Source organism: Veillonella sp. ICM51a (genome assembly GCF_000524355.1).
GTDB lineage: Bacteria > Bacillota > Negativicutes > Veillonellales > Veillonellaceae > Veillonella > Veillonella atypica.
This window is the reverse complement of the sequence record NZ_JAPX01000019.1, coordinates 1-48,762: the sequence shown is the minus strand read 5'-3', so window position 1 is coordinate 48,762 and position 48,762 is coordinate 1. Positions and strand designations below refer to the sequence as shown.

The window sequence follows — 48,762 nt, the reverse complement described above, 5'->3', positions numbered from 1 at the left end:
TGAAACAATAACTCCAGATAGAGGGAAAGAGTTTTCTAAACATGCAGAAATTAGTCAGAAGTTGAATTTAGTAGAATTTTATTTTCCATTTCCACATCATCCTTGGCAAAGAGGAACAAACGAAAACACCAATGGATTGCTTAGAGAATATTTCCCGAAAACTGTGGATATTAATCAATCAGATAGCTATGTTGAAGCACCGCGCAAATGCTTAAATTGGAAAACTCCATACGAGGTTTATCATTCAGTAGAGTTGCATTTGACTTGACAATTCAAGAGATAAAATTATGCTGGATATAGGGGAGAGAAAGATTGATATCATCCTTTTATAGGTATTGGGAGCGTAGAGCAAGCCAGTATGAAGGATTGGCATTATTATAGAGATCCATTACGGGTTTATAGTCCAGATTTTGATATCTTAATTTCTTACTTTAATCAAGTGTATCCTATTATAGATGCATCAGATAATACTGAAAGAGATAGATTTGATGTATGCTTTGATAATTGGATTAAGAAAGATTACTGGATTAAAATAATTCATAATATTGAAGTTGATTTTATAAACCTTAGTAAAGAAGAGCAAGAGTTTTTAAACACATTTATTGCTTGGATAAAGGAAACACTTCAATATACTTCTGTTATAGTTGTTGAGGGAAATCTTTAAAAATCAAAACAGTATTTTAATAACATAATCAATAAAGATAAGTTAAGATATAAATTAATTGATTTTAGCCCTTTGCTTTTGCGAAGGGCTTTTACAATATAATCATATATAAATATAATATAATTAGTATAAGTAGTTAAATTATATTGAATTAGGTATATGGTGTGGGACTAATTTTAGATATTGATAAAATAATGTACCAATTGAGTAGATGGAGACCAATATTTCATTCAGAAGCAGATTTTCAGTTTAGCTTAGCCTGGATGATTAAAGAACAATATCCAAATTGTGATATTTGACTAGAGTTTGTACCTGAATTTAATCCTAATTTACATCTTGATATTCTTGTTATATTAGATGGTAAATGGATTCCTATTGAGCTTAAATATACGACAAGAAAATTTATTAAAACTATAAATGATGAAGTGTATGTGTTGAAGGAGCAGGGTGCTAAGGACCAAGGTTGTTATAACTACTTAAAAGATATAATGCGTATAGAAGAATTTAGGGATAAGAGTAATAACTTTATTGAAGGTTATACAATTAAGATAACTAGTGAGATATCTTATCTAAAGGCTCCGACAAAAGTAAATTGTACATACGCCAAATTTTCTATTGAGGAGGGTTCTATAAAAACTGGGTGTATGAATTGGGCCGCTAATACAGGAAAAGGAACAATGCGTGGAATGGAAGCATCTATAGTATTAACTGGGATATATCCTATAAATTGGAAAGAATATTCTAAAGTTGATAATACTAATAGTGGTACTTTTATGTATCTTGTAAATAGGATAATTAAATAAAATTAGGAGATATATTATGTTTAAACCTATGCGTAAAAAAATAAATGAAATAGACCATAGTGCTGCAGAAGCTTTATTACAATCTAATCGTCGAGGTATTTTAGCCATGAACGGCGATAATGGGTACCCTTATGCTATTCCTATTAATTATTTTTATGATTGTGTAGGACAGAAGATTTACTTTCATGGAGCTAAAGCTGGTCATAAAGTAGAGTCATTGAAAACTTCAGATAAGGAATGTTTTACTGTATATGGTAATGATCGTATTGATGAATCTGAATCCTGGGCGCCGTATGTACAAAGTGTAGTCGTATTTGGAAGATGTCGTTTGCTAGAGGCAGGTTCAGAATCTATAGATCGATTAAAAGAATTTGCTATGAAATATTATCCTAGTGAGCAGCTTGTAGACAAAGAGATTGCTCATGCTGGTAGAGCAGTTCAAATGTTTGAAATCACCATTGAACATATGAGTGGTAAACAAGTACAAGAGAAATAATAGATTAGCTCTTCGCTTATGCGGACCTAAAAGGGAATGGAACTAAAATGTATTGTCTATGTGTCCTGTAACCTAGCTACTATGGCACGAGATGTTGAAATACATATAATAAACCTCTAGTTAGTGAAACTTAAAGTTTCATTGACTAGAGGTTGCTTTTTTATAACACTACCAAATAAAATATTATGAATACTAGTTATATGATTATAAGTAATGCTAATTATATAAAAAATGAAAATAATTTATAATTAATCTATATTATAGCCTTTTTTTGAATAAAAATTATTCAGAAATGATCTGTGTATTGTGTATATCTAGAAAGGAGTCAGTTTTGTAAGTATTTTTGGTAAGTAGTTTTGTATATTCATAGAGAGAAAAGAAATGAGTAAAGTACAAATGATGTTAACTGGTAAGATAAATTCCCATAAATGTAATCCTAAGAACGTAAAGCGCCTTAGTACCGCAGTAACTGCTTGTGTATTTGCATTAACATTAGGGACGGTTATGGTATTAAGCACATCTAGTGCAAATGCAGCCGGTCAAGTAATTGGTGGTTATACGGCTGGTAACCAAGCGTTAGGCGACGGTAGTGTCGTTGTCAGTGGTGGTAAGGATAAGGCACCTAACTTAGCAGAAGGTGAAAATAGTGCAGTCCTTGGGGGAACAAAAAATATGACCGAAGGCCCTTATACCGCTATTGTAGGGGGCTTTCAAAATATTGTTCACGAAGAGATTAAAAATGGGGTCATTCTTGGTGGTACAAAAAATCAGATTGAAGCAGTAGGAACCTTAGTAGGAAATTATGCCACAATCAGCGGCGGGGAGGATAATATTGCGTATGGTGAGTCCTCATCTATTTCAGGTGGTAATTCTAATGGTACATATGGATTACATAGTTCCATCGCCGGTGGTCGTGGCAATAATGCAGCTGGTGAAATTGGTTCTGTTATTGGCGGTTCTCAAAATAATGCAGATGGAAAAGGAAGTACACTTGCGGGCGGTTTAGGAAATACCGGGGTTGGTATGTGGTCTTCCGTATTTGGGGGCAGTAAAAATGAAGCAGTAGGTACTGGCGCATCCATCCTTGGCGGTGGCGGTCGTGAATTTACAGGTCGTAAATTTGTAACTCATAAAAACATTGCCAATGGCGAATATAGTACCATTGTTGGATCTCGTGATGCTATGACCGTAGGCAATGGTAGTACGGTTGTGGGTGGTTCGAATGGAATGACACTTGGTCTTGCGTCTACCTCTGTAGGCGGTGGTTTTACAGGTTCTAAGGCCGAGAACAGTTTGGCGTTAGGTCATAAGGCAGGTACTACTGTCAAATATGGCACTGCTATTGGTTATGAAAGCGTAGCCACCGAAGAAGGAACTATTGCATTTGGTCATGATGCAGGTGATGTTTCTGGTTACACAGTAAAATATCCAGATAAAGAAATCACCACACACTTAGGTTATAAAAAGACTGTGCCAGATTATGATAAAGAGCCTACAGTAACACCTACTACATATTCAGATGCTAAATATAATCGCTTGGTGAAAGTAGCCGATGGTGTCGATGCACATGATGCAGCAACAGTAGGTCAATTAGAATCTGCTATAAGCCAAGTTCAATCGGTAGGATCGAATTTAGAAACTACAGTTAATAAGGCAACAGCCTCAAGTTATGCATTAGCTGCATTACAACCAAATTTCTCTGAAGGAGAAACTGGATTAGGTGTAGCTGTAGGATTTGGTCATTATCATGGCAAAACAGCTACTGCATTAGGCGCTTACTATCGCCCAAGCCGAAATGTACAATTTAATGTAGGTACTGTGGTAGGCAATGGTAACCAAGGCTTTAATGGTGGGCTTAGCTTTAAAGTAGGACCTGAATCTAAATCAAATACAACATCCACCGATGAAAGAATTGCTCAATTAGAAAAACGTATTCAAGAATTAGAGCGTTCAAAGAAATAATTCTATATACATTAAAGATTAAATAAGGATTATATAAATAGAGCCCTTTGCTTGTGCAAAGGGCTTTTACTATACACTCATACTTATAAATGTAATATAATTAAACTAAATGGATAGTATTGGCGGAACATTTATGTATATAGTTAATACGATAAAAATTAGCTAAATAATAAATTCAACAAATTCAGGGAGGGATTAACATGTTAGGAGCAATCATTGGTGATATAGTTGGTTCACGATTCGAATTTAATAATATTAGACGGAAGGACTTTGATTTCTTTACAGATCAATGTGTGTTAACTGATGATAGTATCATGACACTTGCTGTAGCAAAGGCCATTCTTATGAGCCAACCAAATTACAGAAATCTTTCAAAAAATGCAGTGGAATGTATGCAGACGATTGGGAGATGCTATTCAGGTTATGGATATGGCGATCGGTTCTATAGATGGATTTTTGCAGAGAATCCAAAGCCATATAATAGTTATGGTAATGGTTCTGCTATGAGAGTTAGTGCTGCTGGATTTGCAACACATAGTTTGGACGAAGCAAAGCTTCTTTCTAAATTAGTTACTGAGGTTACTCATAACCATCCAGAAGGCATGAAAGGTGCAGAGGCGACAGCAGTTGCCATATACTTAGCTAAAACTGGTAAAGATATACAAGAAATCAGAGATTATATTAATCAGCATTATTACACCATGGATTTCACATTGGATGAAATCAGAGATACCTATAGGTTTAATGAAAGTTGTCAAGGAACTGTACCACAAGCATTGCAAGCTTTTTTTGAATCCACTGATTTTGAAGATGCCATTCGCAATGCCATCTCAGTAGGTGGCGACAGTGATACTGTTGCTGCTATTTGTGGTGGTGTAGCTCAGGCCTATTATGGTATTCCAACAGACATTAGATAACAGGCTCTGTCGTTTTTAGATACTAAACTGCTAGGTATATTGACGTCCTTTGAAGAAAAGTATATGCCTACTATATAATTCTTGATTCAATAATGATGCCCCATATATACGTATAATAAAGAAACCTATGTCATAATGGCGTTTGTAGTGATCCCAAAAAGTTAGACTTTTATTTCCGAGTAACCTAAACTGGTTGCTCGGAATTTTTTATGCTGCAGTAGTAGCTAAACAATAGTCAATTGGACTTAGCCAGTTCAATCTTTTCTTAATTCGTTTAGTATTGTAATACATAATATAGTTTTCAATCGCCTCTTTTAACTCATCATAGCTTTGAAAAGTATTGCCATAATACATCTCTTGTTTTAAGATAGCAAAGAAATTTTCCATTGGTGAATTGTCAAGACAATTACCTCTTCCAGACATACTTTGGAATATATTATGCACTTTTAAATTATATTGATACATTTTCATTTGGTAAGCCCAGACACGGTCAGAATGAAATGTCCGCCCATACTTAGCATCGGCAGTCTTTTCAATCGCTTGTTGTTGTGCTGAAAGTATGGACTCAGCCGATGGTGTAGGACTTATACTAAAACTAATAATTTCAAGATTATATAAATCCATAAATGGATCTAAGTATAGTTTTCCAACTTTCAAAGCACCGTTTGCATCTAGTTCATAATACTTAAATTCAGTTGTATCTGTAGTAATTTTTTGATGTGGTTGATTACAATGGAATCTACGCTTAATGCGATTAGGTGCAATCCGTCCTTTAACGCCTTTATATGAGTTATATTTTCGGCTCTTACGGGAAAATGCTATTACTTGTAGATTAAACTTTTGCATAATTCGTTGCAATCGTTTCTTATTAATAACAATACCTCGTGATTGTAACAAGGGTAACAACCTTCTATATCCATAGTTGGGATGGTCATTACGAATATCTTCAATAGCTATTCGAATTTGTAGATCTGGATCTACTCGGTCAAAGTGCTGTTGCCAGTACATATATGTTGCTTTTGGAAAACATAAGGCAGCAAGAATCTCAGTTAGTTTGAATTCTCTTCGGAGACTGCTAATGATTCTTGCTGCTCTTTCATTTTTCAAGCGTCCTCGATGCACAATCTCCTCAATTCTTTTAAATAGGCATTCTCTATTTGGGCATAGCGTAATTGTTTTTCTAATTCTAAAATACGAGCTTGCTCTGGTGTTAATTCTTTTTTCTTCTTTTGGTTACGAGATTTAGTATGTGTGCTAATCTTTGCTTTTTCATCTGTTCGACTCATAGTAGGTATTCGTTCTTTCGGTCGCTCGACAAAAGCATTGGCCCCATATTTCATAAAATCCGATTTCCAACGAGCTATTAATGGAGGATTATTTAGACCATATTGAAATGCAATTTGCCGATATGATAATTCACTAGTTAAGTATGACTCTACCACAGCTAACTTAAATTCTGAAGTATATCTTGTATTAATTCGCTTTCGACACAAACTATCTTTACCAAATTCTTTAAATGCACTAATCCAACGACAAACTTGCGATGCATCCTTTACAACGTATTTCTTAGCTAAAGAGCTATATCCATCCTCACTATTTAGATATGCAGTAACGACTTTTAATTTAAATATAAAGCTATATTTTGCCATAGAAAAACCGACCTCCTTAATGTTAAGATTTTTGGTCTAACATTAAGGGGTCGGCTCAGCAAGTAAAGAAGCTGAGAGATAAATATATGGTCGGTGTAATCTTAGGTCTGCACGGCTCTTTTTAATTTACAAGAGTTCGATTAAAGAGAATATATTTATGAAAAAAGTATATTTTGAAGTATAATATACTAAATATAGTTTTCTTGAACGGAGGATAAGAATGAGAATTTTCAGTTATAAAAGATTGTTCAAAAAACTGATTGATTTAGATATGACAAACAATGAATTGATGGAAAAAGCAAAAGTAAGTAAAAGTACATTCTATAAAATGAAGAATGGGCAAAATGTGACTACGGATGTTTTGCTTAGGATTTGCAATGCTTTGGATTGTGATATTGAGGAAATAGTGGAGTGTATAAGAATTGATAAATAGATTTTGAAAGGAGGTTAATTATGGATAAAGAAAAGTACTACATGAACTTACCAAAAGATTTATCTGGAAGCATTGCTAAAAATCGCTTTAGATTAGAATTATTATGGGGAATTAGTAAAATAATAGATGAACATAAAGCAAACAATGAATATACGATAATTTTTGATTTTAAATGTGATATCGAACTGCATAAAGATGATGAATTGAATTTTTACCAAATCAAGACGAAAAAAAGTGGTAATTATAATTCGAATAACTTATGTAAGAAAGGCAATAATGAGAATAATTCTATTTTAGGAAAATTATATGCTTTATATTCACCAAATTACAATATAAAATTAGCAATTGTATGTAATAAACAACTTAAAATCAATAATAAGGAAATTGATTTTCCTGAGCAATGTTTTGGAGATTTAGATCAGGATGTACTTGATGGTGTTAGGGAAAAGTTGTGTACAGAATTAAATTTAAACACTGTGTGTTTAGATAATGTATTTTATATATTTGATAACATGGATTTATTAAATCCAGAGGATTCTATTAGAGGAAAATTAGTAAAATCTTTCGTTGATATTAAAGGCGAAGAACCTCAAAATCCGAATGCATTATATAGACTGGTCTTTGATTCTGTTAAAGAAAAAGCTTCTTATGAATTTGATTCCGGTACTTATGAAGATGTTGTAAAAAATAAAGGTATTACAAGAAGTGAATTTGATAAAATGTTAAATGCACATAAAAAGGAATCTAAAAATGGAATCAATGAAACACAGGAGTATATAAATAACCTGTCATTAGCTAAGCGAAGAAGATATAATACAGCACTGGGTAATATACTTGAAACTCAGCAAAGTAAGTCTTTACGATTAATAAAGATAAAAATTTATAATTATATTAAGGAACATGAAGACTCATTAGACGATATTGAAAGTTATTTAAAAGAAATATCAAAATTATTTGATGACGATTTTGATGTGGAATTTACTGATGATATGAAATCAGTTCAATACATAATGATTTACTATATGTATGCTTCAGGAGGAATTTTATAATGAATGTTATATTTGACAAAATATATATATTTGATGTTGTAAAAAAAGAGGCTTATTCAACAGAATTTAAAAAAGGAGTTAATATTATTACATCGAGTGATATAGATGGAACAGATAGAGGAAAATCAGTTTTATTAAGAAGCTTATACCATGCTTTGGGTGCGGATTCTCACTTTGACTCGAAATGGGGAGAAAAAGATAAGGTCTATATTTTATTTTTCAAGGTGGATGATAAAGATTTTTCGATTTATAGATCTCAAAAATTATTTAAAATATTTAATGCAAAAGGTGATATTATTTTTACTACTATTCATAGATGTGAATTAGCAGATTTTTTTGGCAATTTATTTAATTTTTCTATATGGTTGCCGCAAAAAAATACAAATCAATTAGTAATAGCACCACCTGCATATAGTTTTTTACTGAACTTTTTAGATCAAGATGAATACATCGGTACAAAATTTAATTCGTTTAAAAGTCTTGCTCAGTTCAGTAATTTTAAACTTAATGTTATTTACTCACATTTGGGCATTTACAATAAAGAATATTTCGAATTTGTGAAACAAAAAGAAGAATTAGAACTTGAAATTAAAAGTAAGAAAGAAGAAATAGAAGAACTAATTAAAATGAAAGACAGAACCAATTTAATTTTGGATGGTTTTTCATGTCCGGAAACAAGCCGTGCCTTAGAAAATGAGCTTAATATAGAAACTCAAAAATATTCATCGCTGATTAATGAAATGAATTCAGTAAGGAATAAGCTTGTTGACTTGAGAAATCAATTAGTTGAACAGAATGTCACTTTATCTCAAATATCTAAATTTGAGGCAAAAGAAGAAAAGGAAATAAAAACTATTTTAAAATCGAAAGTTTGTCCTGAATGTCATTCTGTTTTAGATTCGACTTTGGAACTAAGGAGTAAGAGGTATAATCATATTAATAATGCTCTTAGTCTGAAAGATGCAATAAAAACAGAAAATGCCCATATTGAAGATGAAATACTTAAAAATGAGGAAATATATTCAAACTTGACTTTGACGTTGGAGGAGCATAATAAAAAGATTTGTAAAAACAAAAAGGAAATCAAAGACTATATCAAGTTCAGAGGACTAAATAAACTAATCGATGAAATTAATAATGATTTGACTATTAATAGCAGAATTATCGACAGCACAAAGGAGGCTCTAAAACCACTAAAGAAAGAATTTAAAAGTGTTAAAGATAAAATGAAATCTGTTGATGAAAATTACTATTATTTGATTGATAAATTAAAAATAAGATTCAATTTAAATGAGTTGGAAGCTGATAGTTACGAACAACTATCTAAAAATTTTTGTGCAAGTGGAAGCAACAAACCATTATCAACTGTTATATGGTATCTAACACTCAATGATTTAAAACAGAAATTTAATCCTGAAGGAACAACATTTCCAATGGTTTTTGATAGCCCTAATAATGCGGAGACAGACCAAGAGAAGAAACAGGCATTAGTCGAGTATATTATGGAATCATCAGATCAATTTAGCCAGTTAATTGTTTCGGCAATAGGATTTTCAGAAAAAGATTATGTCATTAATTCGAATATAAATATAAAAGTTTTAGAAAATGAAAAATATAGCTTACTAAATAATGAGATGTATGTTCAGAATTATGAGCTTTTACAATGTATGAATGATGCTTAATATAGTAGGGGTTAATAAGGAGCTGGTTATCTCTCCATTTCCTTACCCATATAAATTCCATAATTTTTTCGTATTTTGTAAAGCTCGTCCATCGTGGTTTTTGAGGACGAATACTCTTGCATGAGGGGATTCTTCTTTTCTTGCAATTTATCAAGTCTGTCTAAAATATCCTTTGAATTTGGCAGCTTTTGAACCGACCTCTTAATGTTAGACCCAAATCTTAACGTTAAGGAGGTCGGTTCAGTCTCTTACTTCGGTAAGAGGCTTTTTCTATATCAAAAGTTACAATAAATTTAGTATAATTAAACTATGAATCATCAGTATACATATAAGGTCGTATTATAAGGGAGAGACACATATGATACATCTTAAGGATTTAGGCACTTTTGAATCTGCACCAGATTTAGTGACAGATATTATAAATGGAAATATAACAGCACTTGAAAGAGCATTACAAGGTGGTTGGGATATAGATGAGCCTATACAAATTAGTAAATATAGTGAGTATTCACCTCTACAATTAGCGTTAGTAATGGAATGTTTGCCAAGTGTAAAATGGTTGGTCGAACATGGCGCAGATTTAAATGATGAAGAAAATCCAACTTTCTTGTTAGCTGTACGGTATGCTGACCAAAAGGTAATAGATTATGTTGTGGCTCATGGTGCTAACATTCATGCTTTGAACTCTGTGAACGTAGATGCCTTTCAAGCTGCCTTATATGGCAAGAAATATGAGAACTTACAACTGATTCATGACTTAGGCCATACAGTACAAAAATATGGCGGACGAGCTTTCAGAAATGGCATTACAGATGAAAATTATGAGGTCCTAGATTTCTTTATTAATAATGGTGTGGATATTAATTACAACAAGCCTGATTCTGTGTATCCATTTAAGCCAACCCCACTCTGTGTAGCAGCTCGGTATGTGGATTTACTGATGTGTAAATATTTGGTAGAACATGGTGCTGATGTAACCATCACAGAAAAGGATGGTATGCGTCCCTATAGTATTGCTATTGAAAAAGGTGATATGGAAATGGCTGAGTATTTTAAAAATTTAGAGCCTGCTGAGTACCATGATAAACAGAATAAAATGGATCAATTAAAACCGTTTAAACTACCAAAGGGACTAGTATCATTTTTAGAGGGAGATAATCTTTGCTTTGAATTGCCAGACTCAGATTTTATTTCTATAGAGTTCTTACCTTTACTTGATACAGTTCCATTTAAATGGGGTCGTCGTAAACTATTACGTTTATCTAAAGAGCTAGGTGAGTACAACGATTATCAAATTGTATGGGACCCTAAATCTAAAAAGATTTCCTGTTATGATATGGAACATCAAGAACTACGAGAGCTCTGTAAATTTGATGAGTTTATAGAGGATATGGCAGGGCAATTAGAAACTTTGTTTTAATGGATATCGTAAAGGAGAGGCGATACATATGATAGATACATTTGAGAAAACATATACGGATTGGTCCATTGATGTAGGTGAGTACAAATATGAAGGTATTACACTGAATGAAGTTGAACAAAATTTGTATGCTATTGAGGACCAAGAGCAAGACTTTGTAGTTATTTCTCCATCAAAGGCAATCTCCATAGATAATAAATTATATAACTTTGTACAGGTTTGTAGTGATCAAGATACCGATTTATTACATATAGAAATTAGTGTTACTGCTATAGACGAAGAAGGTGCCATCATATATGGTAAGAATGAACTAGGCCACCAAGAGGTGTTACAGATCATAGAAGATTTTATTGCACATCATAAGGTTCCAACATTAGATGATTGGGAAATCGTGCTAGATTTAAGACCTAAGATGGAAAGCTATGTAAAGGATAGTGAAAATGATTAATGAGATAATATATGATGAACGGTTAAGGCAATATACATTTACCTATGAAGGCATGCAATTTTGTTGGGATGAGAAGCCAACAGATGCTAATGTAGATACTGCTAAATTATTAGCTACTAATTATCATAAGAATATAGATTCCATTGTTACTTTCATTCATAACGAAATCCAGGATTGGTATGGCGATGTCACTATTGATGAAGTGAAAATACGGATAGGTATGCCTATTATTGAGCCAGAGCGAGATGCTGTGACCTATTGTGAGCAAACATTTGATGATACGCACATCTTTTCCTTTACGTTTTGGGATGATGAATTCAAAGATTTACATTACTTTGCCATAGATGGATAATATATTCTCTAATGATTTAGTTACTACCAATAGCATGCGGAGTCTATTATGTTATATACACCGAATAACCTTTTGTATAAGTATATTCGCTATCGATTTAGACGGATTCAGATTCAATGTAATATGGTATACAATGTAACACCAGAGGAAGAAGATGAGATTTGCCGTAATTTATTAAAAAAGAGAGCGAAGGTATTAATTCCTGTTGGCATAGTATATGGTTTGATATTTGCCCTTACTTTCACTTGGCTATTAGGCACAAGTGAGGAATTGAACCCATTAATGCAATGGGAAGTAAGAGTTATTGACTATGTTATACCATTTTTAAATACTATTGATTTTAAGTGGTATGCGTATTCACTGAATTTATTGTGGGCAGCCCTTATATTGGCCCCTGTCGGGATTATTAACGTATCTCCTTATATCATTTTTTCCTATATTATAGATACCATTTTGATACGACGCGAGGTGAAAGCTTTAATAAAAAAATATTCCATTGATCAAATAAAATGTGGTTAGATTATATCTATTTGTTTAGGAGAGAGTATTATGAGTCATCTAAAAGATTTCAATTGGACTGGATTTTGGAAAGACACCGATTATGCATTTGAGTCCTATATAGGTAGAGAGGTTACCGATGAGGATATTAAGAATGCTGAAGCTGAGCTAGGCTATACATTGCCTACAGCATATATTGAACTACTTAAAAACCATAATGGTGGTGTAGTAAAGAAAAATTGTTTTATTAACGATGATGACGATTGTGTATATATAACAGGAATATATGGCATCGATAGAGATAAAAAATACTCTCTTTTAGGTGAGATGGGTAATGAGTTTTGGATTTCAAAAGTAAAATATCCTCCTATCGGTGTCATTGTAGCCGATACAATTTCCGGCGGTCACGACATGATTTTCCTTGATTATCGTGAGTGTGGTCCTACCGGTGAGCCTAAGGTTGTACGTGTAGATCAAGAATGTGATTATTCAATTACTCTGTTAGCAGATAACTTTGGTGACTTTATTAAGAACTTATATTTCAGTATAGAAGACATTACGGATGAAGAGTTTCAAGAATTAAGTGATGTGGAAAAGGTTAAGCTCCTTAATGAACAAGAGGGCATCGATTTCAAGCGTGCGATGGAGTTATTAACTAACATAGGCATTGATAATTTGTCTCCTATACTATTAAGTGCCTTAGGACGTATGTATAACAATAATGGCCGCGCAGCAGAGGCTATCGAGTTATTTGAACGTATCGATGAGGCACATCGCGATTGGTCTTGGTATTATCGTTGTGGCTATGCTCATGGGATGCTAGGGTATGGTAAAAGCTATGAATCTGAACATGTACAGAAGGCATTACAATTAATAGAAACAGGCATAAAAATGACGAAAGAAGCCCATTTAGATAAACAACTTGGTTGGTGCTGTGAAGTAGTAAAATATCACCTATTTAAAATCAAGCCGAAACAGTACAAGGAGGATTATCCTGTGATATTTGAAACCATTAAGAATGTATTTGATAAGAAAAACAGTCAAGATGCTACAGAAGGTAAAGATGTCGAAGACGTTAATGAATGCGATGAAGATAACTATCCTACATATGATATAGTGCATTGGATATTTAACAAACATACGTATAGTAGAGATGAGTTTTCAAAAGAATATAATAAAATTGTAGAAAAATATGTAGATGATGATCAAACAGATGACGATGATAGATTAGAAGAACCTGAAATTCTAGTAACCTATGAAGCTTGGATTGAAAGTGAAGCCCAACTTTTTGATAATGAACGTGTTACCGATGAAGAATTGCTGGAAGAAGATAAAGAAGATGGCATGTGGCAGGTAGAAATTATGGCTCATCTTGTGGCGGATAATGGTACATATTTTACTAGAGAAGAATTACTCTTTAAATTGCATAATTTAATGGCTAATAAAGAACTTGGTGATCACGTATTCTTTGAAGGCATCGAATACGAAGGACATGAATGTGAAGGGTATGGTCTCATAGATAACGAAGACGGTATACCTGTATTCTATATTGTTTGTGGTAGCTAGCTTCTAGATAATGTTTATTTTAAGACTATATATGAAATATGACAGGATGTGACATAATGGGATTAACGGTTGAACAATTTAAAGCATTTTCTGATGCGGAGCAATTACAAACTATTAAAGAGCTTAATAATTCTGGGAATGTAGAAACTATTATTAATATATTAACTGATATGGGCATGGAAAATTTATCCGTACCTCTATTAGGTGAGCTTGGTCGAGCTTATAACAATAATAGCAATGAAAAAGAGGCTATTAAGGTATTAGAATCTATTGATGAAGAGTATCGTGATGCGGTGTGGTATTATCGCTGTGCCTATGCGTATGGAGCCCTTGTCTTGGATAATAGTGACGGGTACACATCGAATACTATGCAACAGATGCTAAGATTAGTAGATAAAGGTGTACGTTTAGCTACGGAAGCGAAACTAGATGATATAAAATTGTACTGTTTTGAAGTCATTGATATGTGCTATTTGCAAATGGATTTTGAAACATGTGAATCTGATTATCCTGACTTGTGTTCTGCTTATAATGAATACGTAGCAGAGAAAAAGAAGAAACGTAAAGGTGTACCTCGTCATCGCACTATCACGGTTCAAGAAATCATGGCTACAGACGATGTATGGACCATTAATGAACCCATGTATTGGACCATCAATATATATGGATCTTATGATGATTATATAGAATCCGCAAAACCTTTTACCTTAGAACAACGCTATCTTAATGCTATATCTTGGTACTTCGCAGAGGTTAATAATGGTGGTCATCATCAATTCTTCTATAACTCTACCGGTATTGTATGGGAAGATGCTCTAGCCGGTTTACGTCTCTTTAAGATGGATGAACTAGCAGATAACTTACAATCCGTAATCGAGTACTTTGGTGGTTCCGTACCATTTGATAGAGAAGAACGATGGAACATTCTAAAAAATTGGGAAAATGAGGATGAACTGTTCGATTTCCTTGATAAAAAAGATGATGTGGTGTATGAATATGATGGAATCTATGAAGATACATTCGTACATGAACATCCTGAATTGTTTGTATTTGATGGGACCTATAAGGTTCCAGAATAAATGTAGTGATATAGCATATAAGTGCTACTTTCACTAACAATATATGTATTAGAGGTATTACATGTTAGATAAACAAGGCGTATATGATTGTTTGCATGACCATCATATCGATTTTGAAGTTACGGATCACGCACCGCTATTTAGTATGGACGATAAACCAGATGTAGAGCCGCCATATCCAGAATGGGATGCGAAGAATTTATTTATCCGAGACCATAAGCGAGAGCATTACTATTTAATTACCGTTCGTGGTTCAAAGCGTGTAGATTTAAAACAATTCCGTAAGGACCACAATCTTAAAAAGATTTCCTTTGGTTCTGAAGAAGAGTTATGGGAGATTTTGAAGATTAAACCAGGTCATGTATCACCATTCTGCTTACTCCACGATGAGGAGCGTAAGGTGCATTATTACATTGATGCGGATTATAAGGATAATCTCATTGGTATCCATCCAAATCAAAATGATGCGACCGTGTGGTTACAAGGAAAAGACCTTGTTAAGCTTATAGAGGAGCATGGTACAATAATTGAATATATAACAATATAGATGTAACATAAGAGGTTTTACATGAAAGTTAAATTGATTCAACCGCGTATGTTAAAACGTCCTATGGATACAGATTTAAAAATACGCATGTCCCCTCATTTAGGTTTGCTGACGGTGGCTAACATTATTCGACATGATTGTGAAGTTACAATTGAAAATGAAAATATTAGACCCATTGATTTTGATGATGTGCCTGACTTAGTAGGCATAGCAGTTACTGTAGATGTTTTACCTAGAGCCATTGAAATTGCATCTATATATAGACAAAAAGGTGTTAAGGTTATTGCTGGTGGTATACATATTACAACTGCATCTAGTTCTGTGCCAAAGGATGCATTTGATAGCTTATGTATTGGTTTTGCAGAAAATACATGGCCTCAAATTATAGAGGACATGAAACATAGTAGACTACAATCTGAATATGTATCTGCGCCTTTAACTTCTGGGAATGATATTGTAGCGCCTGCATATGACATGATAGATAAGACTGATTATTTATGGTATAACGTTGTTTCTACAAGTCGCAGTTGCCCTCATACATGCGATTTTTGCTATAATAGTTCTGGAACTCATCAATATATAAATCGTAATATAGATGATGTATTAGCAGATATTAAAAGTTTAGGCACAAAGCATATTATGTTTATTGATGATAATTTTATTGGTAATATTTCTTGGACTAAACAGTTTTTAGAGCGTATTAAACCTTTAAAATTAAACTGGAATGCAGCGGTTACTATGAAAATAGGACAATACCCTGAATTAATGGATTTGATGAAAGAAACTGGTTGTCAGAGTTTATTTATTGGTTTTGAAAGTATCAGTCCTCAGTCTTTATCTAGTGTTCATAAAATGCAAAACAATCGTGAAGAGTTTGAAAGACTTATTAGTGAATTACATAAGCGTGGCATTATGGTCAATGCTAGCTTTGTATTTGGTCTAGATGGAGACACGCCAGAGACATTTAAAAATACATTAGATTGGATTATTAGCCAGAAAATTGATACGATTACATCACATATTGTTACACCGTATCCTGGGACTGAATTCTACAAGAGAATGGAAGAACAAAATAGAATTTTTGATCATGACTTATCTAGATATAATACGTCTCATGTGGTTGTGACACCGCTTGGTATGTCTAAAGAGGAATTAGAAGAAGGATATCTTTGGATATATCAAGAGTTATATTCCATAAGAAATATATTCCGCCGTATGCCTAAGACTATCGGAACGATACCAGCCTATTTAACCTTTAATTTCTTTTATCGTAGATTTGGTCATTTTACATCAAAAGTATGTGAACTTTTAACTTATAAACGTATTGGATTATGGGCTGAAAAATTATCAAGATATATGTAAAGGAGTCACTAATGAATAAGAGAATGATAAAACGAATTTTGCTAACTTCTGCTATTGCCATATTAGGCGTTAGCACATCGTTTGCAGCATTCACATTTGATAAACAAGAACAAGTAGATACAGCCCCTATTGTAGGTTTGTATCGTTTCCAAGTACCTGCTGAATTACAAGGTGCGTATAATACTGCAGGTGTTCAGAATTTAACAGCCTCTATGGCCAAGGAGCCTAATACACTATCTATGAATGTGGCTCATGTAAAAGGTAATCCATCTGAATCATACGTAGTGGAGGTATATAAAGATACGGCTGCCTTAGAAACACACCGCAAATCCGAGCATTTCCAAAACTATATTAATGAAGTAGGATCTAAATTGACGAACCGCAAGTTGTATGATGTACAGCCTTTGCTATTGATTGAAAAACCAAATGCTCTATCTATCATTAATGACGGTCAATCTGTTGTGACCTTAACGGAATTCACTGTTGATGGCAATGAAGTAGATACAGTGCAAAAACAATATCAACTAGACATTGAACGTGCCGTTCGTGATGAGGCGGGTTATAAGGCAGGTTATGTATTACGTGAAAGAAATAATAAAACTCACTGGTATGTTATTCAAATCTATAGCGATGAATCAGCTTTCAATAAACATGTAAATAGCCCAGGATATCGTTTTATGATGAGCCAAATTCAAGGTAGTCTACAAAACGTTACCACAAAAGTATTAGATGGGGATATCTTGGTCAATCATGGTGGTCAAGATTTTGTAAGACCATAACTTTTGATATATTATAAACAGTAAAGTTACTGCTAGCATATGCATATGTATGTGCTAGCAGTTTTTTGTTATATAATAGGTGAACGTATAGTCTATACTAAAAGGAGTTACATATGACACAGCAAGAACGGTTACGCTATTTGGTGGAAGGCTTAGTAGCAGAATACAAAGAGAAGCATAACGAACATATAGATATCCCTATGAATGAAGAAGAGCAATTTACTCTCTTTAGATCTTTATGTAATATTCGCCCTGCTGGTGGAATGCCTCTTGAATGGATGAAGATAGAGGCTGAATATTTAAATATATTGGCCCATGAAAAGGGCATTGTAACCATTAATGATATGGAAGAGCGAGAGACTCAGATTTATCTATGGCAAGGAGACATTACTCGATTATCTGTAGACGCTATTGTAAATGCAGCCAATAATCAATTATTAGGATGTTTTGCTCCAAATCATAAGTGTATCGATAATGAAATTCATACCTTTGCAGGTATTGAACTTCGTATGGAATGTGCTAGAATGACTGAGTATATGGAAATGCCAGAGAAAACAGGTGTAGCTCGTATGACCTATGGGTATAATTTACCAGCAAAACATATACTTCACACGGTTGGACCTATTATTTATGAGAAGGTAACAGCTAAGGAGAGAAATGAACTGGTATCATGTTATCGGTCCTGTTTGCAACTAGCTAATGCTTATAACTTACACTCCATTGTATTCTGTTGTATTTCTACTGGTGAGTTTAGATTCCCTAATGAAGAAGCAGCACAGATTGCCATAGATACGGTACGAACATATTTAAAAGAAACAAATAGTAAAATACAAGTGGTATTTAATGTATTTAAGGATATAGATTATGACATCTACAACAAATTATTGGGATAAATAATATACTACTTTTGAAATTCATGAAAATACTGTATCATTTAATAATGATATACAAAAGGTTATGAATGATTTGTTAGTTTAATAAGGAGTTAATGTACTATGAATTATAAATACACCTATGAAAGTCCGTTAGGAACGATGATAATGCTTGGTACATTAACGTATTTAACAGATTTATTTTTTGTAGATGAAAGCCATGCTCCTACTTATGATGATGCGGAATATATTGAACAACTAACAGGCCCCTTTGAAGTAACCATTATGTGGCTAGACCAATATTTTAACGGTCAAAAACCATTTATTACTCCACCAATACAATTAGAAGGAACAGAGTTCCGTAAGTCTGTATGGTCTGTATTACAAACTATCTCTTATGGTGAAACGACAACTTATGGTGAAATAGGTAAGAAGATTGCTGAAAAACAAGGAAAAGATAAAATGTCTGCTCAAGCTGTAGGAGGTGCTGTAGGACATAATCCTATATCTATTATCATTCCATGTCATCGCGTTATCGGCAGTAATGGTAAATTGACCGGATATGCAGGTGGTATTGAACGTAAGAAATACATGCTTGATCTTGAAGCGAAACATAAATAGTACATATTAGATTGTAAAATCATATTTAAATAGACTTATAGAAAAAGAAGAAAGAGATTACTCATGATGGATAGACACATCATAGGTAATCTCTTTTGGTATATATAGGGGGGGCTATTTAAATTGATTTACTAAGGTACCAATGCCACTAATCGATATAGATACGGTATCTCCTGATTGTAACCAACCATATCGTTTTTCATTTTTACCAAGTACAACACCACTAGGTGTACCGGTAAAGATAATGTCACACTCTTGTAGTGTAATATACTGAGATACAAACTCTATGATTGCATCTGGTTTAAACATCATTTGTTGTAATTTGGCTTGTTGACGTACTTCACCATTGACTGTTGTAGTAATAGTGGCATTGTCAAAATCAAAATCATCTGGAGAGACAATAGTAGGACCGATAGGGGCAAAGTTATCTAGTGATTTGCCGAGAATCCATTGAGAGCCTCTAAATTGTAAGGTTCGAGCTGAAACATCATTTCCAATGGTATAGCCTAATATATGGTCTCTGGCCTGTTCACGAGATATATTTTTACCAGCCTTACCAATGACGATAACCAGTTCTCCTTCGTAATCATAATGAAGGTTTTCATCTTGAATGGGAACTATATCTTGATGTGACGCCAATGCATTAGATGTTTTCATAAAGATTTCTGGAAAATCATGTGTAGCAAGACTTGTTTCCTCTATATGGTCTGCATAGTTTAAACCGATACAGATAATGTTTTTGGGCTTAGTAATTAGGGTACGGTTAGTAGATTCTTTCATGAGAAATACCTCCTTACGAGATGAGATACATATATTGTAAGTTAATTATAATATAAATCTCCTTAATAGGCTCTATAGAATATGTTGAAATAACTTGCTCATAGTGTTAAGATTATAAGTATATTAATAAGCATGGAGGTTATTGTTATGAGCAAGAATATCGATTGGGATAATCTCGGTTTTGGTTATGTAGAAACCGACTACCGTTATTTGACTACATATAAAGATGGTAAATGGGACGAAGGCGGATTAATTACTGATGCTAACGTTGTTCTTAATGAATGTGCAGGTGTATTCCAATATGCACAAACTGTATTCGAAGGTTTAAAAGCATACTATACTAAAGATGGTCACATTGTATGTTTCCGTCCAGATCTTAATGCAGAGCGTTTAAATCAATCTGCGGAACGTCTTGTAATGCCTACATTACCTGAAGGACGCTTCCTTGAAGCTGTAAAAGAAGTCGTAAAAGCAAACAAAGACTTTGTTCCTCCTTATGGTCATGGTGCAAGTCTTTATATTCGTCCATACATGATGGGTACAAACTCCGTTATCGGTGTAAAACCTGCAGATGAATATCAATTCCGCGTATTTACTACACCAGTAGGACCTTACTTCAAAGGTGGCGCTAAACCAATCAAAATTCGTATCACTGATTTTGATCGTGCAGCTCCTCATGGTACTGGCCATATTAAAGCTGGTTTAAACTATGCGATGAGTTTATATGCTATCACTGATGCTCATAACAAAGGTTATGCAGAAAACATGTACCTTGATGCGGCTACTCGTACACATGTAGAAGAAACTGGTGGTGCAAACTTTATCTTCATCACTAAAGATGGCAAATTAGTAACACCTAAATCTGATAGTATCTTGCCATCCATTACACGTCGTTCCTTGATGTATGTAGCAGAACATTATCTTGGTATGAAAGTAGAACATCGCACTGTTTATAAAGATGAATTAAAAGACTTTGCTGAAATGGGTCTATGCGGTACAGCAGCGGTTATTTCTCCAGTAGGTCAAATCGATACTCCAGAAGGCACTATCAATGTACCAGCTGGCATGGATGATATGGGCCCTGTAACTAAAAAATTATATGATACATTACTTGGTATCCAACATGGTGAAATCGAAGCTCCAGAAGGTTGGGTAGTTAAGATTTGCTAATCTTTAAGTAATATAAAATAATATAATATTAAAACATCCTCCATAATCAGAAGATTGTGGAGGATGTTTGCGCTTATAGAATATATTTGATTGGATCTATCGATTTAGTTTGATGCTTTTCGTGCACCGACCTTAGTCATAAATTTCTCATTGTTAATGACAAATCGTTCATGTGTGCCTTTACCAATAATTCCAACACCATCGGATGCTTCGATGGCAAAGGAGATTTTTCGCCCTTCCACAGCTGTTACTGTAGCAGTGGCTGTAATTGTAGCACCCATAGGGGAGGGAGCATCATGGCTAATGGATAGGGAGATGCCTACCGTGCCTTCACCATCATTTAATTCTGGTTGTACCGCTGCTTGTGCCGCTTCTTCCATAAGTGCACACATAGCAGGAGTAGCGAATACCTCAAGAGAACCAGACTTCATTGTTTTTGCAATATTAGATTCTGTAACTGTAACCGTTGCTGTCGCAGATTGACCAACTTGTATCATAGTAAACCTTCTTTCGTAATGAACTAGAATATATTTGTATTATACAACTCTTATGAGTATATATGCTAATTTTGTAATGATAAAATTTATTATTTCCTAAAATAGACTTAATTATACAGACTCTATAGAATCCGTGCTATAATAGTACTAGTTTTATTAAACGAGGTAACTATGAAAGAACGAAAATTTTCGCCTTCTGGTGAAGGCTTGGTGCAGGTAATAGCAGGCGTATTATTTGTCGTACTACTAATCATCATTAATATTGTAGATCCTACATTTTACCCAACTATGTGGCATCTAGCAACGAGTGGTTCTATGGAGGAAATTGCCGAGTATATTCAAGGCTATGGTCCTATGGCCATGGTGGTGAGCATGCTCCTTGATATTTTTGTCAATGCTGTAGGGTTTTTGCCATCCATCTTTATTTCCACAGCGAATGGTCTCGTGTTTGGCATGTGGCCTGGCATTATTATTTCATGGCTCGCTGAAACCATTGGGGTAGTCATCAGCTTTTACATTATGCGTTATTTCTTACGAGATGCGGCGGATAAGCTAATTTCTAAGAGTACCACATTGATGAAGGTTGACGATTTTTCCGGTAATAATGGTTTTGTGGTCATGTTATTTGCTAGATCATTACCTTATTTTCCATCTGGTGTCATCACTGCATTAGGGGCTATCAGTAAGATTAAACCGCGTGACTATATTTTAGCAAATTTAATTGGTAAATTTCCGTCTACAGCCCTTGAAGTTGCTATTGGCACAGATATTGTCAACTTTCAAGAGAATATGGGGCGTCTAGGTATTATTGTCGTCGTAGCAGCCATTGTATATTTTATTCTATGGAAGGTATATAAACGATATATTAATAAACGTAATGCAGAACGAGAACATGATCCTAATGCTTAATAAACATGTATTTCTATGTAATTAAAATAAAAGAGGCGATACTATGAGTTTTTCACTTCCTGAACGCGTAATATTAAAAGGGCCTAATTTCATCCGTGAAGTATTTGAACGTGGTGTAGGTGTACCTGGATTTATCAGTTTTGGTATTGGTAATCCAGCACCAGAGGCAATTCCTGTGAAAGTTATCGAAGATGCCTTTGATTTCATCGTTCATGATAATCCTATGAGTTTATTACAATATGGTCCGATGCAAGGGGATGCGCGATTAGCAGAATTGACCTTACAGCGTTTATCTGAAGTTCATCATATGAATTTAGATGGCCAATGTTTAATCATTTCTAATGGGGCTGGTCAACTATTGGGCTTAGTACCAATTACCGTGTGTGAACCAGGCGACGAAGTATATATGGATGATTATACTTTCACTAGTGCTATCAATTCTGTACGCAATATGGGGGCTAAGGCAGTCGGTATCAAAACTGATGAGTTCGGTATGATTCCAAGTGAATTGGAAAAAGCAGCTCAATCTGGTAAGGGGAAATATATCTATTTAATTCCAAATTTCCAAAATCCAACAGGTATTACCATGCCTTTAGAGCGTCGTAAAGAAATTTACGCTATTGCATCTAAATATGATTTATTTATTTATGAAGATGATCCATATGGTGAAATCCGTTTTGCTGGTGAGCATGTACCGACCTTTAAATCCTTTGATACGGAAAACCGTGTTCTCTACGCCGGATCCTATTCTAAAACATTATCGGCAGGTTTGCGCGTTGGTTTCTTGTTGGGCCCAGAAGATGTTATCGGCACTATCCAAGCATTAAAAAATAATACGGCTGGACAAATGCCGCTAGTTACACAAAAGGTGGTAGCACACGTACTAGACCACATCGATTATGATGCACATTTAGAAAATGTACGGAAAGTATATAAATCTAAATGTGATGCCATGATGCGTGTATTCAAAGAAAAGGGAAGTTCCAAGGTTCATTTGACACAACCTACAGGCGGTATGTTTGCATGGATGACAATGCCTGACACTGTTGATTGTGATGAATTCTTTGAAGCGTGCATGGATAAAAATGTAGGCATAATTAAATGTGGTGCCTTTGCAGCTGATGGCGTAAAAAATGGTCACGCATTCCGCTTGAGCTATACGGTGCCAACAATTCCAGAAATTGAGAAGGGGATGGAAATCCTCTGTGCTCTTACAAAGGACTATTGTGGTGAATAATTTAGTCGTTTAAAGCGTATAGGTATATTGAAAATTATTAAACTACCATGATACAATAACACTGTAAATATATGATGTGTTAGTTGTAGAAAGAGCTTTCACAATGAACGATATTTACAATGAGATAATAATTTTCTAACTATATATTGTTGAGGAAAGTCCTCGAAGAAAGTAGGTGTTTACTATGGGTTGCGGTAGCAGCAGTAGTGATTGCAACAGTTGTCCATCCAAATCCGCAGGTTGCGGTGGTGCACAACAGCCTCAAGATATGACGGCTCCATTGCATGAATTGAGTTCAGTTAAACATGTTATCGGTGTTGTATCCGGTAAGGGTGGGGTAGGTAAATCCTCCGTTACAAGCTTGATGGCCTTAACGATGGCTCGTAAAGGTTATAAAGTAGGTATTCTTGATGCTGATATAACTGGTCCATCTATTCCTAAGATGTTTGGTATCAAAGAAAAGGCTTACGCTGACGAAGTTGGTATGTATCCTGTTAAAACTAAGCAATATGGCATTGATGTAATGTCTGTTAATTTATTGCTTGAAAATGATACAGATCCTGTATTGTGGCGTGGTCCTATTCTAGGCAATGTTGTAAAACAATTCTACAGTGATGTTATTTGGAAAGACATCGATTATTTATTCGTTGATATGCCGCCAGGAACAGGTGACGTAGCAATTACTGTATATCAATCCTTGAAATTGGATGGTATTATCATTGTTACATCTCCTCAAGATTTGGTATCTATGATTGTTGAAAAAGCAGTTAAAATGGCTGATTTAATGCAAGTGCCTATCATCGGTGTAGTAGAAAACTATTCGTACTTCCATTGTCCAGATAATGGTAAGGATTACCAAATCTTTGGTGAAAGCCATATTGAAGAAATTCTTCAAAAATATGGTCTATTATTGTTGAGCCGTTTACCAATCGATCCAAATATTGCAAATTTATGTGATAAAGGTGATATTGAGTCTATCGACAAAACAAATTTAGAGGATGTATCTTTGCCTGAGTAGGATGTATATGACGATGAAAGCTGTGCATACCCAGTGTTGCACAGCTTTTTTCATACAAAGTTTAATTTTTTTCCTATGTAGGAGGTATGTGTATGTCTTTGACTCACTATGCAGCAGGTCCTTCTCCAGTAATCTTCAACACTGGATATGTTCCTCAAAACACATGGTGGAAACTCGGTTTCTTCTCATCTGTTATCAACTTAATCATCTTTGTAGGATTAGGTTCTATCTGGATGAAAGTAATTGGTATGTGGTAAAATACAATTACATAAACGTATACGATTATGTATACATGACGCCGTCCCTTGTGGGACGGCGTTTTTGTGTTACAATGACAATAGATTATGTATATTACATAATAATTTGCATGTAATAATTAAGTAGGAGGTCATATGAAATTTGATAATCCTCAATTAATAAAATATATCAAAGGATGTACATCTCCGTATCATACGGTAGATACTAGTTTGCAACTATTATTAGATGCAGGATTTACAGAGTTATCCTTGGAAGAACCTTGGAATTTAACATCTGGTGATTATGTAGTTAATGTATATGGTACGACATTATTTGCCTTTCACATAGGCGAGGACTATCGTCATTCCTTACGCATTGCATCGGCTCACACAGATTTTCCTGCTATACGGGTCAAGCCAAATCCTATTACTGATGTGAAAGGATACACAAAGCTCAATGTTGAGATGTATGGTGGGTTAATTCAAAATACTTGGTTAGATCGACCTTTAGGGGCCGCTGGAACAGTTGTCTTAAAGGGTGAAAATCCATATGATGTTGATTCTGTTCTATTTGATACGAAGCGGCCAATCGCCATTATCCCTAATTTAGCGATTCATATGAACCGTAATGTGAATGATGGGGTAGCCTTAAATCGCCAAAAAGAAATGTTACCTATCATCATGATGAAACCAGATGGAGATACGACAAAATCTGAGGAAGAAGTATGGAATCAATTTTTAGCAGACGAGATTAATTGTGATTCATCTGAAATTCTATCCTATGAAATTACACTCTATCCTGTAACAGAAGGTGCATTAGTTGGTACAGATTTCGATTTCATTAGTTCTCCAAGACTTGATAATTTAACGTCTTGCTTCGGTGTTCTCGCGGGTATTGTAGAGGCAAAGAAAAATAAAGTTGACGGTATTCGCTGTGCAATCCTATTCGACAATGAAGAGGTAGGTAGCCGTACTAAACAAGGCGGAGCAGGAATGTTATTGCCAAACTTATTAGAACGTGTGTATCGCAGTTTAGGATTAAACCGTGATGATATGGATCTAGATGTGGCTCGTGGCTTCATGATTTCATCTGATGTAGCCCATGGATTGCATCCAAATTATCCAGAGAAAAATGATATTACCAATTTTCCGGTACTCAATGGAGGCGTTACATTAAAACAGGCCTGTAGCCAATCTTATGCAGGCGATGCAAAGGCTATTGCCATTGTGAAAGGCCTTTGTGAGGAAGCTAATGTAGCCTACCAGATTTATGTTAATCGTTCTGATATTCCAGGCGGCTCAACTGTAGGTTCTATTTCATCAGCTATGTTACCAATGCGGACGATGGACATTGGCTTACCATTATTGGCTATGCATTCCGCTGTTGAAACGATGGGGGCTCGTGACCAAGAACAATTGAATCATTTAATGCAACATTTCTTGGGTGATGAATAAATTACATAAATATAATCTTATTCCACATTCGGTGTATGTAAAAATACATATGAAAAATTAATGAATAGAATAATTTCTATATTAGGTTAAATAATTTATAAATATAACCATATTGATGATTAATGCTTTTAATATCTGAAAATTATTGTATAATATAAGTATATTTGATTCATAATCGGATATCAAAAAAAGTGATAAATGTTTAAGTAAAACATGTATTTCGATATGCATATATACAATGTATATCAATGCACACGAACCTATCATTCGATAGGACTCGGTAGGAGGCAATTATGAAGAAAATTAAATCCGTTTTGGTAGCCAATCGTGGCGAAATCGCAATCCGCGTATTTCGTGCATGTAACGAAATGGGTATTAAAACAGTAGCTATCTATTCTAAAGAAGACACATTGTCCTTGCACCGTAACCAAGCTGATGAAGCATATTTGGTTGGGGAAGGTAAAAAACCAGTTGATGCCTATTTGGATATTGAAGATATCATCCGCATTGCTAAAGAGCATGACATTGATGCTATCCATCCTGGCTATGGTTTCTTATCCGAAAACGAAGAGTTCGCGCGTCGTTGCGGTGAAGAAGGCATCATTTTCATTGGTCCTCACGTAGAACATTTGAATATGTTCGGCGACAAGGTTAATGCTCGCACGCAAGCTAAATTGGCAGACATTCCAATGATTCCAGGTTCTGATGGGGCATTGCGTGATTTTGCACAATTAGAAGAATTTGCTGAAACTCACGGCTATCCATTGATGATTAAAGCCGTAAACGGTGGTGGCGGTCGTGGTATGCGCGAAGTTCACCGCAAAGAAGATTTACGCGATGCTTATGACCGCGCTAAATCCGAAGCTAAAGCAGCATTTGGCGATGATGATGTATATGTAGAAAAACTTATTGTTGAACCTAAACATATTGAAGTACAAATCTTAGGTGATGAACATGGTAATGTAGTTCATTTACATGAACGTGATTGCTCTGTACAACGTCGTCACCAAAAGGTTGTTGAAATGGCACCAGCTTTTGCATTGCCATTAGAAACTCGTAAAGCCGTATGTGATGCAGCCGTAAAAATCATGAAAAATGTTGGCTACGTTAATGCTGGTACTGTTGAATTCTTGGTAACTTCTGATGGTTCCTTCTATTTCATCGAAGTTAACCCTCGTATCCAAGTAGAACATACCGTAACAGAAATGATTACGGACATCGATATTGTTCATTCTCAAATTCGTATCGCTGAAGGCTATGATTTGCACAGCCCAGAAATAGGCATTCCTGAACAAGATGAAATTCCTTGTAAAGGTACTGCAATTCAATGTCGTATCACTACAGAAGATCCTAAGAACAACTTTATGCCAGATACTGGTAAAATCTTAGCATATCGTAGTTCCGGCGGCTTTGGTATTCGCCTTGACTCTGGTAATGCTTTCACAGGCGCTGTAGTAACACCTTATTATGATTCCTTGCTTGTAAAAGCAACTGCATTTGGTCCTAACAACGAAGAAACTATTCGTAAAATGCTTCGTTGCTTGAAAGAATTCCGTATTCGTGGAGTTAAAACAAACATTCATTTCTTGATTAACGTTCTTGAAAATCCTGAATTCCAAAGCGGTAACTACACAGTTAACTTCATTGAAGACCATCCTGAATTATTCGAATTAAAACCAGATCGCGACCGTGGTACTAAATTGCTTCGCTACATTGCGGATACTACAATCAATGGTTACTCCGGTGCAGGCCCTCAAGAAGTGCCTGATTTTGAACCAATGCAATTGCCATCTAAATTAGATGTATCTCCTGCACCTGGTACAAAACAAAAATTCGACGAATTAGGTCCAGAAGGCTTCAGTAAATGGTTGGCTGACCAAAAACAAGTATTCTTTACAGATACAACATGGCGTGATGCTCACCAATCCTTATTTGCTACACGTTTGCGTACCATCGATATGGCACGCGTAGCTGGCGATGCCGCTAAAGGTGTACCAAATCTATTCTCTTTAGAATGTTGGGGCGGTGCAACATTTGACGTATCCTATCGCTTCTTGCACGAAGATCCATGGGAACGTTTGCGCATGTTCCGTAAAGAAGTGCCTAATACATTGCTTCAAATGTTGATTCGCGGTGCTAATGCCGTTGGTTATACATCCTATCCTGATAATGTAGTTCGTAATTTCATTCAATTGTCCGCTAAAAATGGTATCGACGTATTCCGCGTATTTGATAGCTTGAATAGCCTTGACAATATGAAGGTTGCTATTGATGAAGTTCGCAATCAAAATAAGATTGCTGAAGTTGCATTGTGCTACACAGGCGATATCCTCGACAGCAATCGTCCTAAATACAATCTTGATTACTATGTAAAAATGGCAAAAGAATTGCAAAATGCGGGTGCTAATATTATCGCTATTAAAGATATGGCTGGTTTGTTGAAACCTCAAGCTGCATACAACTTAGTATCCGCTTTGAAAGATGCTGTAACAGTACCAATTCATTTGCATTCTCATGAAGGTTCTGGCAATACGATTTACTCCTATGGCCGCGCTGTAGATGCTGGTGTAGACGTAATCGACTTAGCTTACTCTGCATTTGCAAATGGTACAAGCCAACCTAGTATGAACTCCATGTACTATGCATTGGCAGGTACAGAACGTCAACCACAAATGAATATTGACTATATGGAAGAAATGTCTCATTACTTTGGTAGTATTCGTCCTTACTACAGAGGCGTTGATAAAGCTGAAAAATATCCAAATACAGAAGTATACCAACATGAAATGCCAGGCGGTCAATATTCCAACTTGCAACAACAAGCTAAAATGGTTGGACTTGGTGATCGTTGGACAGACATTAAAAAAGTATATCACCAAGTTAATATGATGTTTGGTGATATCATCAAGGTAACACCTTCTTCTAAAGTCGTTGGTGATATGACATTGTACATGGTACAAAATAATTTGACTGAAAAAGATATCTATGAAAAAGGTGATACTCTTGATTTCCCTCAATCAGTAGTAGAATTCTTCGAAGGTCGTCTAGGTACACCATATCAAGGGTTCCCTGAAGAACTTCAAAAAATCATCTTGAAAGGTGCTCGCCCTATTACTGTTCGTCCTGGTGCTGTATTACCTCCAACTGATTTCGAACATGTTCGTAATGAATTAAGCGAAATGGGTGCTAATACTACTGATGAAGATGTAAGTGCATACTGCTTGTATCCTAAAGTATTCCAAGACTATACTAAATTCACAAAAGACTTTGGCGATGTATCCGTATTAGATACACCAACATTCTTCTTCGGTATGAAACGTGGTGAAGAAATCCAAGTTACTATCGAAAAAGGTAAAACATTGATCATTAAGATGAATGGCGTCTCCGATCCTGATGAAGATGGTAATCGCGTTATTCTCTTTGAATTCAATGGCCAACCTCGTGCCATCAAAGTTCATGATAAACATGCTAAAACAACTGGCGTTGTTCGTCGTAAAGTTGATGAATCTAACCCAGGTGAAATCGGTGCTACATTGTCCGGTTCCGTTGTTAAGATTCTCGTTAAGAATGGTCAATCCGTAACTAAAGGTGAACCATTAATCGTAACAGAAGCGATGAAGATGGAAACAACAATTACAGCTCCTATCGATGGTATCGTTGAAGAAATTCTTGTTCGTGAAGGTAGCCGTATCGAATCTGGCGATTGCTTGTTACATATTCAAGATGCTATTAAACGTTAATTTCATACGATTTAGCACGTAAGTGCATAAAAAAGAACCCCTTATAACACTTTTGATTGTAATCTTGTTAAAAAGATTGTAAATCATAGGTTTATAGGGGGTTCTTTTTGTACTTTTCCTACTAAATATGGTACTATATAAGGTATAAGAAAATAGGCGTATTGTGCCTTTTTCATGATTACTGACTGATTAGAAAAGGAGTATTAGCTAATGAGATGTCCTTATTGCCAACATACAGACACGAAGGTAACAGACTCAAGAACGACAGATGAAGGAAATAGTATCCGTCGTCGTCGGGAGTGTATTAATTGTGGACGCCGCTTTACTACTTATGAAATCATCGAAGAAGTACCACTCATGGTAGCAAAGAAGAATGGTCGCCGTGAATTATTTGACCGTGGTAAATTGTTAAATGGCTTGTTGCGTTCCTGTGACAAACGAACAGTACCTATGTCCGTTATGGAAGAAGTGGTCAATAATGTAGAGCGAGACATTCGCAATGAAGTAAATCAAGAGATTTCTACAGATCGTATTGGTGAACTTGTATTACAACAATTAAAAGATATTGACCAAGTTGCCTATGTACGTTTTGCCTCTGTATATCGCAAGTTTGATAATATTGACAGCTTTATGGCTGAACTTAAAGCATTAAAAAAATTAGATGCTAAAAAAGCAAAGAAATAGCGTGAATATATGATTGATTTACATTGTGATACGATAATGCAATTAATCGACCACCCTCATGATGGTGATTTATTTTCTAATAACTGGAAAATTGATATTGAGCGCCTTATCAAAGGGCATAGTCGATTGCAGGATTTTGCATTATTTGTAGACTTAGAAGAACAAGACGATTCGTATGGTAGATATGAATCTATGCGCCAATTGTTCGATAGTCAGATACAAAAATATAGCGACTATATAAGTCATGTGCGTTCTTATGATGATATTACAGCGTGTTATGAAAATCATAAAGTAGCTGCTTTATTATCCATTGAAGAGGGGGGAGTTCTTGGAGGCGATTTAGCTAAGTTAGACAAGGCTTACGCTGATGGTGTTCGACTTATTACATTGACCTGGAACTATCCTAATGAATTGGGGGAACCTAATACTGGAGATTCTCATAAGAAATTGACTAAAACAGGCGTTGCATTTGTGGAACGGATGCAAGAGTTAGGTATGATTGTTGATTGTTCCCATCTTAATGATGGAGGAACAGAACAATTAGGCGATATTCTTGATGTGCCTTTTATTGCATCTCATTCTAATGCGCGAGAAGTGACAGCTCATCGTCGTAATTTGCCGGACCACTTGATTCGTTTAATTGGTGAAAAGGGTGGCGTTATAGGTTTGAACTTTGCTCAATCATTCTTAGGTACCTCATCTATCAGTCGCATCGATGATATTGTAAAGCACGGATTGTATATCATCAATAAGGGCGGTGAAGATGTAATCGCTCTAGGCACTGATTTTGATGGTATCAAGCCAAATACAGAAATTGAGGATATTTCAGATATGCATCGTTTGTATGATGCATTTAGAGGCGCCGGTCTTTCAGAAGAACAAACGGAAAAACTATTTTGGAAAAACGCGGATCGCCTACTAAAGGAGATTTTATAATGACAGATATAAATCCAATCATTGCGGATCGATTTACAGACCATCTTGATGTGTTTAGTAAAACAATGGATCAGATGGATGTTATTCAAGAAATTGCTAACCGCTGTATTGTGGCTTTGAATAGTGGCAATAAAATTTTATTCTGTGGTAATGGTGGTTCCGCTGCGGATTCTCAACATCTTGCAGCAGAACTTATTGGACGTTTTAAAAAAGAACGCCGCTCTCTTGCATCCATTGCGCTTACCACAGATACATCTATTTTGACAGCTGTTGCCAATGATTATGACTATGATGCAGTGTTTGCGCGTCAAGTTGAAGGCTTAGGCCGTTCTGGGGATGTACTTATCGGTATTTCCACATCGGGTAATTCAAAAAATGTTGTGAAAGCCGTGGAAATGGCACGAAATACAGGTATGCATACGATTGCTTTCACCGGTGAAGGTGGCGGTAAATTGGCAGAATTATGCGATCTTACACTAGCTATTCCAAGTACTGTTACGGCGCGTATTCAAGAAATGCACATTTTAGTTGGTCATATCATTTGCGAACTTATTGAAGAAGATTATTAATCGAGATAGGGAAGAAATCACAGATTTCTTGAAAGGGGACCTATGATTACAAAAACAGTGAATGAGTTTTTGACAAATTCATTACCGAACCTAAACATTGCAGTTATTGGTGATGTTATGGTGGATCGTTATGTATTTGGCGATGTAAGCCGTATTTCACCAGAGGCTCCTGTGCCGGTCAATCGCGTATCCTCTGTGAAAGAAGTGCTTGGCGGGGCAGGTAACGTAGCGTCTAACTTAGCCAATCTCGATTGCCATGTCTATTTAGGGGCCGTAGCTGGTGTCGATGACCATGGTAGAGTGCTCGATAACTTATTGGCCGCTGATCATATTGATACATCCGGTCTCATCCATGATGAAAGTCGGTCTACGATTACTAAAATGCGTATTTTAGGTGACCGTCAACAAATGATGCGCCTCGATTTTGAAACGATTACACCTATTACAGCTGCTGAAGAAGAACAATTAATCAGTTGGCTAGAAGAGCTTTGTCAACGTGGATTACAAGGCATCGTCATATCCGATTATGGAAAAGGCGTATGCACACCGACATTGTTGCAACATGTGTTCAAGTTGGCGAACACTTATCAAGTACAGACCATCGTAGATCCTAAGGGTGCTGATTGGTCCAAATATGATGGTGCTACATGTATTACACCGAATGTAAAAGAATTGGGTGAATCCTTAGGTCGTGTGATTCCAAATGATGATGCATCAGTTATCGAGGCGGCTAAGGAAGTACTTAATAAGGTTAATATTAAATATATTATCGGTACTCGTTCCGCTAAGGGTATTACCGTTGTGGCTAAGGATGGCAGAACTTGGCATAATCCAGCAACACAACAGGATGTATTTGATGTGAGTGGCGCTGGTGATACGGTTGTGGCCATGATGATTTCTTGCTTGGCCAGTGGTTTATCCATGCGCTTAGCGTTACATATCGCCAATGGCGCTGCTGGTATCGTCGTATCCAAGGTGGGGACATATCCAATTCATCGCCAAGAATTGATAGATTTATGGCGCTCTGTGCGACAATTGACTACTTCTAGTCCTTTATATACGAAAGAAGAAATGAAGGCGTTAATCGATAAATGGCAAAGCATGGATGAAACCGTTGTATTTACAAATGGTTGCTTTGACATTTTGCATCGAGGGCACATTACCTATTTACAAGAGGCGGCACAACTTGGCGGTCACCTCATTATTGGACTTAACTCTGATGCGTCCGTTAGACGGTTAAAGGGTGAAACAAGACCTATCGTATCCGAAGAGGATAGAGCTGCCTTATTAAGTGCCTTACAATGTGTAGATGGTGTTGTCCTTTTTGAAGAGGATACGCCTGCTGAACTATTAGCTTATTTACGCCCTAATATTCTTGTTAAGGGCGGCGACTATAAAAAAGAAGATATCGTAGGTAGAGAATCTGTAGATGAAGTAGAAGTACTTTCATTTAAAGAAGGGTACTCCACATCAGATATCGTAAAGAGAATAGCCATTATGGCTAAGGAGGGGAAATTATGATTATTGTAACTGGTGGTGCCGGTTTTATTGGTAGTAATATTGTGAAAGCCTTAAACAAACGAGGCCGTAATGATATTTTGATCGTCGATGATTTAACAGACGGTCGTAAAATTCGCAATCTCCAAAATTTAGATTATTTAGATTACATTGACTGTGATGATTTTGATGCTGCTATTGCAGACGGCACATTCAATGTAGGTCCTATTGAAGTCATTTTCCACGAAGGCGCATGTGCAGATACGATGGAATATAATGGCAAATATATGATGAAGAACAACTATGAAGGTTCTAAAAATCTTTTCCATTATTGCCAAGATCGTGCTATTCCTTTCATTTATGCATCCTCTGCATCTACGTATGGCAATGGTACAAATGGATTCGTGGAAACGCCAGAAGCAGAAGAAGCGTTGAATCCATATGCATATTCTAAGCTCTTATTTGACCGTTATGTACGCAAATTTGAAGGCGAATATACAGCACAAGTTGTAGGTTTGCGTTATTTCAATGTATTTGGTCCTAACGAAGCGCATAAGGATAAAATGGCATCTCTTGTACGCCAAATGTTCTATAAGAATCAAGAAACAGGTGTTATCAATTTGTTTGAAGGCACAGATGGCTATGAAAATGGTGGTCAAACACGTGATTTCATCTATGTCAAAGACGTGGTAAATGTAAACTTCTATTTCTGGGAACATCCTGAAATTTCTGGTACATTCAACTGCGGTACAGGTCACGCACATAGTTTCAATGAATTCATGCAAGCTGTTATTGACTATAATGGTAAAGGTCGCATTGAATACATTCCGTTCCCAGAAGTGTTGATTGGTAAATACCAAAGCTTTACTGAAGCAGACACGACTAAATTGATGGCTGCTGGCTATGATAAAGGCTTTACACCATTAGCTGATGCCGTAAAAGAATATTGTGAATTATTAGATAATAACGAAGGTTACTTGCGTTAATTTGTTGTGACAGATTAATGTCAATTCTTTAGATAATTGTAAAGGATGCAGTATGAGAAAGGTGTTATTCCTCGATAGAGATGGGGTTATCAACAAGGATGTTTCCTATCTCTATAAGATAGCGGATCTACAGTGGGTTGATGGTGCAAAAGAAGCATTGAAATTAGCCCATGATTCTGGTTATGAACTTATAGTCGTAACAAACCAAAGTGGTGTGGCACGAGGTTATTATAAGGAAACCGATGTACAAATCCTACATGATTATATGGGGAATGAACTGTTTAAAGCGGGTGCACCTATTTTACATTTCTATTATTGCCCACATCACAAGGATGGCACTGTAGAACGCTATGCCGTCGATTGTAATTGTCGTAAACCAAAGCCTGGTATGATTTTGCAAGCTATCAAGGATTTTGATGTTGATGTAGAACATAGCTTTCTTATCGGTGATAGCCAACGTGATGTAGATGCTGCTGAGGCTGCAGGGGTAAAGGGATATCTGTTTACAGAATCCAATCTATTACATTTCATGAAAAAGATTTTAAAGCATTAATTTTTGGATGAACCACATTTATGTGTATTCTTCGTTCATAGAGGGGTTATTATGAAGGACTATTCCAATATACTCATCATAAAAATGAGTTCCTTAGGTGATGTCATTCACGCATTGCCAACATTATATGCATTGCGCCAAAATTTGCCGCACGCAAAAATTACCTGGGCCATACATGAACAATTTGCGAGCCTCTTGCCAGGTACCCCTTGGGTGGACGAAGTAATTATCATCGATAAGAAACAATTAAAATCGCCGTCTTATTTATGGAATCTTCGTAAAGAACTACATAGTCGTCATTTCGATATGACCTTAGATTTACAATGTATCGCCAAAAGTGCCATTGTATCTCTACTATCGGGTTCTCCTGAGAAATATGGCTATTGGGAACTTCGCGAGGGCAGTCAATTAGTTAATAAAGCTCTAGTAGGAGCTCATAAATATGATCACGTTATTGAGCGCTATCTCGATACGGTACGTGCCTTAGGTGGCGAAGTGGATGGCGTGGAATTTCCAATGCCTCATGACCATGCAGCAGAAGGGAAGATTCGCAACCGGCTATCCGAACTAGGTGTAACCGATGATTACGTTGTCGTTGTACCTGGTGCGCGATGGATTGTTAAGGAATGGCCGTTGTTAAATTTTGGTGAATTATGTATTCGCCTTTGTGAAAGTGGTAAAAAGGTGGTCATTGCAGGTTCGCCTGATGATAGTGAAAAGGGTCAATTTATAGAAAACTATGTGAAGAGCGATAATCTCATTAATTTAGTTGGTCAAACGACCATGGCTGAGTTAATCGAGTTGATTCGTCACTGCCATATTTTCATCAGCGCTGATACGGGACCTTTACATATTGCAAACGCGTTAAAGAAACCATTAATCGCGTTGTTTGGTACGACATCACCGCATAGAACGGGCCCATATGGGGGCAGTCATGTACATCTTATTATTTCTCCTACCTCGAAGGCTACACCTGAACAGCCGCTAGTAGATGATCCCGACTGTATGGCACAAATTCCAGTAGATGCGGTATGGGATGTGTATTCTGAAATGTTGAGAAAGGATTTATGATGGAACTTGATTATAAACGTATTGTCGTAACCTTTCTCATGCATTTAGGTGATGTAGTATTAACGACTCCATTTCTAGAGGTGTTGCGTAAAGCAGCACCTCATAGTCATATCACCTATGTGATTGATGAAAAGTTACAAGATGTGATGAAATACAATCCTTATATCGATGATTTGATTACGGTCGATAAAAAAGGACGTCATAATAGCATTAAAGGGTTAAATGAAATCGCTCGTCGCATTAACGACCAAGGTCGTCCAGATATCGTTATCAACCTGCATCCTAATGAACGTACATCATATTTGGCATGGAAAATTCAGGGTAAGGTAACGACAGGGATGAGTCATTTCCTATTTAGACCATTTATGACGAAATATACCCGTCTTGATCGCAAGACACGTCATGCTGCTGATATGTACATTAACGTATTAGAGCAATTAGGTGTCACCGACGTAGCTAATCACGGATTACATATCGAGACTAGTAAGGAATGGAATGACGAGGTATTCCGTTTTTATAAAAGCCAAGGCGTTATGCCTCGAGATAAGATTATTGGTTTTAATATTGGCAGTGCAGTGCCTGAAAAACGATGGCCTGCAGAACGCTTTGCAGATGTAGCCGATTATTTTGGCAATAAAGGGTATAAAACTGTATTCTTTGGGGGCCCCATGGATTTGGACATGGTAAAACCTGTTATAGAACAGATGAAGACATCGCCAATCGTGGCTACAGGTGCTTTTAAATTGGGCCCTTTAGCTGCGGCCATGAAATGGTGTGACTTGCTGATTACGAATGATTCTGGACCTATGCATGTAGCTATTAGTCAGGGTGTTCCTATCGTAGCCCTTTATGGACCGTCTAATCCATTTTTCTATGGTCCTTACCAAGCAAAATCTATTGTACTTGAGTCGATGGACCATTATGAAATTGGTAAAAGTATGAAACAGGTTATTAAAGAAGGCAAGTATAAAGGTATTTCTGTTATTACCGAAGAACAAGTGATTAAGGCAGCTGAAACATTACTGCAGGAATCGTAAGTTATGGATTATATTATTTTTGATTTAGAGTGGAATCAACCATATAGCAACGACATTAGCTTTATGAAGCGAGCACGGATGCCGTTGACCGGTGAAATCATTCAAATCGGAGCTATTAAGCTCAATGAGAATTTAGAGATTGTGGATTCATTCACAATGTATGTAAAACCTAAATATTTACCACATATGCATAAGCATGTGAAGGCCCTTACAGGAATCACCAATCAAGATTTGAATCGAGGTGTCCCATTTAGGGCGGCCTATAGTCATTTTCAACAATGGTGTGGCAAGGATTATATGCTCCTATCTTGGGGCGCTGACGATATTCTTATATTGCGAGAAAATTTATTGCTCCATAAATTAAAGAGTATCGACTATGATTCTTGGGCGGATGCACAGATGCTATACAGCTATCAACGATATGGCACGACACAACAGTACTCCGTAGCTCATGCTATGGAGGATTTACATATATCATCTGAAGAATTATCTGCTCATAATGCACTTCACGATGCTATATTTACGGCACATATCTGCCAAAAGCTAGATTTGCCAACAGCATTATTGCATTATGATTCCATACGGAAAGAGGCGCCAAATCCATTTTTATATCCACCGGGTTTGACCTTCTTTATGTACGATAACTTTCAAGAAAAGAAACGTATCGTATATGATAGACGAGTGCGATTATCCTTTTGTCCTTATTGCCAAAGTCGGTTGGAAACGACACGTCCTGAGCGGATACAAGGAGATAAGCATTTATCTATAGGCATTTGTCCGAAACACGGAGCATTTGCCATTCAGTTAAAGGTAGGAAAATATACGATTAAGTCGGGAATTACCAAGTTTTATGTAACAAAGGTATTGAGTCATAGTACTGATGAAATCGATAAACTATATAGAGAAAAATCGGAAATTAATCGAGAGAAAGAGCGGCTCTATTATGAGCGCCGTCAAAAAGAATTATTAGAAAAATCAAAAGCATAACACACGATATACTGTGCTGTATGCTTATATAGAAAGGAATAAAATTATGGAACGTAAATATGCTTGGCATAATTATGACGAACAAACATTACAAGACGTGATGTCATTAGGTGACTCGTATCGTCAATTTTTGGATAATGGTAAAACAGAACGCGAATGTGTCATTCAATCTGTAGAAGCTGCCAAAAAAGCTGGCTATGTTGATTTAAAAGACTTGATTAAATCTAACACGCCAATTAAAGCGGGCGATAAGATTTACTATACTCATATGGATAAATCTATTGCGTTATTTAATATCGGTACCGATGATTTAGACCTCGGTATGAATATCCTTGGTGCTCATATCGATTCTCCGCGCATTGACGTAAAACAAAACCCTCAATATGAAGATAGCAATTTGGTGTTTTGGGATACACACTACTATGGCGGTATAAAAAAATACCACTGGGTAGCTATGCCGCTTGCCATTCATGGGGTTGTAGTAAAAACAGATGGTACACGCATCAACATTAATATTGGTGATAAAGAGTCTGATCCTGTATTCTGCATTACAGATTTATTGCCTCATTTAGGACAAGAACAAATGCAAAAGAATGCAGCCAAGGTGATTGAAGGTGAGGCTCTTGATCTTCTCATCGGTAGTCGTCCTGTTAAAGATGAAGAAAAAGAAGGGGTTACTAAATTTATTAATAACCTCCTTGAAAAAGAATATGGATTTGTAGAACGCGATTTATTATCTGCTGAACTTGAAATTGTACCAGCTGGTAAGGCGCGCGATATGGGCTTTGATCGCTCCATGGTATTAGCATACGGCCAAGATGACCGTGTCTGTGCTTATACATCCTTAGTAGCTATGCTCGAAGTTGATAAGGTAAAACGTACGACTTGCTGTTTATTGGTAGATAAAGAAGAAATTGGTTCCGTTGGTGCTACAGGCATGCAATCTCGCTTCTTTGAAAATGCGGTAGCAGAAATCTTAACATTGATGGGGAAATCTAATTCAGTAAATGTGCGCCGTACATTGGAAAATTCGCGTATGCTATCCTCTGATGTTAGTGCTGGATATGATCCATTGTATGCATCTGCTTTTGAAAAGAAAAATGCTTCTTACCTCGGTATGGGCGTCGTATTTAATAAATTTACCGGTTCTCGTGGTAAATCCGGTTCCAATGATGCCAATGCAGAATATATGGGTTTTATTCGCCGTGTAATGGAATCTAATAACGTAACATACCAAACGGCTGAACTCGGCAAGGTTGACCTTGGCGGTGGTGGCACCATTGCGTATATCATGGCCTTATATGGTATGAATGTAATCGACTGCGGCGTTGCTGTTCTTAGCATGCATGCACCATGGGAGGTTACATCTAAGGCCGATATTTATGAAGCAAAACGTTGTTACGTAGCATTTTTGAATGCAGATGATGAAACAATCTAGTATGATGGGGCTTTCACCATTGGTGAAAGTCCATGTTATGTGAGGTATAGGATGAAACAAACGGAATTAGGCGCTGCTATCGAGGCGGCGAAGGGAGAGGCAACAGAGGTTAAGACCGTAAAGGTCGATATTTTTGATATTCCTGAAACAAAGGCAAAAGAGTATATCGCTACCCGCGAAGAGGTGGCTAAAGCTGCTATGGAGGCCATGAAACCATATTGTGTGACTGTTAAACGGGAAACCTTAGATGAAGATGAAGGGGAAGCCGTTGTGGGCTATTATGTAACAGGAGAAATTTTAATGTGTGTCATTCTTGACCCATTTGAAGTGCCCGTAATGAAGGTGGCCCTCGATAAGGGGACACTAAAAGAATACATTCTAGCAGCCAATGAATTGACAGAGGATATGCTAGCTTCTCTAGATAAATAATAAATCTGTTAGAATACAATATGTGCTCTACATAAGGACAAATGTAAAATACTTTAGTCTGATACATTGATGTAGTGCTCAAAGTTGTTTATAATAGAAGTATTATTATTTCGAATATAGGAAGGAAGACCCAATGAACTTGAAAAAAGGCATTGCCCTCGCGCTCACGGCGGCAGCATTGATGGCTTTCACAGGCTGTGGCACAAATGAAACTACATCTAATGGAGAATATAAGGTTGGTGTTGTACAACTCGTAGAACATCCAGCACTAGATGCGGCAAATAAAGGTTTTGTTGATGCTCTTAAGGAAAAGGGCTTATCTGATAAAATTACCTTTGATCAACAAAACGCACAAGCTGACCAATCTAATTTGAATAGTATTGCACAGCGTTTTGTATCTGATCGTAAAAATTTGATTTTAGCAATTGCTACGCCAGCGGCTCAATCCATGGCAAATGCAACTCATGATATTCCAATCTTGGGTACAGCTATTACTGATTACGAAGCTGCTAAACTTGTTAAATCTAATGAACATCCAGGTGGTAATGTATCCGGTACATCTGATATGAACCCTGTAGAACAACAAGTAGATTTGATTTTAAAAGTATTGCCAAATGCTAAAACAATCGGTACGATTTATAGCTCTAGCGAGGTAAATTCTCAAATTCAAGTTGAAAAGATGAAAGCTTACGCAGCGACAAAGGGCATTAAGGTTGAAGAGGTTACTGTTTCCAATGTAAACGATATTCAACAAGCGGCACAAAACCTTGTATCTCAACGTGTTGATGCCATTTATGTACCAACAGATAATGTGGTAGCATCTGCTATGAGCAATCTTGTAGCGATTACCGACCCTGCAAAAATTCCTGTATTCGGCGGTGAAGATAACCACGTAAAAGGCGGTGCGGTTATGTCCTTATCTGTAGACTACTACAAACTTGGTTACCAAACTGGCTTGATGGCGGCTAAGGTTTTAACTGGTGAAGCTAAAGTCGAAGATATGCCGATTGAAATGCAAAAAGAATTCAAATTAGTTGTAAATAAAGATAAATTACAAAAATTGGGCATCACCTTACCAGAGGATTTGATGAACAAAGCAACTATGATTTAATACTTAACTGGTAAGGAGTTACACATGAATTGGAAAAAAGGTATTGCAGTGGCACTTAGTGCCATCACTGTTATGGCAATGGTAGCTGGTTGTGGTTCCAATACTACTACAACTAGTGACCAAAAGAAAATTGGCGTTATTCAATTAGTAGAACATCCATCCCTTGATGCTGCTAATAAAGGCTTTGTAGATGGCCTTGCATCAAAAGGTTTTAAAGATGGTGAAAACATTAAAATCGACCAACAAAATGCACAAGCTGACCAATCTAATTTGAATAGTATTGCTCAACGTTTCGTATCTGATAAAAAAGATTTAGTACTAGCAATTGCAACGCCAGCAGCACAAACAATGGCGAATGCATCTCATGAAATGCCAATTATGGGGACCGCTATTACAGATTACGTAACAGCTAAACTCGTTCAATCCAATGAACATCCTGGTGGCAATGTATCTGGTACATCTGATATGACACCTGTTGAAAAAGAGGTAGATCTTATTATCGCATTAGTACCTAATGTAAAACGTATTGGTGCAATTTACACATCTTCCGAAATCAACTCCCAATTACAAGTTGAAAAAATGAAAGCCTATGCTGCTACAAAAGGTATTACAGTTGTAGAAGCTACAGTTTCCAACGTAAACGATATTCAACAAGCAGCAACAAATCTTGTAAATCAAGATGTACAAGCTATTTATACACCAACAGATAATGTATTAGCATCTGCTATGGCTAATTTAGCACAAATTACAGATGCTGCTAAAATTCCAGTATTTGCAGCTGATGAAGGTATGACAATGACTGGTGGCGTAGCAACATATTCTGTAGATTACTATAAATTGGGTTATCAAACAGGTTTGATGGCAGCTAAAGTTCTTTCTGGCGAAGCAAAAGTTAGCGATATTGCCATCGAAACACAAAAGGATATTAAATTAACTGTCAACGAAGAACGTGCTAAAAAATTAGGTATCACCATTCCTGATGCACTTCGTAAAGATATGAAATAAAAGAGGAGATTTTGATGTTAGATTTAGTGGTAGGCACCATAACAACAGGCCTTTTGTGGTCCTTGTTGGCGGTCGGTGTATTCATTACCTTCCGCGTTCTTGATGTGGCCGACTTGACTGTTGAAGGGACATTCCCAATGGGGGCGGCCATTTCCGCCATCTTGATTACAACTGGTATGAACCCAATTCTTTCTATCTTGATTGCTGGCGTAGGTGGCATGGCTGCCGGTGCTGTAACAGGTTGGATCCATACAAAATTAAAGATTCCTGCATTGTTAGCTGGTATCTTAACGATGATTGCTTTATATTCCATTAACCTTCATATTATGGGGAAAGCAAACGTATCCTTACTTCGCATGGATACAATTTATACAATTATTGGTAGCGTGCTTCATACACCAAATATGTGGTCTGCTGCCATTGTTGGTGTTATCGTAGCTGTTGTTGTATGTTTATTACTGTTCTGGTTCTTCGGTACTGAAATTGGTACCGCATTACGTGCAACAGGCGTTAACCCTCAAATGATTCGCGCCCAAGGCGTGAACACAGATAATATGATCGTTCTTGGTCTATTGATTTCCAATGGTTTCGTTGGTATGTCCGGTGCGCTTATCGGTCAATTCCAAGGCTTTGCCGACGTAGGCATGGGTATTGGTACCATCGTAATCGGCTTGGCATCTGTTATTATCGGTGAGGTTGTATTCGGTACAAAATCCTTTGTTCGTAGCCTCATTGCTGTAGTACTTGGCTCCATCGTATATCGTATTGTTATCGCTGCCGTGCTCTACATGGGTATGCCACCAAACGATTTAAAATTATTCACTGCTATTCTTGTTGCCATCGCGCTTTCTTTGCCTACATTGAAAGCCAAATGGTTAGCTCGTTAAGGAGGACACTATGTTAGAAGTAAAAAATATGGTAAAGACCTTCTTTAAGGGCACAATTAATGAAAAAACTGCACTACAAGGCATCGACCTTCGCTTAGAAGAAGGCGATTTCTGTACCGTAATCGGTGGTAATGGTGCTGGTAAAAGTACATTGTTAAACTCCATCGCTGGTGTATTTCCTGTTGATGAAGGCAGTATTACCATCAATAATATTGATGTAACAAAAATGCCAGAATACAAACGTGCTAAATACATCGGCCGTGTATTCCAAGATCCTATGGTTGGTACAGCAGGCAATATGCAAATCGAAGAAAACTTGATCCTTGCGATGCGCCGTGGCAAAAACTTAGGCCTTAAATGGGCTTTCAAAGATAGTGAACAAGCATTCTTTAAAGAACGCCTTGCACTATTAGGTCTAGGCCTTGAAGATCGTCTATCTGCACGGATGGGCCTATTATCTGGTGGTCAACGTCAATCTATCACATTGCTTATGGCTACTATGCTTCGTCCTGATTTATTACTCTTGGACGAACATACAGCAGCACTTGATCCTAAGACAGCTGAAAATGTATTGCAATTAACAGATAAACTTGTTTCAGAACATAATCTAACAACCCTTATGATTACGCACAACATGCGTGATGCATTGCGCTTTGGTAATCGTCTTATCATGATGGACGCTGGTCGTATCATCTATGATGTAAAAGGGGAAGAAAAGAAAAAATTAACAGTTGCTGATTTGTTACAAAAATTTGAAGTAGCTGGCGAAGGCGCGCTAAGCGATCGTATGATGCTCGGTTCAAAATAAGTAGCTAAATAATATGGTCTAAAAAAGAGGGGATATTATCCTCTCTTTTTTCATGAAAACCTTTACACTATGGGGATTATACTGTATACTTAACTAAGTCATAAGACATATCGTAAGCGAAGTATTCGAATCTCCAACGGTTACTTAAGCTTATCGGGATTATTATTTTTTAGGAGGTAACATTAATGTTAACTACAGAAGCTAAATTAGCAGTTATTAAAGAATACGCTACTCATGAAGGTGACACTGGTTCTCCAGAAGTACAAGTTGCGATTTTAACAAGCCGCATCACATACTTAACTGAACACTTGAAAGAACACAAAAAAGATCATCATTCCCGTCGTGGTTTGTTGAAATTGGTTGGTCAACGCCGTAACATGCTTGACTACCTTCGTCGTAAAGATATCGAACGTTACCGTTCCCTTATCGAACGTCTTGGTCTTCGTAAATAATACAATTAGCCGTCCATTTGGACGGCTTTTTTATTTTATTTCCTTGTGTTATAATGAATTTAGGCAAAGGGAAACAACTGCCGATAATCTATTGTGGAAACACAGAAAAAAGGACAGAGCGGCGACTCTGTCCTTTTTATTGTGCTAGTTGCTATTTAAATCTACTATCTAGCCACTTGATGATGTAATGGCAAGTTACACCACCTATGATAGTGATTATAAGGGAAACAACATAATCCACTATAGAAACACCTCCTTTCTGTTGCCAGAATAGGAGTTAGCAACAATTAAAGTATATCATATGGATAGAAAAAATAGCCTAATTTAATTAGATGATATATAATAATAAGGTATACGTATAAGAAGATTTTTAGGAGGAATAGGAATGGAACAATTCCAAATGGACCTAGCTGGTCGTACACTTACGATCGAGACTGGGGAACTTGCAAAACAAGCTGGCGGTGCCGTAATGGTTGGTTATGGCGATACACGCGTACTCGTTACCGCTACAGGTTCTAAAGAGGCGAAGGATATCGATTTCTTCCCACTCACAGTAGATTATGAAGAAAAAATGTATGCTATTGGTCGTTTGCCAGGTGGCTTTATTAAACGTGAAGCACGTCCACCTGAATCTGCTATCTTGAATAGCCGTTTGATTGACCGTCCTATTCGTCCATTATTTGATAAAGGTGTACGTAATGAAGTACACGTAGTTGCTACCGTTATGTCTGTAGATCAAGATTGTGATCCTGCTATCTGTGGTATGATTGGTGCATCTGCAGCATTATCTATTTCCGATATCCCATGGGCTGGCCCAATCGCTGGCGTTCGTATGGGTCGTGTAAATGGTGAATTTGTCGTTAATCCAACAAAAGCACAATTAGAAGAAACTGACCTTAATATCGTAGTAGCTGGTACTAAAGACGCTATCCTCATGGTTGAAGGTGGCGCGCAAGAAGTTCCAGAAGAAACAATTCTTGAAGTTATTATGGCTGCTCACGAAGAAATTAAGAAAATCGTTGCATTCCAAGAAGATGTAAAAGCTAAAGTAGGCAAGGAAAAACGCGTATTTGAAAGCAAAGACGTACCTGCTGAAATCGCTGATGCAGTTCGCGCATATGGTCATGATAAACTTGATGCAGCCGTTCGCTGTGCAGATAAACAACAACGCGATGCACAAGAAACTGAAGTACGTGAAGACGTATTAGCACATTTCTCAGACATCTACCCAGATAACTTAGCTGATGTAAATAAAGCATTCGATGCAATGACGAAGGAAATTGTTCGTCATATGATTACTGTTGAAAAAATCCGTCCAGATGGCCGTCAACTTGATGAAGTTCGTCCAATCTCTTGTCGTACAGGTGTATTGCCTCGTACACATGGTTCCGGTCTATTCACACGTGGTCAAACTCAAGTATTGAACGTAGCTACTGTAGCACCATTGTCTGAAAAACAAACAATTGATGGCATCGGTTTAGAAACAGAAAAACGCTATATTCACCACTATAATTTCCCATCCTTCTCCGTAGGGGAAACTCGTTCCTCCCGTGGTCCTGGACGCCGTGAAATCGGTCATGGTGCTTTGGCAGAACGCGCATTGGTACCTGTCATTCCTAGCGAAGAAGAATTCCCATATGCATTGCGTCTTGTATCTGAAGTATTAGAATCTAATGGTTCTAGCTCCATGGCTTCCGTATGTGGCTCTACATTGTCTTTGATGGATGCTGGTGTGCCTATTAAAGCTCCTGTAGCTGGTATTGCAATGGGTCTTGTAACACAAGGTGAACACTACACAATCTTAACAGATATTCAAGGTATGGAAGATGCTCTTGGCGATATGGACTTTAAGGTTGCTGGTACAGCTAAAGGCGTAACTGCTATTCAAATGGATATTAAAATTTCCGGTTTGTCCCGTGAAATCCTTCATGAAGCATTGGAACAAGCTCATAAAGGCCGCATGCACATCATGGGCATTATGTTAGATACCATTGCTGAACCTCGTCAACAAATGTCCCAATACGCTCCACGCATCATTATAATGAAAATTGATCCAGACAAAATTCGTGACGTAATTGGTTCTGGCGGTAAAGTAATCCGTAGCATCATTGACGAAACAGGTGCAAAAATCGATATCGAAGATGATGGTACTGTATTTATCGCTTCTGTAGACCAAGAAGGTGCTGCAAAAGCGCAACAAATCATCGAAAACCTTACTAAAGAGGTTGAAGTAGGTGAAGTATACCTTGGTAAAGTAACTCGCTTGATGGCATTTGGTGCTTTCGTGGAAGTATTACCAGGTAAAGAAGGTCTTGTACATATTTCTAAACTTGCAAAAGAACGCGTTGAAAATGTAGAAGACGTTGTAAATGTAGGCGACGAAATTATGGTTAAGGTTATCGAAATCGATAAACAAGGCCGTATTAACTTGTCCCGTAAAGATTGTTTGAAATAAGAGGTGTTACATGGATATTCGTGGCTTTGAAGTAGTTTCTGCTTTTGAAGAACAAAATATCAATTTACCAACACGTAAAACTACAGAAAGCGCAGGCTATGATATTGAATGCGCTGAAGCTGTTACATTAGAACCTAATCAAGTAGTTCTTGTGCCAACAGGCCTTAAGGCCTTCATGGCATACGACGAATATCTTGCTATACACATCCGTTCTAGCATGGCTATCAAACGCAAACTAGCACTTGTGAATAGCACTGGTATCATCGATAGCGATTACTACAACAATGAGGACAACGAAGGTCATATCATGATTGCCCTCCTAAACTTTGGCAACGAACCTGTTACCCTTGAAAAAGGCGAACGCGTTGCGCAAGGCATTTTCTCTAAATACCTTATCACTAATGACGACGACGCTACAGGCGTACGCACAGGTGGTATCGGTAGTACTGGGACTATGTAAACTATATATAATTCTTTATAGAATGGTGAAAGCCGCTCAACTTAGGTTGGGCGGCTTTTTGTGTCTTGAATTGTCAAGTCAAATGCAACTCTACTGAATGATAAACCTCGTATGGAGTTTTCCAATTTAAGCATTTGCGCGGTCTAAGATTTATTTCTTTCATTTTTGCTTCAACATAGCTATCTGATTGATTAATATCCACAGTTTTCGGGAAATATTCTCTAAGCAATCCATTGGTGTTTTCGTTTGTTCCTCTTTGCCAAGGATGATGTGGAAATGGAAAATAAAATTCTACTAAATTCAACTCCTGACTAATTTCTGCATGTTTAGAAAACTCTTTCCCTCTATCTGGAGTTATTGTTTCTAGAGGTTGATTTTTTAAAAGCTTAATCATCGCTTGTTTGACTAAAAATGCATTCTTTTTTGCAATTTTTTTACATAGCAGATACCTACTTTTTCGATCAGTTAATGTTACTAAGCAAGCCTTACCAGTCTGCCCCATAACTGTATCAGCCTCCCAATCACCTAATCGTTCTCGATTATTTGCAGGAGCTGGTCTATCTGTAATTAAATTACTAATTTGAATTTTTCCACGTCTTTCTTCATAATTTTTTGTATGACGACTTTTACCACGATGTCGTAGTTTGCGAACAACTCCTCTATTTCCATGTGATAATTCTTTTTCATCAAAACGACCATTATATATTTCCCTGTAAATTGTATTGTAACTAATAGTGAAGCTTGAATTTTCAAATTTCAATCGAGAGGAGATCTGTTCCGGAGACCATTGATGTCTCAAAAATAAATTCTTTACACATTCATATAGACTTGGATTATCTAGCTTTTTTCTTGGTTTACAATTAAAGCGTCTATTTTTATATCTGTCATGGGCTTCACAAGGTATGTACTCGCCATTTTGACTATTTCTTTTGATTTCTCTTGATATAGACGATTTATTTTTCCCAAGTAAAATTGAAATTTCTGTTTGATTTTTTCCTATATCAATAAAATGTTTTAGAATTTCGCGCTCTTTTAGTGTAAAATGAGTATAATGATTCATGGCTCCTCCTGATTTTTAGATGTCTTTGCAAACACTATTTTATCAGAAAGCCATGAATCTTTTTTAGTTGCACTTAGATTATAAATTCAAGGTAAA

At 36.6% G+C, this 48,762-nt stretch carries 49 protein-coding genes and 2 pseudogenes; 45 read left to right on the top strand and 6 right to left on the bottom strand.

Annotated elements, in window-relative coordinates; translation table 11 throughout:
• The 6 genes from HMPREF1504_RS02920 to HMPREF1504_RS02895 form a co-directional block, all read left to right on the top strand.
• On the top strand, positions 1-268 hold a 268-nt coding region (locus tag HMPREF1504_RS02920), incomplete at its 5' end, for an IS30 family transposase (RefSeq protein ID WP_038123285.1).
• A gap of 90 nt (positions 269-358) precedes the next feature.
• Positions 359-664 (top strand): hypothetical protein, encoded by a 306-nt coding sequence (locus HMPREF1504_RS02915; RefSeq protein WP_038123283.1) that lies wholly within the window; start codon positions 359-361, stop codon positions 662-664.
• 431 nt (positions 665-1,095) lie between these two features.
• Positions 1,096-1,467, top strand: coding sequence for a hypothetical protein (locus HMPREF1504_RS10525; RefSeq protein ID WP_232203317.1), 372 nt, complete (start codon positions 1,096-1,098; stop codon positions 1,465-1,467).
• A 16-nt stretch (positions 1,468-1,483) separates the two neighbouring features.
• Positions 1,484-1,963, top strand: coding sequence for a pyridoxamine 5'-phosphate oxidase family protein (locus HMPREF1504_RS02905; RefSeq protein ID WP_038123280.1), 480 nt, complete (start codon positions 1,484-1,486; stop codon positions 1,961-1,963).
• Positions 1,964-2,344: 381 nt separating this feature from the next.
• Positions 2,345-3,925 (top strand): YadA-like family protein, encoded by a 1,581-nt coding sequence (locus tag HMPREF1504_RS02900; RefSeq protein ID WP_038123277.1) that lies wholly within the window; start codon positions 2,345-2,347, stop codon positions 3,923-3,925.
• A gap of 200 nt (positions 3,926-4,125) precedes the next feature.
• Positions 4,126-4,842 carry an ADP-ribosylglycohydrolase family protein gene (locus tag HMPREF1504_RS02895; RefSeq protein ID WP_232203316.1) on the top strand — a complete coding sequence of 239 codons (717 nt, stop codon included), beginning with the start codon at positions 4,126-4,128 and terminating at the stop codon, positions 4,840-4,842.
• A gap of 207 nt (positions 4,843-5,049) precedes the next feature.
• Here HMPREF1504_RS02895 and HMPREF1504_RS10520 read toward each other — a convergent pair whose 3' ends face one another.
• Together HMPREF1504_RS10520 and HMPREF1504_RS10515 are read right to left on the bottom strand one after the other, a co-directional pair.
• The gene (locus tag HMPREF1504_RS10520) at positions 5,050-5,964 is read right to left on the bottom strand and encodes an IS3 family transposase (RefSeq protein ID WP_232203315.1); all 915 of its coding nucleotides are present in this window, start codon (positions 5,962-5,964) and stop codon (positions 5,050-5,052) included.
• Positions 5,946-6,491: a transposase gene (locus HMPREF1504_RS10515; RefSeq protein WP_051411664.1), complete on the bottom strand. Its 546-nt coding sequence runs from the start codon at positions 6,489-6,491 to the stop codon at positions 5,946-5,948. Before HMPREF1504_RS10515 ends, HMPREF1504_RS10520 begins: the two co-directional genes overlap by 19 nt.
• A 220-nt stretch (positions 6,492-6,711) precedes the next feature.
• Here HMPREF1504_RS10515 and HMPREF1504_RS02880 point away from each other — a divergent pair, with 220 nt between their 5' ends.
• From HMPREF1504_RS02880 to HMPREF1504_RS02870, 3 genes are read left to right on the top strand one after another with little or no spacing between them, the layout of a single operon-like run.
• Positions 6,712-6,924: a helix-turn-helix transcriptional regulator gene (locus HMPREF1504_RS02880; protein ID WP_036754116.1), complete on the top strand. Its 213-nt coding sequence runs from the start codon at positions 6,712-6,714 to the stop codon at positions 6,922-6,924.
• A gap of 20 nt (positions 6,925-6,944) precedes the next feature.
• Entirely contained in the window at positions 6,945-7,973 is a 1,029-nt protein-coding gene (locus tag HMPREF1504_RS02875) for a DUF4297 domain-containing protein (protein WP_038123272.1), read from the top strand.
• Positions 7,973-9,655, top strand: a complete 1,683-nt coding sequence (locus HMPREF1504_RS02870; RefSeq protein WP_038123270.1) for a hypothetical protein — start codon at positions 7,973-7,975, stop codon at positions 9,653-9,655. The genes HMPREF1504_RS02875 and HMPREF1504_RS02870 overlap by 1 nt, the downstream gene beginning before the upstream one ends.
• Positions 9,656-9,681: 26 nt before the next feature.
• Here the strand turns inward: HMPREF1504_RS02870 and HMPREF1504_RS10200 are convergent.
• Positions 9,682-9,852: pseudogene (locus HMPREF1504_RS10200) on the bottom strand (endonuclease); the annotation flags it as partial.
• A gap of 161 nt (positions 9,853-10,013) precedes the next feature.
• On the opposite strand from HMPREF1504_RS10200, the gene HMPREF1504_RS02865 reads away from it, so the two are divergent.
• The 11 genes from HMPREF1504_RS02865 (at position 10,014) to HMPREF1504_RS02815 (ending at position 19,199) form a co-directional block, all read left to right on the top strand.
• Entirely contained in the window at positions 10,014-11,075 is a 1,062-nt protein-coding gene (locus tag HMPREF1504_RS02865; RefSeq protein ID WP_038123268.1) for an ankyrin repeat domain-containing protein, read from the top strand.
• A 28-nt stretch (positions 11,076-11,103) separates the two neighbouring features.
• Complete coding sequence (locus tag HMPREF1504_RS02860; protein ID WP_038123264.1) at positions 11,104-11,523, top strand: hypothetical protein; 420 nt, start codon at positions 11,104-11,106, stop codon at positions 11,521-11,523.
• Positions 11,516-11,875: a hypothetical protein gene (locus HMPREF1504_RS02855; RefSeq protein WP_038123262.1), complete on the top strand. Its 360-nt coding sequence runs from the start codon at positions 11,516-11,518 to the stop codon at positions 11,873-11,875. Before HMPREF1504_RS02860 ends, HMPREF1504_RS02855 begins: the two co-directional genes overlap by 8 nt.
• 48 nt (positions 11,876-11,923) lie before the next feature.
• On the top strand, positions 11,924-12,394 hold the full coding sequence (locus HMPREF1504_RS02850) for a hypothetical protein (RefSeq protein ID WP_038123260.1): 471 nt from the start codon (positions 11,924-11,926) through the stop codon (positions 12,392-12,394).
• A gap of 30 nt (positions 12,395-12,424) precedes the next feature.
• A complete protein-coding gene (locus tag HMPREF1504_RS02845) occupies positions 12,425-13,939 on the top strand; it encodes an SMI1/KNR4 family protein (protein ID WP_038123257.1) in 1,515 nt (504 codons plus the stop codon).
• A gap of 56 nt (positions 13,940-13,995) precedes the next feature.
• Positions 13,996-15,018 (top strand): DMP19 family protein, encoded by a 1,023-nt coding sequence (locus tag HMPREF1504_RS02840; protein ID WP_038123256.1) that lies wholly within the window; start codon positions 13,996-13,998, stop codon positions 15,016-15,018.
• A 61-nt stretch (positions 15,019-15,079) separates the two neighbouring features.
• On the top strand, positions 15,080-15,565 hold the full coding sequence (locus tag HMPREF1504_RS02835; RefSeq protein ID WP_038123253.1) for a prolyl-tRNA synthetase associated domain-containing protein: 486 nt from the start codon (positions 15,080-15,082) through the stop codon (positions 15,563-15,565).
• A 21-nt stretch (positions 15,566-15,586) separates the two neighbouring features.
• Complete coding sequence (locus HMPREF1504_RS02830; protein WP_038123251.1) at positions 15,587-16,927, top strand: radical SAM protein; 1,341 nt, start codon at positions 15,587-15,589, stop codon at positions 16,925-16,927.
• An 11-nt stretch (positions 16,928-16,938) separates the two neighbouring features.
• Positions 16,939-17,706, top strand: coding sequence for a putative quinol monooxygenase (locus tag HMPREF1504_RS02825; RefSeq protein ID WP_038123248.1), 768 nt, complete (start codon positions 16,939-16,941; stop codon positions 17,704-17,706).
• A gap of 113 nt (positions 17,707-17,819) precedes the next feature.
• Complete coding sequence (locus HMPREF1504_RS02820; protein ID WP_038123245.1) at positions 17,820-18,599, top strand: protein-ADP-ribose hydrolase; 780 nt, start codon at positions 17,820-17,822, stop codon at positions 18,597-18,599.
• Positions 18,600-18,701: 102 nt separating this feature from the next.
• Positions 18,702-19,199, top strand: a complete 498-nt coding sequence (locus HMPREF1504_RS02815) for a methylated-DNA--[protein]-cysteine S-methyltransferase (RefSeq protein WP_038123242.1) — start codon at positions 18,702-18,704, stop codon at positions 19,197-19,199.
• 114 nt (positions 19,200-19,313) lie between these two features.
• On the opposite strand, the gene HMPREF1504_RS02810 is transcribed toward HMPREF1504_RS02815, so the two are convergent.
• On the bottom strand, positions 19,314-19,979 hold the full coding sequence (locus HMPREF1504_RS02810) for a fumarylacetoacetate hydrolase family protein (protein ID WP_038123241.1): 666 nt from the start codon (positions 19,977-19,979) through the stop codon (positions 19,314-19,316).
• A gap of 147 nt (positions 19,980-20,126) precedes the next feature.
• Here HMPREF1504_RS02810 and HMPREF1504_RS02805 point away from each other — a divergent pair, with 147 nt between their 5' ends.
• Positions 20,127-21,149, top strand: a complete 1,023-nt coding sequence (locus HMPREF1504_RS02805) for a branched-chain amino acid aminotransferase (RefSeq protein ID WP_005380808.1) — start codon at positions 20,127-20,129, stop codon at positions 21,147-21,149.
• A 104-nt stretch (positions 21,150-21,253) separates the two neighbouring features.
• Here HMPREF1504_RS02805 and HMPREF1504_RS02800 read toward each other — a convergent pair whose 3' ends face one another.
• Positions 21,254-21,646 (bottom strand): thioesterase family protein, encoded by a 393-nt coding sequence (locus HMPREF1504_RS02800; protein WP_038123238.1) that lies wholly within the window; start codon positions 21,644-21,646, stop codon positions 21,254-21,256.
• Positions 21,647-21,817: 171 nt separating this feature from the next.
• Here HMPREF1504_RS02800 and HMPREF1504_RS02795 point away from each other — a divergent pair, with 171 nt between their 5' ends.
• The 24 genes and pseudogenes from HMPREF1504_RS02795 (at position 21,818) to dut (ending at position 47,606) form a co-directional block, all read left to right on the top strand.
• On the top strand, positions 21,818-22,555 hold the full coding sequence (locus HMPREF1504_RS02795) for a TVP38/TMEM64 family protein (RefSeq protein ID WP_005380858.1): 738 nt from the start codon (positions 21,818-21,820) through the stop codon (positions 22,553-22,555).
• Between the two features lie 43 nt (positions 22,556-22,598).
• Positions 22,599-23,792 carry a PLP-dependent aminotransferase family protein gene (locus HMPREF1504_RS02790; RefSeq protein WP_038123235.1) on the top strand — a complete coding sequence of 398 codons (1,194 nt, stop codon included), beginning with the start codon at positions 22,599-22,601 and terminating at the stop codon, positions 23,790-23,792.
• Positions 23,793-23,976: 184 nt separating this feature from the next.
• Positions 23,977-24,810 (top strand): Mrp/NBP35 family ATP-binding protein, encoded by an 834-nt coding sequence (locus tag HMPREF1504_RS02785; RefSeq protein ID WP_009660951.1) that lies wholly within the window; start codon positions 23,977-23,979, stop codon positions 24,808-24,810.
• An 86-nt stretch (positions 24,811-24,896) separates the two neighbouring features.
• Positions 24,897-25,067: pseudogene (locus HMPREF1504_RS10195) on the top strand (anion permease); the annotation flags it as partial.
• Between the two features lie 135 nt (positions 25,068-25,202).
• Positions 25,203-26,501, top strand: a complete 1,299-nt coding sequence (locus HMPREF1504_RS02780) for a M18 family aminopeptidase (RefSeq protein WP_038123233.1) — start codon at positions 25,203-25,205, stop codon at positions 26,499-26,501.
• Positions 26,502-26,794: 293 nt separating this feature from the next.
• The gene (locus HMPREF1504_RS02775) at positions 26,795-30,241 is read left to right on the top strand and encodes a pyruvate carboxylase (RefSeq protein WP_038123230.1); all 3,447 of its coding nucleotides are present in this window, start codon (positions 26,795-26,797) and stop codon (positions 30,239-30,241) included.
• A 210-nt stretch (positions 30,242-30,451) separates the two neighbouring features.
• On the top strand, positions 30,452-30,925 hold the full coding sequence (nrdR, locus tag HMPREF1504_RS02770; protein WP_005379058.1) for a transcriptional regulator NrdR: 474 nt from the start codon (positions 30,452-30,454) through the stop codon (positions 30,923-30,925).
• Positions 30,926-30,934: 9 nt separating this feature from the next.
• Positions 30,935-31,861, top strand: coding sequence for a dipeptidase (locus HMPREF1504_RS02765; protein WP_038123227.1), 927 nt, complete (start codon positions 30,935-30,937; stop codon positions 31,859-31,861).
• Positions 31,861-32,430: a D-sedoheptulose 7-phosphate isomerase gene (gene gmhA / locus HMPREF1504_RS02760; protein WP_038123224.1), complete on the top strand. Its 570-nt coding sequence runs from the start codon at positions 31,861-31,863 to the stop codon at positions 32,428-32,430. The genes HMPREF1504_RS02765 and gmhA overlap by 1 nt, the downstream gene beginning before the upstream one ends.
• Positions 32,431-32,472: 42 nt before the next feature.
• The gene (rfaE1, locus tag HMPREF1504_RS02755) at positions 32,473-33,951 is read left to right on the top strand and encodes a D-glycero-beta-D-manno-heptose-7-phosphate kinase (protein ID WP_038123222.1); all 1,479 of its coding nucleotides are present in this window, start codon (positions 32,473-32,475) and stop codon (positions 33,949-33,951) included.
• Positions 33,948-34,913 carry an ADP-glyceromanno-heptose 6-epimerase gene (rfaD, locus tag HMPREF1504_RS02750; protein ID WP_005383876.1) on the top strand — a complete coding sequence of 322 codons (966 nt, stop codon included), beginning with the start codon at positions 33,948-33,950 and terminating at the stop codon, positions 34,911-34,913. Before rfaE1 ends, rfaD begins: the two co-directional genes overlap by 4 nt.
• Positions 34,914-34,965: 52 nt before the next feature.
• The gene (locus HMPREF1504_RS02745; protein WP_005378926.1) at positions 34,966-35,466 is read left to right on the top strand and encodes a D-glycero-beta-D-manno-heptose 1,7-bisphosphate 7-phosphatase; all 501 of its coding nucleotides are present in this window, start codon (positions 34,966-34,968) and stop codon (positions 35,464-35,466) included.
• Between the two features lie 51 nt (positions 35,467-35,517).
• Complete coding sequence (locus HMPREF1504_RS02740) at positions 35,518-36,537, top strand: glycosyltransferase family 9 protein (protein WP_038123220.1); 1,020 nt, start codon at positions 35,518-35,520, stop codon at positions 36,535-36,537.
• Positions 36,537-37,574 carry a glycosyltransferase family 9 protein gene (locus HMPREF1504_RS02735; RefSeq protein ID WP_038123287.1) on the top strand — a complete coding sequence of 346 codons (1,038 nt, stop codon included), beginning with the start codon at positions 36,537-36,539 and terminating at the stop codon, positions 37,572-37,574. The genes HMPREF1504_RS02740 and HMPREF1504_RS02735 overlap by 1 nt, the downstream gene beginning before the upstream one ends.
• Positions 37,575-37,577: 3 nt before the next feature.
• Positions 37,578-38,561 (top strand): 3'-5' exonuclease, encoded by a 984-nt coding sequence (locus tag HMPREF1504_RS02730; RefSeq protein WP_005380957.1) that lies wholly within the window; start codon positions 37,578-37,580, stop codon positions 38,559-38,561.
• Between the two features lie 46 nt (positions 38,562-38,607).
• On the top strand, positions 38,608-39,999 hold the full coding sequence (locus HMPREF1504_RS02725; RefSeq protein WP_009660869.1) for an aminopeptidase: 1,392 nt from the start codon (positions 38,608-38,610) through the stop codon (positions 39,997-39,999).
• Positions 40,000-40,050: 51 nt separating this feature from the next.
• Positions 40,051-40,428 carry a hypothetical protein gene (locus HMPREF1504_RS02720; protein WP_038123218.1) on the top strand — a complete coding sequence of 126 codons (378 nt, stop codon included), beginning with the start codon at positions 40,051-40,053 and terminating at the stop codon, positions 40,426-40,428.
• Between the two features lie 133 nt (positions 40,429-40,561).
• On the top strand, positions 40,562-41,539 hold the full coding sequence (locus HMPREF1504_RS02715; protein ID WP_005378884.1) for an ABC transporter substrate-binding protein: 978 nt from the start codon (positions 40,562-40,564) through the stop codon (positions 41,537-41,539).
• Positions 41,540-41,563: 24 nt separating this feature from the next.
• On the top strand, positions 41,564-42,544 hold the full coding sequence (locus HMPREF1504_RS02710) for an ABC transporter substrate-binding protein (RefSeq protein ID WP_038123216.1): 981 nt from the start codon (positions 41,564-41,566) through the stop codon (positions 42,542-42,544).
• Positions 42,545-42,558: 14 nt separating this feature from the next.
• Positions 42,559-43,431, top strand: coding sequence for an ABC transporter permease (locus HMPREF1504_RS02705; protein ID WP_005378866.1), 873 nt, complete (start codon positions 42,559-42,561; stop codon positions 43,429-43,431).
• A 10-nt stretch (positions 43,432-43,441) separates the two neighbouring features.
• Entirely contained in the window at positions 43,442-44,239 is a 798-nt protein-coding gene (locus HMPREF1504_RS02700) for an ABC transporter ATP-binding protein (RefSeq protein ID WP_005379071.1), read from the top strand.
• Between the two features lie 185 nt (positions 44,240-44,424).
• Positions 44,425-44,691 carry a 30S ribosomal protein S15 gene (gene rpsO / locus HMPREF1504_RS02695; RefSeq protein WP_005379030.1) on the top strand — a complete coding sequence of 89 codons (267 nt, stop codon included), beginning with the start codon at positions 44,425-44,427 and terminating at the stop codon, positions 44,689-44,691.
• Between the two features lie 385 nt (positions 44,692-45,076).
• Entirely contained in the window at positions 45,077-47,146 is a 2,070-nt protein-coding gene (locus HMPREF1504_RS02690; RefSeq protein WP_038123212.1) for a polyribonucleotide nucleotidyltransferase, read from the top strand.
• Positions 47,147-47,156: 10 nt separating this feature from the next.
• Positions 47,157-47,606 carry a dUTP diphosphatase gene (gene dut, locus HMPREF1504_RS02685; protein ID WP_009660864.1) on the top strand — a complete coding sequence of 150 codons (450 nt, stop codon included), beginning with the start codon at positions 47,157-47,159 and terminating at the stop codon, positions 47,604-47,606.
• Positions 47,607-47,679: 73 nt separating this feature from the next.
• Here dut and HMPREF1504_RS02680 read toward each other — a convergent pair whose 3' ends face one another.
• Positions 47,680-48,666 (bottom strand): IS30 family transposase, encoded by a 987-nt coding sequence (locus HMPREF1504_RS02680; protein WP_038122762.1) that lies wholly within the window; start codon positions 48,664-48,666, stop codon positions 47,680-47,682.
• Positions 48,667-48,762 lie beyond the last annotated feature (96 nt).

What these genes read in the sequence shown, in the direction of transcription:
- HMPREF1504_RS02780 (WP_038123233.1), top strand. Translation starts at nt 25,203, where the DNA reads ATGAAATTTGATAATCCTCAATTAATAAAATATATCAAAGGATGTACA.
- HMPREF1504_RS02765 (WP_038123227.1), top strand. Translation starts at nt 30,935, where the DNA reads ATGATTGATTTACATTGTGATACGATAATGCAATTAATCGACCACCCT.
- HMPREF1504_RS02915 (WP_038123283.1), top strand. Translation starts at nt 359, where the DNA reads ATGAAGGATTGGCATTATTATAGAGATCCATTACGGGTTTATAGTCCA.
- HMPREF1504_RS02895 (WP_232203316.1), top strand. Translation starts at nt 4,126, where the DNA reads ATGTTAGGAGCAATCATTGGTGATATAGTTGGTTCACGATTCGAATTT.
- HMPREF1504_RS02700 (WP_005379071.1), top strand. Translation starts at nt 43,442, where the DNA reads ATGTTAGAAGTAAAAAATATGGTAAAGACCTTCTTTAAGGGCACAATT.
- HMPREF1504_RS02830 (WP_038123251.1), top strand. Translation starts at nt 15,587, where the DNA reads ATGAAAGTTAAATTGATTCAACCGCGTATGTTAAAACGTCCTATGGAT.
- HMPREF1504_RS02865 (WP_038123268.1), top strand. Translation starts at nt 10,014, where the DNA reads ATGATACATCTTAAGGATTTAGGCACTTTTGAATCTGCACCAGATTTA.
- HMPREF1504_RS02795 (WP_005380858.1), top strand. Translation starts at nt 21,818, where the DNA reads ATGAAAGAACGAAAATTTTCGCCTTCTGGTGAAGGCTTGGTGCAGGTA.
- HMPREF1504_RS02745 (WP_005378926.1), top strand. Translation starts at nt 34,966, where the DNA reads ATGAGAAAGGTGTTATTCCTCGATAGAGATGGGGTTATCAACAAGGAT.
- HMPREF1504_RS02820 (WP_038123245.1), top strand. Translation starts at nt 17,820, where the DNA reads ATGACACAGCAAGAACGGTTACGCTATTTGGTGGAAGGCTTAGTAGCA.
- HMPREF1504_RS02710 (WP_038123216.1), top strand. Translation starts at nt 41,564, where the DNA reads ATGAATTGGAAAAAAGGTATTGCAGTGGCACTTAGTGCCATCACTGTT.
- gmhA (WP_038123224.1), top strand. Translation starts at nt 31,861, where the DNA reads ATGACAGATATAAATCCAATCATTGCGGATCGATTTACAGACCATCTT.
- HMPREF1504_RS02805 (WP_005380808.1), top strand. Translation starts at nt 20,127, where the DNA reads ATGAGCAAGAATATCGATTGGGATAATCTCGGTTTTGGTTATGTAGAA.
- HMPREF1504_RS02725 (WP_009660869.1), top strand. Translation starts at nt 38,608, where the DNA reads ATGGAACGTAAATATGCTTGGCATAATTATGACGAACAAACATTACAA.
- HMPREF1504_RS02860 (WP_038123264.1), top strand. Translation starts at nt 11,104, where the DNA reads ATGATAGATACATTTGAGAAAACATATACGGATTGGTCCATTGATGTA.
- HMPREF1504_RS02810 (WP_038123241.1), bottom strand. Translation starts at nt 19,979, where the DNA reads ATGAAAGAATCTACTAACCGTACCCTAATTACTAAGCCCAAAAACATT.
- HMPREF1504_RS02705 (WP_005378866.1), top strand. Translation starts at nt 42,559, where the DNA reads ATGTTAGATTTAGTGGTAGGCACCATAACAACAGGCCTTTTGTGGTCC.
- nrdR (WP_005379058.1), top strand. Translation starts at nt 30,452, where the DNA reads ATGAGATGTCCTTATTGCCAACATACAGACACGAAGGTAACAGACTCA.
- HMPREF1504_RS02690 (WP_038123212.1), top strand. Translation starts at nt 45,077, where the DNA reads ATGGAACAATTCCAAATGGACCTAGCTGGTCGTACACTTACGATCGAG.
- HMPREF1504_RS02815 (WP_038123242.1), top strand. Translation starts at nt 18,702, where the DNA reads ATGAATTATAAATACACCTATGAAAGTCCGTTAGGAACGATGATAATG.
- HMPREF1504_RS02905 (WP_038123280.1), top strand. Translation starts at nt 1,484, where the DNA reads ATGTTTAAACCTATGCGTAAAAAAATAAATGAAATAGACCATAGTGCT.
- HMPREF1504_RS02785 (WP_009660951.1), top strand. Translation starts at nt 23,977, where the DNA reads ATGGGTTGCGGTAGCAGCAGTAGTGATTGCAACAGTTGTCCATCCAAA.
- HMPREF1504_RS02875 (WP_038123272.1), top strand. Translation starts at nt 6,945, where the DNA reads ATGGATAAAGAAAAGTACTACATGAACTTACCAAAAGATTTATCTGGA.
- HMPREF1504_RS02790 (WP_038123235.1), top strand. Translation starts at nt 22,599, where the DNA reads ATGAGTTTTTCACTTCCTGAACGCGTAATATTAAAAGGGCCTAATTTC.
- HMPREF1504_RS02740 (WP_038123220.1), top strand. Translation starts at nt 35,518, where the DNA reads ATGAAGGACTATTCCAATATACTCATCATAAAAATGAGTTCCTTAGGT.
- HMPREF1504_RS02845 (WP_038123257.1), top strand. Translation starts at nt 12,425, where the DNA reads ATGAGTCATCTAAAAGATTTCAATTGGACTGGATTTTGGAAAGACACC.
- HMPREF1504_RS02835 (WP_038123253.1), top strand. Translation starts at nt 15,080, where the DNA reads ATGTTAGATAAACAAGGCGTATATGATTGTTTGCATGACCATCATATC.
- HMPREF1504_RS02880 (WP_036754116.1), top strand. Translation starts at nt 6,712, where the DNA reads ATGAGAATTTTCAGTTATAAAAGATTGTTCAAAAAACTGATTGATTTA.
- rfaE1 (WP_038123222.1), top strand. Translation starts at nt 32,473, where the DNA reads ATGATTACAAAAACAGTGAATGAGTTTTTGACAAATTCATTACCGAAC.
- HMPREF1504_RS02825 (WP_038123248.1), top strand. Translation starts at nt 16,939, where the DNA reads ATGAATAAGAGAATGATAAAACGAATTTTGCTAACTTCTGCTATTGCC.
- HMPREF1504_RS02720 (WP_038123218.1), top strand. Translation starts at nt 40,051, where the DNA reads ATGAAACAAACGGAATTAGGCGCTGCTATCGAGGCGGCGAAGGGAGAG.
- HMPREF1504_RS02730 (WP_005380957.1), top strand. Translation starts at nt 37,578, where the DNA reads ATGGATTATATTATTTTTGATTTAGAGTGGAATCAACCATATAGCAAC.
- HMPREF1504_RS02870 (WP_038123270.1), top strand. Translation starts at nt 7,973, where the DNA reads ATGAATGTTATATTTGACAAAATATATATATTTGATGTTGTAAAAAAA.
- HMPREF1504_RS10515 (WP_051411664.1), bottom strand. Translation starts at nt 6,491, where the DNA reads ATGGCAAAATATAGCTTTATATTTAAATTAAAAGTCGTTACTGCATAT.
- HMPREF1504_RS02680 (WP_038122762.1), bottom strand. Translation starts at nt 48,666, where the DNA reads ATGAATCATTATACTCATTTTACACTAAAAGAGCGCGAAATTCTAAAA.
- HMPREF1504_RS02840 (WP_038123256.1), top strand. Translation starts at nt 13,996, where the DNA reads ATGGGATTAACGGTTGAACAATTTAAAGCATTTTCTGATGCGGAGCAA.
- HMPREF1504_RS02800 (WP_038123238.1), bottom strand. Translation starts at nt 21,646, where the DNA reads ATGATACAAGTTGGTCAATCTGCGACAGCAACGGTTACAGTTACAGAA.
- HMPREF1504_RS02775 (WP_038123230.1), top strand. Translation starts at nt 26,795, where the DNA reads ATGAAGAAAATTAAATCCGTTTTGGTAGCCAATCGTGGCGAAATCGCA.
- HMPREF1504_RS02850 (WP_038123260.1), top strand. Translation starts at nt 11,924, where the DNA reads ATGTTATATACACCGAATAACCTTTTGTATAAGTATATTCGCTATCGA.
- rfaD (WP_005383876.1), top strand. Translation starts at nt 33,948, where the DNA reads ATGATTATTGTAACTGGTGGTGCCGGTTTTATTGGTAGTAATATTGTG.
- HMPREF1504_RS02855 (WP_038123262.1), top strand. Translation starts at nt 11,516, where the DNA reads ATGATTAATGAGATAATATATGATGAACGGTTAAGGCAATATACATTT.
- rpsO (WP_005379030.1), top strand. Translation starts at nt 44,425, where the DNA reads ATGTTAACTACAGAAGCTAAATTAGCAGTTATTAAAGAATACGCTACT.
- HMPREF1504_RS02900 (WP_038123277.1), top strand. Translation starts at nt 2,345, where the DNA reads ATGAGTAAAGTACAAATGATGTTAACTGGTAAGATAAATTCCCATAAA.
- HMPREF1504_RS02715 (WP_005378884.1), top strand. Translation starts at nt 40,562, where the DNA reads ATGAACTTGAAAAAAGGCATTGCCCTCGCGCTCACGGCGGCAGCATTG.
- dut (WP_009660864.1), top strand. Translation starts at nt 47,157, where the DNA reads ATGGATATTCGTGGCTTTGAAGTAGTTTCTGCTTTTGAAGAACAAAAT.
- HMPREF1504_RS02735 (WP_038123287.1), top strand. Translation starts at nt 36,537, where the DNA reads ATGGAACTTGATTATAAACGTATTGTCGTAACCTTTCTCATGCATTTA.